Source organism: Orenia metallireducens (assembly GCF_003001995.1).
GTDB classification, from domain to species: Bacteria; Bacillota; Halanaerobiia; order Halobacteroidales; family Halobacteroidaceae; genus Orenia; species Orenia metallireducens_B.
The window spans coordinates 1-44,578 of the sequence record NZ_PVNB01000031.1; the positions used below are offsets into that span (position 1 = coordinate 1).

At 33.1% G+C, this 44,578-nt stretch carries 48 protein-coding genes and 3 tRNA genes; 40 read left to right on the plus strand and 11 right to left on the minus strand.

What is annotated here, in order from left to right; genetic code table 11:
* Positions 1–15 precede the first annotated feature (15 nt).
* From BX659_RS15860 to BX659_RS15900, 9 genes are all read left to right on the plus strand, one after another.
* Positions 16–91, plus strand: a tRNA-Glu gene (locus BX659_RS15860).
* 143 nt (positions 92–234) lie between these two features.
* A tRNA-Tyr gene (locus BX659_RS15865) sits at positions 235–319 on the plus strand.
* A 5-nt stretch (positions 320–324) separates the two neighbouring features.
* A tRNA-Gly gene (locus BX659_RS15870) sits at positions 325–400 on the plus strand.
* 227 nt (positions 401–627) lie between these two features.
* Positions 628–1,005, plus strand: coding sequence for a cell division protein ZapA (locus BX659_RS15875; RefSeq protein ID WP_097019263.1), 378 nt, complete (start codon positions 628–630; stop codon positions 1,003–1,005).
* On the plus strand, positions 1,006–1,491 hold the full coding sequence (locus tag BX659_RS15880; protein ID WP_097019264.1) for a CvpA family protein: 486 nt from the start codon (positions 1,006–1,008) through the stop codon (positions 1,489–1,491). It begins immediately after the preceding gene.
* Between the two features lie 21 nt (positions 1,492–1,512).
* Positions 1,513–3,189, plus strand: coding sequence for a DNA polymerase/3'-5' exonuclease PolX (gene polX, locus BX659_RS15885; RefSeq protein ID WP_097019265.1), 1,677 nt, complete (start codon positions 1,513–1,515; stop codon positions 3,187–3,189).
* Positions 3,190–3,263: 74 nt separating this feature from the next.
* The gene (locus BX659_RS15890; protein WP_097019266.1) at positions 3,264–4,091 is read left to right on the plus strand and encodes a CvfB family protein; all 828 of its coding nucleotides are present in this window, start codon (positions 3,264–3,266) and stop codon (positions 4,089–4,091) included.
* Positions 4,092–4,284: 193 nt separating this feature from the next.
* Positions 4,285–4,779 (plus strand): thioredoxin family protein, encoded by a 495-nt coding sequence (locus BX659_RS15895; RefSeq protein WP_097019267.1) that lies wholly within the window; start codon positions 4,285–4,287, stop codon positions 4,777–4,779.
* 46 nt (positions 4,780–4,825) lie between these two features.
* On the plus strand, positions 4,826–7,198 hold the full coding sequence (locus BX659_RS15900) for an endonuclease MutS2 (protein ID WP_097019268.1): 2,373 nt from the start codon (positions 4,826–4,828) through the stop codon (positions 7,196–7,198).
* A gap of 49 nt (positions 7,199–7,247) precedes the next feature.
* On the opposite strand, the gene BX659_RS15905 is transcribed toward BX659_RS15900, so the two are convergent.
* Entirely contained in the window at positions 7,248–9,623 is a 2,376-nt protein-coding gene (locus BX659_RS15905) for a penicillin-binding protein 1A (RefSeq protein WP_097019269.1), read from the minus strand.
* Between the two features lie 477 nt (positions 9,624–10,100).
* Here BX659_RS15905 and tyrS point away from each other — a divergent pair, with 477 nt between their 5' ends.
* The 14 genes from tyrS to BX659_RS15975 all read left to right on the plus strand — a co-directional run bounded on the left by tyrS (position 10,101) and on the right by BX659_RS15975 (position 24,896).
* Positions 10,101–11,321, plus strand: a complete 1,221-nt coding sequence (tyrS, locus tag BX659_RS15910) for a tyrosine--tRNA ligase (protein ID WP_097019270.1) — start codon at positions 10,101–10,103, stop codon at positions 11,319–11,321.
* 85 nt (positions 11,322–11,406) lie between these two features.
* Positions 11,407–12,048 carry a sporulation protein YunB gene (gene yunB / locus BX659_RS15915; protein WP_258176154.1) on the plus strand — a complete coding sequence of 214 codons (642 nt, stop codon included), beginning with the start codon at positions 11,407–11,409 and terminating at the stop codon, positions 12,046–12,048.
* A 9-nt stretch (positions 12,049–12,057) separates the two neighbouring features.
* Entirely contained in the window at positions 12,058–12,711 is a 654-nt protein-coding gene (locus BX659_RS15920) for a hydrolase (protein ID WP_097019272.1), read from the plus strand.
* Positions 12,712–12,870: 159 nt separating this feature from the next.
* Positions 12,871–13,602, plus strand: a complete 732-nt coding sequence (locus BX659_RS15925; RefSeq protein WP_097019273.1) for an SIMPL domain-containing protein — start codon at positions 12,871–12,873, stop codon at positions 13,600–13,602.
* A gap of 176 nt (positions 13,603–13,778) precedes the next feature.
* Complete coding sequence (locus BX659_RS15930; RefSeq protein ID WP_097019274.1) at positions 13,779–14,255, plus strand: PRC-barrel domain-containing protein; 477 nt, start codon at positions 13,779–13,781, stop codon at positions 14,253–14,255.
* Between the two features lie 14 nt (positions 14,256–14,269).
* On the plus strand, positions 14,270–15,304 hold the full coding sequence (locus tag BX659_RS15935; RefSeq protein ID WP_253250803.1) for an AI-2E family transporter: 1,035 nt from the start codon (positions 14,270–14,272) through the stop codon (positions 15,302–15,304).
* A 206-nt stretch (positions 15,305–15,510) separates the two neighbouring features.
* Entirely contained in the window at positions 15,511–18,132 is a 2,622-nt protein-coding gene (gene alaS / locus BX659_RS15940) for an alanine--tRNA ligase (protein ID WP_097019276.1), read from the plus strand.
* Positions 18,133–18,450: 318 nt separating this feature from the next.
* A complete protein-coding gene (locus tag BX659_RS15945; protein WP_097019277.1) occupies positions 18,451–18,699 on the plus strand; it encodes an IreB family regulatory phosphoprotein in 249 nt (82 codons plus the stop codon).
* Positions 18,700–18,716: 17 nt separating this feature from the next.
* Entirely contained in the window at positions 18,717–20,879 is a 2,163-nt protein-coding gene (locus BX659_RS15950; protein WP_097019278.1) for a hypothetical protein, read from the plus strand.
* A 73-nt stretch (positions 20,880–20,952) separates the two neighbouring features.
* Positions 20,953–22,200: a cell division FtsA domain-containing protein gene (locus tag BX659_RS15955; RefSeq protein WP_253250804.1), complete on the plus strand. Its 1,248-nt coding sequence runs from the start codon at positions 20,953–20,955 to the stop codon at positions 22,198–22,200.
* A gap of 11 nt (positions 22,201–22,211) precedes the next feature.
* A complete protein-coding gene (locus tag BX659_RS15960; protein WP_097019280.1) occupies positions 22,212–23,732 on the plus strand; it encodes a baseplate J/gp47 family protein in 1,521 nt (506 codons plus the stop codon).
* Positions 23,733–23,746: 14 nt separating this feature from the next.
* Positions 23,747–24,157, plus strand: a complete 411-nt coding sequence (ruvX, locus tag BX659_RS15965) for a Holliday junction resolvase RuvX (protein ID WP_097019281.1) — start codon at positions 23,747–23,749, stop codon at positions 24,155–24,157.
* 55 nt (positions 24,158–24,212) lie between these two features.
* A complete protein-coding gene (locus tag BX659_RS15970; RefSeq protein WP_097019282.1) occupies positions 24,213–24,491 on the plus strand; it encodes a DUF1292 domain-containing protein in 279 nt (92 codons plus the stop codon).
* A gap of 105 nt (positions 24,492–24,596) precedes the next feature.
* Entirely contained in the window at positions 24,597–24,896 is a 300-nt protein-coding gene (locus tag BX659_RS15975; RefSeq protein ID WP_097019283.1) for a DUF4258 domain-containing protein, read from the plus strand.
* A 32-nt stretch (positions 24,897–24,928) separates the two neighbouring features.
* On the opposite strand, the gene BX659_RS15980 is transcribed toward BX659_RS15975, so the two are convergent.
* The gene (locus BX659_RS15980; RefSeq protein ID WP_097019284.1) at positions 24,929–25,216 is read right to left on the minus strand and encodes a hypothetical protein; all 288 of its coding nucleotides are present in this window, start codon (positions 25,214–25,216) and stop codon (positions 24,929–24,931) included.
* Positions 25,217–25,781: 565 nt separating this feature from the next.
* On the opposite strand from BX659_RS15980, the gene mltG reads away from it, so the two are divergent.
* The 5 genes from mltG to BX659_RS16005 all read left to right on the plus strand — a co-directional run bounded on the left by mltG (position 25,782) and on the right by BX659_RS16005 (position 29,642).
* The gene (gene mltG, locus BX659_RS15985) at positions 25,782–26,804 is read left to right on the plus strand and encodes an endolytic transglycosylase MltG (protein WP_253250805.1); all 1,023 of its coding nucleotides are present in this window, start codon (positions 25,782–25,784) and stop codon (positions 26,802–26,804) included.
* Between the two features lie 114 nt (positions 26,805–26,918).
* A complete protein-coding gene (locus BX659_RS15990) occupies positions 26,919–27,563 on the plus strand; it encodes an O-methyltransferase (protein WP_097019285.1) in 645 nt (214 codons plus the stop codon).
* A complete protein-coding gene (locus BX659_RS15995; RefSeq protein ID WP_097019286.1) occupies positions 27,564–28,796 on the plus strand; it encodes a peptidase U32 family protein in 1,233 nt (410 codons plus the stop codon).
* Positions 28,789–29,415 carry a uridine kinase gene (gene udk / locus BX659_RS16000; protein WP_097019287.1) on the plus strand — a complete coding sequence of 209 codons (627 nt, stop codon included), beginning with the start codon at positions 28,789–28,791 and terminating at the stop codon, positions 29,413–29,415. Before BX659_RS15995 ends, udk begins: the two co-directional genes overlap by 8 nt.
* Positions 29,415–29,642, plus strand: a complete 228-nt coding sequence (locus tag BX659_RS16005; protein ID WP_097019288.1) for a DUF4911 domain-containing protein — start codon at positions 29,415–29,417, stop codon at positions 29,640–29,642. Before udk ends, BX659_RS16005 begins: the two co-directional genes overlap by 1 nt.
* 119 nt (positions 29,643–29,761) lie before the next feature.
* Here BX659_RS16005 and BX659_RS16010 read toward each other — a convergent pair whose 3' ends face one another.
* Positions 29,762–30,328 (minus strand): nitroreductase family protein, encoded by a 567-nt coding sequence (locus tag BX659_RS16010; RefSeq protein ID WP_097019289.1) that lies wholly within the window; start codon positions 30,326–30,328, stop codon positions 29,762–29,764.
* Between the two features lie 439 nt (positions 30,329–30,767).
* On the opposite strand from BX659_RS16010, the gene BX659_RS19105 reads away from it, so the two are divergent.
* The gene (locus BX659_RS19105) at positions 30,768–31,061 is read left to right on the plus strand and encodes a hypothetical protein (RefSeq protein WP_181186452.1); all 294 of its coding nucleotides are present in this window, start codon (positions 30,768–30,770) and stop codon (positions 31,059–31,061) included.
* Here the strand turns inward: BX659_RS19105 and BX659_RS16020 are convergent.
* From BX659_RS16020 to BX659_RS16055, 8 genes are all read right to left on the minus strand, one after another.
* Positions 31,024–32,472, minus strand: a complete 1,449-nt coding sequence (locus BX659_RS16020; RefSeq protein ID WP_097019290.1) for a recombinase family protein — start codon at positions 32,470–32,472, stop codon at positions 31,024–31,026. The genes BX659_RS19105 and BX659_RS16020 overlap by 38 nt on opposite strands.
* A 122-nt stretch (positions 32,473–32,594) precedes the next feature.
* Positions 32,595–33,038: a hypothetical protein gene (locus BX659_RS16025; RefSeq protein ID WP_181186453.1), complete on the minus strand. Its 444-nt coding sequence runs from the start codon at positions 33,036–33,038 to the stop codon at positions 32,595–32,597.
* Positions 33,039–33,124: 86 nt separating this feature from the next.
* On the minus strand, positions 33,125–33,634 hold the full coding sequence (locus BX659_RS16030; protein WP_097019292.1) for an RDD family protein: 510 nt from the start codon (positions 33,632–33,634) through the stop codon (positions 33,125–33,127).
* A 167-nt stretch (positions 33,635–33,801) separates the two neighbouring features.
* Positions 33,802–34,368 carry a hypothetical protein gene (locus tag BX659_RS16035; RefSeq protein ID WP_097019293.1) on the minus strand — a complete coding sequence of 189 codons (567 nt, stop codon included), beginning with the start codon at positions 34,366–34,368 and terminating at the stop codon, positions 33,802–33,804.
* 99 nt (positions 34,369–34,467) lie between these two features.
* Positions 34,468–35,013 (minus strand): FxLYD domain-containing protein, encoded by a 546-nt coding sequence (locus BX659_RS16040; protein WP_097019294.1) that lies wholly within the window; start codon positions 35,011–35,013, stop codon positions 34,468–34,470.
* A 44-nt stretch (positions 35,014–35,057) separates the two neighbouring features.
* Positions 35,058–35,756 (minus strand): hypothetical protein, encoded by a 699-nt coding sequence (locus BX659_RS16045; RefSeq protein ID WP_097019295.1) that lies wholly within the window; start codon positions 35,754–35,756, stop codon positions 35,058–35,060.
* 146 nt (positions 35,757–35,902) lie between these two features.
* Positions 35,903–36,250, minus strand: a complete 348-nt coding sequence (locus BX659_RS16050; RefSeq protein ID WP_097019296.1) for an ImmA/IrrE family metallo-endopeptidase — start codon at positions 36,248–36,250, stop codon at positions 35,903–35,905.
* Positions 36,247–36,648, minus strand: a complete 402-nt coding sequence (locus BX659_RS16055; protein ID WP_097019297.1) for a helix-turn-helix domain-containing protein — start codon at positions 36,646–36,648, stop codon at positions 36,247–36,249. Before BX659_RS16055 ends, BX659_RS16050 begins: the two co-directional genes overlap by 4 nt.
* A 168-nt stretch (positions 36,649–36,816) precedes the next feature.
* Here BX659_RS16055 and BX659_RS16060 point away from each other — a divergent pair, with 168 nt between their 5' ends.
* The 11 genes from BX659_RS16060 to BX659_RS16100 form a co-directional block, all read left to right on the plus strand.
* Positions 36,817–37,008 carry a helix-turn-helix transcriptional regulator gene (locus tag BX659_RS16060; RefSeq protein ID WP_097019298.1) on the plus strand — a complete coding sequence of 64 codons (192 nt, stop codon included), beginning with the start codon at positions 36,817–36,819 and terminating at the stop codon, positions 37,006–37,008.
* A 113-nt stretch (positions 37,009–37,121) separates the two neighbouring features.
* A complete protein-coding gene (locus BX659_RS16065) occupies positions 37,122–37,373 on the plus strand; it encodes a hypothetical protein (RefSeq protein ID WP_097019299.1) in 252 nt (83 codons plus the stop codon).
* Positions 37,374–37,442: 69 nt separating this feature from the next.
* Entirely contained in the window at positions 37,443–37,610 is a 168-nt protein-coding gene (locus BX659_RS19110) for a hypothetical protein (protein ID WP_172431990.1), read from the plus strand.
* Between the two features lie 215 nt (positions 37,611–37,825).
* A complete protein-coding gene (locus tag BX659_RS16070) occupies positions 37,826–38,311 on the plus strand; it encodes a hypothetical protein (protein ID WP_097019300.1) in 486 nt (161 codons plus the stop codon).
* 46 nt (positions 38,312–38,357) lie between these two features.
* Positions 38,358–39,140: a hypothetical protein gene (locus BX659_RS16075; protein ID WP_097019301.1), complete on the plus strand. Its 783-nt coding sequence runs from the start codon at positions 38,358–38,360 to the stop codon at positions 39,138–39,140.
* A gap of 178 nt (positions 39,141–39,318) precedes the next feature.
* A complete protein-coding gene (locus BX659_RS19115) occupies positions 39,319–40,350 on the plus strand; it encodes a hypothetical protein (protein WP_172431991.1) in 1,032 nt (343 codons plus the stop codon).
* Positions 40,325–41,188: an ATP-binding protein gene (locus tag BX659_RS16080; protein ID WP_172431992.1), complete on the plus strand. Its 864-nt coding sequence runs from the start codon at positions 40,325–40,327 to the stop codon at positions 41,186–41,188. Before BX659_RS19115 ends, BX659_RS16080 begins: the two co-directional genes overlap by 26 nt.
* 40 nt (positions 41,189–41,228) lie before the next feature.
* Positions 41,229–41,651, plus strand: a complete 423-nt coding sequence (locus BX659_RS16085) for a hypothetical protein (protein ID WP_097019303.1) — start codon at positions 41,229–41,231, stop codon at positions 41,649–41,651.
* Positions 41,652–41,843: 192 nt separating this feature from the next.
* Positions 41,844–42,575: a Fic family protein gene (locus BX659_RS16090; RefSeq protein WP_097019304.1), complete on the plus strand. Its 732-nt coding sequence runs from the start codon at positions 41,844–41,846 to the stop codon at positions 42,573–42,575.
* A 197-nt stretch (positions 42,576–42,772) separates the two neighbouring features.
* Positions 42,773–43,348: a phBC6A51 family helix-turn-helix protein gene (locus tag BX659_RS16095; RefSeq protein ID WP_097019305.1), complete on the plus strand. Its 576-nt coding sequence runs from the start codon at positions 42,773–42,775 to the stop codon at positions 43,346–43,348.
* 144 nt (positions 43,349–43,492) lie between these two features.
* Positions 43,493–44,578, plus strand: a 1,086-nt coding sequence (locus BX659_RS16100) for a terminase large subunit domain-containing protein (RefSeq protein WP_253250806.1), incomplete at its 3' end; no start/stop codon positions are given.

The following is a 44,578-nucleotide window of genomic DNA, read 5'->3' on the forward strand; positions in this document are numbered from 1 at the left end:
CCCAGCCATTGCTTTGCCCCCATCGTCTAGTGGCCTAGGATACTGGGTTTTCATCCCAGCGACAGGGGTTCGAATCCCCTTGGGGGTACCACTAAAAATATCAATTCCACGAAAGGTTTTTGAAGTTTAAAACCTGTAGGGGTACCAAAAATACAGTATGAAGTGACGAGTAAGCAGTTAAGTTTTTAAAAGATCTTACTAATTACTGTTCACTAATTACTACTAACTAAATATGGAGGGGTTCCCGAGTGGTCAAAGGGAGCAGACTGTAAATCTGCCGGCGACGCCTTCAGAGGTTCAAATCCTCTCCCCTCCACCATTTATGCGAAAGTAGCTCAGCTGGTAGAGCATCTCGTTGCCAACGAGAAGGTCGCGAGTTCGAATCTCGTCTTTCGCTCCATTTTGTATATTCAACCTTGTTATCTCAGGATAGCAAGGTTTTCTAGTATTTGGAGAAGGATTTTAATGATGCTTTGGTGAATATTTATATAGTTAGGAATATTTTATAATAGTATTAAAAAGCTTTTGTTTAGATTATTGATTGATGTGTTTTACTAATTAGGTATTTATCAATAATAGATTATAAATTAATTTATAATATTAAAAAACTCTTTGGAGGGAATAATATTGAGTATAGAAAATTCTTCTAATAAGTCTGAAGTTAAAGTAGAAATTTTAGGCAAAGAATATAAAATTAAAGGTAATGAGTCGCCTGAATATATTAAGAATATAGCATCTTTTGTTAATGAACATATGAAAGAGATTCAAGAGTATGCACCATCACTTTCTACAAATAGAATCATAATATTAGGGGTTCTGAACTTAGCAGATAAGCTATATAAGGTGCAAGAGATGAATGGAAAATTAAAAGAAGATAATAATAAATTAGAGAGCAGTTTTAAAAAAATTCTTTCTGAGAATAACAAATTAAAAGAACAGAATAGGACCTTAAAAGAAGAGTATGAAGAATTCTTAGATTTAATTGAGAAGGGAGAGTTAGGTTAGTTGGAGTTTAACTTAATAGATATTGTAGTGATTATTCTTGCAGTAGTATTCATGGTTAAGGGATATAGGTTAGGTTTAATTAAACAGTTAACTGCAATATTAGCTATTATAATTGCTATTTATGTTGCTCAAGAGCAGTATACAATTATTGCAGAGTTTTTAGTTAAGGAATTTGATCTTGCTTTAAAATTAGGAAAAATAATCTCTTTCTTTTTAATTGTTGTGATTGTTACTTTGTTAATTAATTATATAGGATATTTTCTTACTCAATTATTAGATATAATCTTTTTATCTTTTATTGATAATTTTGGTGGTTTATTATTTGGACTTATTAAGGGAATTTTAATCTTATATATTGGACTGTTATTATTAAATATTATTCCTATAGAGCTGTTAGAAAAGGAGATTAATCAATCTTATTTTGCTCCTAAGATATTAAGCTTTAGTTCAGTTGTTGATAAAAAAATTGAAGAATTCTCGAAATGATATTAATTGGAGGCAATATTTATGAATAATTTAATAGTCAGTTCAATCTTTGATGATATTATGAATTTATTAAAGATAAAAGGGGCAAATAGCTATAAAATAAGAGCTTATGAAAGGGCTAGCAAACTCATTAGGGATTTAGAAGTTGATGTAGCCCAATTAATCAAAGAAGGTAGGCTGACAGAGATTTCTGGTATTGGAGAGAGCTTGGCGGAGAATATTAAAGAGATAGTTGAAACTGGGAGTTGTGAGGATTATAATCTTTTGATCAATGAATATCCAGCTACATTAATTTCTTTGTTGAAGGTTTCTGGAGTGGGTGCCAGTAAAGTTAGACAATTTTATAATGAGCTTGGAATTAAAGATTTAAATGATCTAAAGAAGAAAGCCGAAGTAGGAGTATTATCTCAATTATCTGGAATTGGTCCTAAAACTGAAAATAAGATTTTAGAGAGTATAGATAAGCTGTTATCTGAAAAAGATAAGTTTAATTTAGGAGAGGCAACTCATCTAGCCAATCAGCTAAAAGATTATATTGAAGCTTTTAAAGAGGTTGATAATGTTAAGGTAACAGGTGCTATTAGAAGAAAAGAAGAGGTCATTGATCAGATTGATTTAGTTATAGCAACTGATAATTTCAACAAAACAGTTGAACGACTTGAGAAAATTTCTATTATCTCAAATATAGATAAACTAGCTCATCAGACTCTTGTAGTTGATACTAAGCTAGGAATTAAAATCAAAATATCTGTAACTGATAATAGATCCTTTTGGGAGGAGGTCTTTTGGTCAACAGCTTCCAAAGAATATAGTCAAAGATTACAGGAAATTATTGATGATAAGGGAAAGGATACATCTATAGATGATTTTAAAGATGAACAGGAGATGTTTAAATCTCTTAATTTACCTTATATTATCCCTGAATTGAGAGATGATTTAGAGAGTATAGATAGAGCTCAAAATTATAAGTTGCCTAATAGTATTGAACTAAAAGATATTAAAGGTGATTTACATATGCATTCTAGATGGAGTGATGGTCGATATACCATTAAGGAGATGGCTCGAGCTTGTCAGCAAAAGGGGTATAAATATATGGCTATTTGTGACCATACTCAGTCCTTAACTGTAGCCAATGGCCTAAGCCCTGATAGATTGAAATCCCAGTGGGAAGAGATAGATAAATTAAATGAGAGCTTAGATATTACTATTTTAAAAGGAGCTGAGGTGGATATCTTAGCTGAGGGATTAGATTATAGTGATGATATTTTAGCTCAGTTAGATATAGTAATAGCATCTATACACAGTGGATTTAATAATTCTAGTGAGAAGATGATGGAGAGAATCATAAGAGCATTAGAACATCCTCATGTCCATATTTTAGCACATCCTACAGGTAGAATAGTTCTTGGCAGAGGAGCATATAATATTGACTTTGAAAGGTTTATACATAAAGCCATAGAGACTAATACTATCTTGGAGATTAATGCATCACCTAAAAGACTAGACTTAAATCATCAGCAGGTTAAATTAGCTCATCAATTAGGTGCTAAATTTATTATCAATACAGATGCTCATAAGACTAAAGATTTAGATAATATGGGAATTGGTGTTTCAGTGGCTAGGAAGGGCTGGCTAGAGAAAGATGATGTAATTAATACTCTAGAGCTAAGTGAATTTAAAAAGCTTTTAGCTAAATAGGTTTATAATATAGCACTGATTAATAGTCTTGAAATAAAAATTCAGTATGAGTGATAATTAAAGGAGATGAAAAAGTGAAGATAGGAAAGTATAATGAAGGAAAAGTAGTAAAAGAGACTGATTTTGGATTATATTTAGAGATAGATGGTGAGGAGATATTACTACCGAACAAATATATTCCTGAGAATACTGAGATTGATGATAAATTAAATGTATTTATCTATAAAGATTCTGAGGATAGACCTATAGCAACTACATTAACTCCCAAAGCAGAGGTTGGTGATTATGCCTATTTAGAGGTGAAGGATGTTAGTAGAATCGGTGCCTTTTTAGATTGGGGGCTAGAAAAGGATTTATTAGTACCTTATAGAGAGCAACGTGGTAAGCTGAAGAAAGGTAAGAGCTATGTGGTAAGGGTTTATCTTGACCAAGAGACAGACAGAATAGTTGCTACAGAGAAGTTTGATAGATTTGTCGACCATAGTGACTTGGATATCTCTGAAAATGATGAGGTAGATATCTTAATCTATAGATATACCGATTTAGGAGTTGAGGTAATCGTTAATAATAAGTATTATGGGCTGGTTTATAGTGATGATATCTATAAAAACCTAAAGATTGGGCAGAGATATAAAGGATATATTAAAAAGGTTAGAGAAGATAATAAGTTAGATGTCAGCCTAAGAAAGCCAGGTTATGGCAGAGTAGAGGATGCTAAAGATAAAATTCTGAAGAAATTAAAAGAAGATGATGGTTTTATCTCTTTAAATGATAAGAGTTCTCCACATACAATTAAAAGATTACTTCAGATGAGTAAAGGTACATTTAAGAAGGCAATTGGAGGTCTTTATAAAGAAGAAATTATAGATATAACAGATGAAGGAATCAGGTTAAGAGATTAATCTTGACTAATTTTAAGTTAGATGTACAAATAGTTAATTACTCATTATTTCTTGCTTAATTTGTATTGTAGTAATATTTAAGACCTTTAATCTAATTAGATTGAAGGTCTTTGCTTATAAGTATTGACTAATAATATACTTTCTTAGTAATCTTCAATAAACATCTATAGGTATTAAAGAAGGGGAGATTTTCATGGTTGAGCTAGAGGAGGGGATTGGCTTTGAGCAATATCTCAATTCATCTAAAGAGGAGTATAAGCAAGAGCAGTTGCAGATATACAAACAAGTCAATTTAGCAGATAATACGAAGGAAATTATAAGTAAGATAAGCAAGAAGATAAATATTATAATATTTGCAGAGATATACTGTCCAGATTGTAGGATACTGTTGCCTTATTTAGAGAAGATGAGAGAGTTAAATGATAATATATCCATATATATCTTTCCACGTAAAGGTTATGAAGCGGTGATGGAAGAATATATAGAAGTAGCTAGGATTCCTACGATTCTAAGATTTGATAGCTCTAAGCAGTTACTAGGGCAGTTTGTTGAATTTCCTCAAGATTTTAAGACAATGCTAAAAGGACTAAACGAAGAAGAGAAAAAAGCTTTAATTGAAAATTATAGATGTGGAGAATATAATAGGTTAATAGAGCAGGAGATTTTAGAAGAGATAATATTGAGATAACTAGATTCTAAATTAAAGAATCTTGATAAGAAAGGTGATATATTGAATGGATAAACATGCATTGAAAGTCCTGGAGTTTAATAAGGTAAAGGAACAGTTACGAAAACATATCAGTAGTAAGCTGACAGAGACCTTTGTCGATAATTTAGAGCCTAAAACTGAAATGGACTATATTAGAGCAAGGCAAGAAGAGGTAAGTCAGGCCAAACAGATCTTAGTAAAGGAAGAAAGACCTCCCTTTGGTGGAATCTATGATATTAGAGATTCACTGTCAAAGGTAGAGAAGGATATTGTTTTATATGGTGAAGAGCTACTAAATATCCTAAATACTCTGGTGACTGGTCATCGCTTGAGCAATTATTTTGCTAACTTAGATGATGAGGATAATGAGTATTATAGGATAATCAATCTAGCAAGTAATATTGGAAGCTTTAAGGAGTTAGAAAGGACTATTAAAGGGGCAATAGATGAGCGAGGAGAGGTTAAGGATGATGCTAGTGTTCGCTTAAGGGAGATTAGAAAGAATATCAGAAGAACCAGTGAAGGTATTAGAGATCAATTGAACTCTATTATCAATTCAAGTCGTTATCGTAAGTATATTCAGGAATCTGTAATTACAATTCGTGACAATAGATATGTAATACCAATAAAAGCAGAAGCACAACATCAAGTACCAGGAATTGTTCATGACCAATCGGCTAGTGGTCAGACCTTATTTATTGAACCTATGCCTGTAGTTAAACTCAATAATAAGCTTCGCCAACTATCCTCCCAAGAGGAAGAAGAGGTCTATCGAATCTTAAAGGAGTTGTCTTTGAAGGTAAAAGAGAGAGTAGATGATATCAAAGATACTGTACAGATATTAGCGATATTGGATTTTATCTTTGCTAAGGCTAAATACAGTACTGAAATAAGTGGTTCAGAACCTTTACTTAATAGTGATGGAGAGATTAAACTAATTAAGGCTCGCCATCCATTGATAACAGGTGATGTAGTGGCTAATGATGTTCAGTTGGGTAGAGACTTTAATACCCTTGTAATTACTGGCCCTAATACTGGAGGAAAGACTGTTACCTTAAAGACTGTGGGATTATTGATTTTAATGTCCCAATCTGGTTTACATATTCCAGCATTATCAGGTTCTAGTCTTGCGATCTATCAACAGGTCTATAGTGATATAGGCGATGAGCAGAGTATTGAGCAGAATTTAAGTACCTTCTCTTCCCATATGAATAATATCATCAAAATTATTGAAGAGGTTGATGATAATTCACTAGTATTATTAGATGAGTTAGGGGCTGGTACTGATCCTGCTGAAGGTGCAGCTTTAGCTATGTCTTTGTTGGATTATTTACATCAAAAGGGTGCTAAGACTATTGCTACAACCCATTATAGTGAACTTAAAACCTACGCCTATTCTAATGAAGGGATTGAAAATGCTTCAGTAGAATTTGATGTTGAGACTTTACAGCCTACTTATAGACTGCAGATGGGGCTACCAGGTAGTAGTAATGCCTTTCAAATAGCCAGTAAGCTAGGTCTAAGAGAGGATATAATTGAAGGGGCTAATAATTTATTAGCAAAGGATAATATCGAGTTAGATAATATCTTAAAGGAGATTGAACAGGATAGAAAAGAGTACAATGATAAGAAGGAAGAAGCAGAGCAAATTAATCAAGAAGTTAAAAGACTTAAAGAGGAGTATGAAGAAAAACTTAAGTCTTTGGAAGAGAGAGAAGAAAAGGAGTTAAAAGAAGCCTATCGAGAAGCCAATAAAATTATCAAAAGGGCTCAAGATAGAGCAAATAAGATAATAGATGAGCTAAAAGAGAAGAAGCGGGCTAGTGATAGAGAAATTGAAGAGGCAAGAAGTGGATTACGGGAAGAGCGCAAAGGTATTAAAAGTCAAGAGGGTAAATTAGTTGAAGAAGCAAGGAAGAATAGGGGAGTTCCTGACTTAGAAGTTGGTGATAAGGTTAAAATTGTTAGTTTAAGCAAGAAGGGTGAGGTTCTTCAGTTATTCCCTGATAAGAAGCAGGCTCTTGTTCAAGCAGGGATTATGAAGGTAAATGTAGATTTAAGAGATTTAGAGGAGGTAAAGGGCAAGCAGCAAGATAAGGATGATAGTAACTTTGCTAAGGTTAATTATAGTAAGGTTAAAGGCAATAAAGCAAGAAATATCTCTCCGAAGTTGGATTTAAGGGGAATGAGAGCTTTAGATGCTAAGATGAAGGTTGAAAAGTACTTAGATGATGTGATGCTAACCAATCTAAGTCAAATTGAGATTGTTCATGGTAAGGGTACAGGGGTCTTAAAGGATGTAGTCCATGAGATTTTGGATAATTATCCAAGTGTACAGGAATATCGCTTTGGCAAGCCTCAAGAGGGTGGATTTGGAGTTACTATAGTAAACTTTTAATATTTCTAATAAAAAATAGACTAGGGATTAATCCCTAGTCTATTTTTTATTAGTCCCTACCCCTTAACAGGTTAAAGAAGTCAAAGATCTTATCCTTGATTTCTTCAGCTGGATTCTGTGGACCATGGATATTACATTTTTCTGTTGGAATAGTTTCATAGATATAATTTCCTTCTTCATCTGTTAACGGTAATTTAGTCTCGGGATCAATCTTCTTGACTGGAACTCCATTTTCATCAACGATAATACCTGTTTCTACTTGATAAGTTCTAGTTACTACCTCATCTTGTGGGCAGTAATCTGTAGCTATTAATCCTGTAGATTTATCTATCTTTATCTGGGCAGTGGCTTTGTGTAAAGTACCAACTTCTGTTGGTTCTGTACCTTCAATAAATAGCTCTTCCCGCCTTGCATTAGGAGGACAGTATTGATTAGGTAATAACCCATCTTCAATACAGATCTCTTTAGCAATAATATTATTTGGTCTTTTAAATTCTTTAACTGGTCGATTTTCAACAACTTTTTTCATATAATCTCCCCAGATTTTAGAGGCTTCTCCACTGGAGATGATGTCCATCTTAATCTTACCAGTACCATCTTTGATCAGATTTCCTTCTTTATCCTTCATCTGATACTCCATTCTAGTAGGAGAATCTTCACCAAGCCAGACTGATGTTACCAAATCAGGGGTGTAGCCTACAAACCAAGCATCAGTGTAATCAGAGGTTGTTCCAGTCTTACCAGCAGCAGGTCTACCTAAATAAGCTCTCCAACCAGTTCCCCAGACTAAAGGTCCTCTAGAGATAGCAGATTTAAGCATATCTGTTACTAGATAAGCTACGCTCTCATCTAGAACAATATTTCGATGAACCTCATTGGACAAGATTATATTACCATTATTATCTTCGACTTTAGTGATAGCAATAGGGTCTGTTTTAATACCACCAGTAGCAAAGACTCCATAGGCTGTAGACATCTCTAACGGTGTCACTCCTTTGGTCAAGCCACCTAAAGCTAGGGAGAGGTTTCTATCTTCAGGAACTAAGTTTTTAATTCCTAAGCTTTTAGCAACATTAATGGCATTACTAATCCCTACTCTTTCTAGTAATTTAACAGCTGACACATTGAGTGATTTTGCTAAGGCTATTCGCAAAGTAGTTGGACCATGATACTCTCCATCATAGTTTTTAGGAATCCATAGTTCATCCTCGTCACCATTGAGTGTTGTTTTATATCCTTTAGGAGTATCATCTACAACTGTTCCAGTCCCAGCACCTTGCTTGATAGCTGTAGTATAGACAAAGGGTTTAAATGCAGAACCTGGTTGTCGATAGGCTTGAGTTGTACGATTGAATTTATCATCACCGCGACCACCAATCATGGCTTTGATATAGCCAGTATGAGGGTCTATAGTAAGCAAAGCTACCTGTGGTTGAGTCTTACTCTGACCCCTTTGGCGAACAATAGTAGGTAAATAGTTGGTTTCAAAGGCGTGATCTACTGTTTCTTGGGCTTTTTTCTGCATATCTAAATCTAAAGTGGTATAAACCTTTAGCCCCCCAGTATAAACCTGCTTTGCACCAAATTTGTTAAGTAATTCTTTTCTAATGTATTCAACGAAATATGGGGCAACTTCAGCATTATTCTCTTCAGCTCTTTCAAGTTTAATCTCCTCATTAATTGCTTGTTTATAATCTCTTTGAGAGATATATCCCTGTTCCAACAGCTTTGTTAAGACAAGGTCTCTACGTTTTCTAGCCTTATCTAGATTTCTATAAGGAGAATAGCTATTTGGTGCTTTTGGTAGTCCTGCTATTAAAGCAGATTCAGCCAGAGTCAAGTTCTCTACATCCTTATTAAAATAAAATTTAGCAGCACTCTGTACACCATAAGCACTGTGCCCTAAAAAGATTTCATTTAGATAAAATTCAAGAATTTCTGCTTTAGTATACATTCTTTCAAATTGCATGGCGATATACATCTCTTGTAATTTCCGTGAGAATAACTTTTCATGGGTTAAGAGGACATTTTTAGCCAACTGCTGAGTGATGGTACTAGCCCCTTCTACTTTGGCCATTGCCTTGATATCTACCCAGATAGCCCGTAAAATACCTCTAATATCTATTCCATAATGTTGATAGAATCGTTCATCCTCAATTGCTACAATAGCATTTTGTAAGTCTTTTGGAATTTTGTTAATAGGTACGTAGATTCTATCTTCTTTATATAGTTTAGTTAAAATTTCACCATTAGAAGCATATACTACACTACTTTCGCTTGTCTGCCATTGACCATAATCAGAGATATCAGGACTTCTTTTAATGATCCAGGTGACACCACCAATTATAGCTCCCATGCCGACAGCCATAGCTAATATAATTAATATTATAATTAATTGTTTAATCTTCTGCCTGTCTTTAGACAATATACTCACCCCTTTAAAAGATAATAGATATATTATAGATTCTTATTATCTTATTTATAATATTTTTAAGAAAGTTCATAACTATTCTATCAAGGTAAAAGATAATCTGCCATTATCTTTTAGTTTTCAATATTTTTTATTAGTTTAGCTTATAATAGATATTGTCTTCTTAGTTCATTAATTATCTGTGCTAAGACCTTTAAATATTATAACATAAAATAGACTTTATATATAGTAAATTCCCCGTTTAGCTACTAATCATACGGGGCTAATGGATTATTTTTACATATTTGATATTGGGCTTTAATTGTGATATAATGTTAAAAAAGTATTTCTAGATAAATAAACACTCTTTCTCTATTAATATACAAGAGGAAAGAGTTTTTTAATGTTTGTTTAATATTAGATTTTTTTATTATTTTATAATGTAAATAATTTTAAATATTATAGATAGTAATGATGATAGGGGGCTATGTAATGGAAATTGCAGAACAGTTGAAGATAATCAAACGAGGTATCGATGAGATGATTGGAGAAGAGGATTTAGTAAAGAAACTAAAGAAGTCCAAAGAAGAAGGTAAGGCATTAAAGGTGAAATTAGGACTAGATCCAACTGCTCCAGATATTCATTTAGGGCATACTGTAGTTTTACAGAAATTAAAGCAGTTTCAAGATTTAGGCCATGAAATTATCTTATTGATTGGTGATTTTACTGGTAGAATTGGAGATCCAACGGGTAAATCTAAGGCTAGAACTCAATTGACTGAAGAAGAGGTTAAAGAGAATGCTAGAACCTATGAAGAGCAGATCTTTAAGATCTTAGATCCCAAAAAGACTAAGGTAGTCTTTAATAGTCAATGGTTTGGAGAGATGAGTTTTAGTGATGCTATTCAGTTGTCATCTAATTATACAGTAGCTAGAATGTTAGAAAGGGAGGACTTCTCTAAGAGATACTCTAATAATCAACCAATTAGTATCCATGAATTCTTCTATCCAATCTTACAGGGTTATGACTCCGTGGCAATTGAAGCTGATGTTGAATTAGGTGGAACCGATCAGAGATTCAATCTCTTAGCAGGGCGCAACTTGCAAAAAGAGTATGGTCAAGAGGCACAAGCGATTATTATGATGCCTTTACTAGAAGGTTTAGATGGTGTAGATAAAATGAGCAAGAGTAAAGGAAACTACATAGGAATCAATGAAGCACCTAGTGAGATGTTTGGTAAGGCTATGTCTATGCCTGATGAGCTGATCACCCGTTACTTTGAATTATTAACAGATATCTCATTAGAAGAGTTGAATAAGATAAAAGAAGGCTTAGCTAATGGTGATTTACATCCAATGAAGATGAAGAAGAAGGTTGCTAGAGAGATAATCAATAAATATTACGATGAAGATACTGCTCATGCTGCTCAAGAGGAGTTTGAACGAGTCTTTAAAGAAGGAGATACTCCTGATGAAATTCCAGAGGTAGAACTAGCTACTAGTGATTTAGAGGATGGTAAGTTATGGATTGTGAAGCTTGTTGCTGCTACTGGATTGGTAGATAGTAATAGTGAAGCTCGTCGCATGATTAAACAAGGTGCTGTTAGTATAGATGATAAACGCTATGATAAAATGAATCTTGATATAGAAGTAAAGGATGGAATGGTTATCAAAGTTGGGAAGAGAAGATTTGCTAAGATAATTTTGAAGTAGAAAATTGATTAATTTAGAAATAATCTTGCACAAAATCACCCTTTAATTAATAAGATATTAAGGGGTGGTTAGAGTGCTTTTTTTCTTGAAAAGGTTTCTAAAAATTGGATTATCAGTAATAATAATCTTATCTCTGTTCTTTATAATATTGGTAGAAACTACTTTACAACCTATTTTAAATAATATCTGTGAAGTTGAAGTGACAGGAATGTTAACCACTGTTATCAATAAAGGCATTAATAAGGCTACTAATGGATTATCCTATAATGATATGGTTAGAATTCAAACAAATCGGCAAGGGCATATCATTTTAATGGAACCCAATTTGAAGTTTGTAAATAGATTATCCTCTGATATCACTTTAGAGATACAGACAAGATTGGATAACCTTAGTGAAAAGGTTATCACTATACCTATCTCTCAAATCTTTGGGGTTGAAGTCTTATCTAAATTCAGTCCAAGGGTCAATGCGCGAATAATACCTCATGGAGCAGTAAAGACTGATGTTGTTGATGAGTTTGATTCTGTAGGGATTAATCAGACACGACACAGGCTTTATTTGAAGGTAAATACTAAGGTAAGGGTAGTTGTACCCCTTACAGGTACAGAGATAGCTGTAAACACACAGGTTCCTATGACAGAGGCTGTAATTGTTGGTCAGGTTCCCCAAGTGTATGTAGGATTAGAAAAGGGGCTATTTAAAGAAGGGGTAATCAAAAAGGAGTGATAGATTACTATGAAGAAGGAATTTAAAGTCAAGACACCTTTATATAGTAAATGTATAGAAGTGCCTAAGATTATTGATAAGGCTACAGGTATACATATTCTAAGCCGTTTTGTCAAAGCGATTATCTTTACTACTGATGTTGTAGTGATTAAGAATAATAATGCTGATGCGATTATGGCTGTTTATCCTTTTACACCACAACCTATACTCTCCCATGCCTTAGCCACAGTAGCTAATATGCCATTGATGGTGGGGATAGGTGGAGGAACTACTCAAGGGGATAGAGTAGTAGAGCTTGCTTTAGATGCAGAATTTCAAGGGGTATTAGGGGTAGTATTGAATGCTCCCATCGATAATAAGACTCTATCAGCTGTACGGCAGGCTGTAGAGATTCCTATTATTGTTTCTGTTGTATCTACTAAAAGGGTAGAAGAGAGGTTGAAGAATGGAGCTGATATTCTCAATGTCTGTGCAGGAAAGGATACAGTTGAAGTAGTTAAATATATTAGAGACAGATATCCTGATGTTCCTATTATGGCTACAGGTGGTTCAAGTGATAAAGCGATAGAAGAGACTATCGATGCAGGTGCGAATGCTATCGTTTATACACCTCCAACTACAACTCAATTGATGAAGGATTTGATGGCAACTTATCGGACTTAATTTCAAAGCAGGCAGCTGCCTGCTTTTTTAAATTATTAATAGAGTAATAGTTTATCAAAAATAATGGTGATTAAAGCTTGATTGATTGAGATTTACCATTGTATTTTAATTATCAAAACTATAGAATTAAAGATATAGAGAGCAAAAGGAGGAATATTAATGACAGAGAATACAAAAATTGTATTTGTGGTTAGCATAGGGTTGATAGTATCTTCACTGATTTTAGGAATATTCTTTTATCAGGCTCAAAAAGAAGTAAATACTATAAAGGTAGTAGGACTAGCATCTAGAGCCTTTGTAGCAGATAGAGTTAAATGGAATATAACTATAGAGGAGGAGATTTCAGAAGATAATCTCAAAAAAGGTTATCTACAATTAAAAGATAGTACTGATAAATTAAAAGCAGAGCTGAAAGCAATTGATATCAAGCAAGAAGATATTAATATAAAACCTGTTAATGTCTATAAAGAGTATGATTATATAAATGAAAAAGGTCGAAGTAGCAAAGTTTTTAGAGGTTATAGACTACAACAGCATTTTTATGTTATTTCAGATAAAGTAGAAGAGATAGAAGAACTTAACTTTGATCCAATTAAACTCTTAGATAAAGGAGTTATTATTGAAAATTCTAATTTACAATATTTCTATTCTAAGATTGACCAATTGAAAAAGGATATTATATCTGAAGCAATGGTAAATGCTAAAGAAAGAGCTAATAAAATATTAGAGAATACTGATCTAAGTCTTGGCAAGACAGTATCTATCAAATCTGGAGTATTTCAGATTACAGAACCTTATTCTACTAATGTATCTAGTGGAGGTGTTTATAATACTTCTACTAAACATAAAGAGATTCGAGTAACTGTTCATGCTGTTTTTGAGATAGATTAATTATGTTAGTATGTATAATAGAAGGGCATATTATCTAGAAGTATAAGATGGAATCTACGAAAGTAGGTTCTATTTTTTATTCTGTAGTCTTAATTAGGTTTATTTCAAAGCAACTTGGTTATAATAATTATTAGTTATTAGCTGTATATTTTGGCTAAGAACTAAGGAGGTTAACGATGAAAAGAGGTCAAGAGTTAATAGGATTATCAGTAATGGACTTGGAGATAGGTGAAGAGATAGGCCAAGTAACAGATGTATTCTTTGACCATCAATTACAGAGTATATTGGGCTTGAAGATAAAGAAAAAAAAGGGAAGAGGTCAAGACTTTATTCCCTATGAGAAGTTATATAGCTTAGGTGAAGATATGGTTGTCATAAAGGATAAAAATTGTATCGGTGAATGTCAAGAGAGATATCAGAGCTTAATAGATGAAGGTGAGGTTATTGGACATAAGGTGATCAGTGACCAAGGAGAAGAGTTGGGTATGGTTGAAGATATACTCCTTAATGATAATGGAAAGTTGGTTGCCTATGAACTAAGTGAGGGCTTAATTCAAGATATTTTGGAAGGAAGAGAGACTTTGACGATAGATAATACTGTTAGCTATGGGAAAGATGCAATTATAGTCGAAAGTTCAAAGAGGTTGCCTTAATAGGAGGGATGAGGTTGGGAAATCAAGAGAAGAGGGGTATTTTGTTATTAATCATCTGTCTGGCTTTCTACTTCTTCTATCATGTTAGAGTTATCCTACTCCCTTTTATATTGGCAATACTGTTGGCTTATCTAATAAATCCCTTGGTCGAGGAGCTGATTGATCGTGGACAGCCCCGGATTGGAGCATTAATCTTTATCTTTGGTCTCTTTATAACTATCTTTTCTTTTATTTTAATAACCTTTCTGCCAGCAATTATTGATGAGCTAGATGTGTTAGCTCATAGATTGCCTGATTATGCTATGAGGCTAGAGAGCTTGATAGATAAGGTCAATATTAAGTATCAGCGAATTGATCTTCCTGATACTGTAACTACTATCCTAGACAAGTCTATTAATAGATTAGAAGAGAATACATTGGAGTTTATCCAGAAAACCAGTGGAGTACTTTTAGGATTATTATCTAGAATGTTCAGTTTAATAATGGCCCCTATTCTTGCTTTTTATCTACTAAAGGACTTAGAAGTGATTAAAGAGTTTTTATGGTCTTTAATTCCTAAAAGAAGAAAGAAGGGAATTAAAGTTCTGCTAGGAAGGGTAGATAGGTCATTATTTGGATTTTTTAAAGGGCAGCTATTAGTTAGTTTGCTAGTTGCTATTCTCTCTACCATTGGTTTATATTTATTGAATATTAAATTCTATCTAATCATTGGAATAATAGTGGGAATCTTTAATATAGTCCCTTATTTTGGTCCGATTTTGGGTGCTCTACCAGCAGTTATAATAGCCAGCTTTAGTTCGAGCAAATTGGTTCTTATGGTTGTACTACTCTTTTTTGCCATTCAACAGATCGAAGGTGGGGTTATTGCTCCCAAAATTATGGGAGAAGAGGTGGGCTTACATCCTATAGTCATTATCTTCTCACTTTTAGCAGGGGGAGAACTTCTTGGAATTATAGGGATGTTAATTGCTGTTCCTATTGCTGCTATCATTAAAGAACTACTGCGATATATAATTTATGAACTACTAATCTCAGTTGACAATAGATAGCATTTTTAGTATGATAATTGTTAAGATTATATTTTCTTAGCTGTGAGTAATTTTGGTATTTTAATATAAAAGTGTTATCATATAAATTAGGCTAAAATCTAGCTTTAAGATAATTTTAGCTAGATTTTTATCTATTTTATAAGAGTCTTTATTTAGTTGAGTTCAAGATTAGATTTAAACTTATTGTTTACGGGAGGTTTATTTAGATGAAGAGTAGTGAGGTAAGAGAGAAATTTTTAAAGTTTTTTGAGAGTAAGGGTCATAAATTACTACCAAGTGCACCTTTAGTTCCTCAAGATGATCCTACATTATTATGGATTAATGCAGGAATGGCTCCTTTTAAGGATTACTTTAATGGTAGTGCTATCCCACCTAAGCGTAGAGTAAGCACATCTCAAAAATGTATTAGAACAAATGATATTGAGAATGTAGGAAAGACTGCTAGACACCATACCTTTTTTGAAATGCTAGGAAACTTCTCCTTTGGAGATTACTTTAAGGAAGATGCTATTAACTGGGCTTATGAATTTTTAACTGAATGGATGAACTTTGACCCAGATAAATTTTGGGTATCTATTTATAAAGATGATGATGAAGCTTTTGAAATTTGGACCAAACAAGTAGGTTTCCCTAAAGAGAGAATAGTTAGAATGGATAAAGATGAGAACTTCTGGGAGATTGGAACTGGTCCTTGTGGTCCTTGTTCTGAAATTCATTATGATCGTGGAGTAGATTATGGCTGTAGTGATGACTGTGAATTAGGCTGTGACTGTGACCGTTATTTAGAGATTTGGAATCTGGTATTTACCCAGTATAATAAGACTGAAGATGGTGAATACTTGGAGTTACCTAATAAGAATATAGATACAGGGATGGGACTGGAAAGAATAGTCTCCTTATTACAAGATGCTCCAACCAACTTTGAAACAGATTTGTTTATGCCAATGATAAATTACATAGCTGATAATGCTGATGTTAAATATGGAGATTCTAAAGAGACAGATATGGCTTTAAAGGTAATTGCAGATCATATTAGAAGTATCAGTTTTGCTATTGCTGATGGTGCTTTACCATCAAATGAGGGCAGAGGATATGTGGTAAGAAGAATTCTAAGAAGGGCTGTTCGCTATGCAAAGGTATTGGGCTTAGAGATTCCTTTCTTACATACAATTGTACCGATAGTTGTAGAGGTAATGGGAGATCATTACTCTCAATTAGTAGATATGGAAGAGCAGATTAAAAAGATTGTTAAGCAAGAGGAGATTAGATTTGAAGAGACTTTAGAGCAGGGAATGGATATCTTAGAAGAAGTAATTGCTGAGTTGAAGAAGAAGGATGCTAAGGTTATTCCAGGTGATAAAGTATTTACCCTTTATGATACCTATGGTTTTCCTAAGGAGTTAACTGAAGAGATAGCAGGGGAGCAGGGCTATGAGATTGACCATGCTGGCTTTGAAAAGTCTATGGAAGAACAGCGTAACAGAGCTAGAGCTGCTCGTCAGGATTATGACCAAGGGCATAGTGAATTAGAGTTATATAAAGCTATTAGAGAAGAGCTAGGACAGGATGATTTTGTAGGCTATGAAGAGTTTGAAGTAGAGACAGAGGTCCTATCTTTAGTTAAAGACCAACAGAAAGTAGAAGAGGTAGCTGTTGGGGACAAGGCTCAGGTTATCTTAGCTAAGACGCCTTTCTATTCTGAAGGTGGTGGACAGGCTGGAGATCAAGGAATTATTATTAACACTAATGCTCAATTAAGAGTAGTAGATACTCGTGAGATTGCAGAGATGACAGTTCATGAGGTTGAAATAGAAGAAGGAGAGCTAAAGGTCAATGACCAAGTTCAAGCAATCGTTAGTGGAGAGTTAAGAACTGCTACTGCTAGACATCATACTGCTACTCACTTATTGCACAAAGCCTTAAAGGAGTTTTTAGGAGAGCATGTAAATCAGGCAGGTTCTTTGGTTACACCGACTAGACTCCGTTTTGACTTCTCCCACTTTGAAGCTATTAAAGAGGAAGAGCTAGAGAAGATAGAGGCTAGAGTAAATGAACAGATCCTAGCAAATTTAGTAGTAGATGCTAGAGAGATGCCAATTAAAGAGGCTAAAGAGCTAGGAGCTATGGCCTTATTTGGTGAAAAATACGGAGAAGAAGTACGTGTGGTAACTGCTGGAGATTATAGTATTGAGCTATGTGGGGGAACCCATGTTAGAGCTACAGGAGAGATTGGACTATTTAAGATTCTCAATGAATCTGGAATAGCAGCAGGTGTTAGAAGAATTGAAGCTGTAACTGGTCATGAAGCTTTAGATTATGTTAAAAAACAGGAAGATACAATTCGTACTATTGCTGATAAATTGAAATCTTCTCCTAAGGAAGTGGTAACTAAAGTTGATAGTCTACAGTCACAGATTAAGGAGTTAGAAAAAGAACTTACAAGTCTAAAGGATAAGCTAGCATCATCACAATCAGGGGATTTAATCTCTGAAGCTGAGGAGCTAAATGGCATTAAGACTATCTTACACAGCATCGATGGAATAGATGCTGATGGATTAAGAAAGATGGGAGATAATCTTAAAGATAAGTTAGATTCTGGTATTGTGGTCTTGGCTTCTAAATTAGATGGAAAGGTAATCTTTATTGCTATAGTAACTAAGGATTTAGTTAAAGCAGGGTACCATGCTGGAAATATCATTCGTGAAGTTGCCAAGGTTGCTGGTGGTGGTGGTGGTGGTCGCCCAGATATGGCACAAGCAGGTGGAAGTAAACCAGACAAGATAGAAGAAGCTTTAGCAAAAGCTAAAGAGCTAATATTAGCAGAATAATCTTTCTAAACCTCAGGGGTATATACTCTTGAGGTTTACAAATACTATCTATTATAATTGAATAATAGATAATGGGATATTTTTTAATTTGGTAGTTAGGTAGTTTGAGGATAGGTAGTTAGGTCAAAGCTAACCATCCAACCACTTTACCCACTCAATAGCCAAATTCTCGCAATATACCCATTCATCATTATTAACTATATCTAAATTTAATTGGGGTAGTTTATAAATCTCAGTTAGTTGATAAAGGAAAAATAATCTGTATAAAGAATAGCTATAATAGGAAAACTATAATATAAGTGTTGAGGTGAAAAACTAATGAGTGATTTTGATAAAACCATGATGTTTAGAATGGACAATGAAAAAGACACTGAAGTAACTAAGGCTTTAAGAGATGTTTATGTTGCTTTAGAAGAGAAAGGATATAATCCAATCGATCAGATTGTTGGATACATATTATCAGGAGATCCTGCTTATATTACAAGTCACAAGCAGGCTCGTAGTAAGATGAGAAAGTTTGAAAGAGATGAGATCATTGAAGAGCTGGTTAAAAGTTATTTGAAGTAATGCTACGGAGTGATTAAATGAAAAGAACTGTTTTCCTATTAATGGTTTTGATTATGATATTCTCTATACAGATAAAATCTGAAGCTATAGAGAAAAACTTTGTAATTTTTGTAATGGATGGCGTCAGTTTGTCAGAAATAAAGTCTGCTCAAACACCTAATTTAGATTCATTAATAGATGCTGGAGCTATTGCTTTGACCAATACTAGAACTGCTGGATCTTTAGAGCCAAAGGATGCTTATTTGACCATTGGAGCTGGTGATCGGGCAAGAACTGGTGTCTCTGCTTATTTAAACTTTAATATTGATGAAGATTATAAAGGTACTAATGTCAAAGAACTTTATTCGATGAGAACAGGAAGATTAGATTTTGAAGCTCAAATGCTTAATATAGAGTTAGCTAGATTGATAGCAACTAATGAAAAAAGTGATTATCAGGCCAAAGTAGGTCAGCTGGCAGATAAATTAGCTGAAAAGTCCTTAACTTTAGCTGTACTAGGTAATGCAGATATTTGGCAACAGCCACGCAGACACATAGCTATGTTAGGAATAAATAAATATGGTCTTATCTCTAAAGGGGATATTGGTCAGAAAATGCTCTTAGCATCTGACCAATATCCTTCTGCTTATATAACTAACCAAGATTATTTATTGGATAAATTCGATAAATTAGTAGATCAGACTGATCTATTAATTATTGAGTCAGGTGATACTTCCCGAGTAGAAGCGGTTAAGAGCTTATTATTAGAAGAACGTTTTTTAGCAGAGAAGAAGCGGTCAATTGAACGGGTAGATAAGCTCTTAGGAAGAGTAAGTAGGAGGTTAGATTTTAACCGAGATTACTTATTTGTACTTATCCCTACTCCATCTAAAAGAGCAGTTGCAGAGGGGGAAAAGCTATCTTTATCACTATTGGTCGGTCCTGATAGTAAAGGTTTACTAAGATCAGCTACAACAAAAAGGGCAGGTTTGATAAGTAATTTGGATATAGCACCGACTATCTATAGCTATTTAGGCGGACAAGAGGAGACCTTTACAGGTTCAGCGGTAGAAGCTGTTTCTTCTAATAAATCTATCGATTATCTAATTGGCTTAAATCAGAGAATAGAGAAGACCTTTGCTTGGCGACCTATCTTGATTAAGGGGTTTATTTTATTACAGATAATTACACTTTTTTTAGTTGCTTTTATCATACTTTATAAAAAGTCATCGGAAAGACTGAAGAAGGTGGTCAAGTATCTGCTACTTAGCTTATTATGGATACCTTTGCTCTTTCTTTTATCGAAATATTTCTTAGCCTGGAATCTAATTTTAGTAATCTTATTTATTATCTCTTTAAGCTTCTTATTAACCTATTGTCTATTAAGGCTTACTAGGAATGAATTAATTCATATTTGGGTTATTTCAACTCTGACTTGGCTCTTATTAGCAATTGATTTATGGACTGGTGCTAATTTGATTAAATTATCAGTCCTAGGTTATTCACCAGTAATTGGAGCTAGATTTTATGGTATTGGAAATGAATTTATGGGGATAATTATTGGAGCAGGAATTATCAGTTTGACTATCTTTAAAGAGTTTAGAAAAGGATTCTCTCTAAAATTATTAATACTATCATTTTTCTTTTTGATAGTAACGGTGGGGCATCCTAACTTAGGGGCCAATTTTGGTGGTTTGATCACAACAATAGTTGTTAGTAGTGCTACTTACTTTTATTTAAAAGGTTATAATTTAAATTTAAAGGTATTATTTAAAATAACTATTATCCTGGTAGCTATTGTCTCTTTAATTGTTTATTTAGATACTCAAGGTGTTGGTGCTAATCAGACCCATCTTGCCAATACTATAGCTGAGATTAGAAGAGAAGGTTTGGGTACTTTAATCAACATTATCTATCGTAAAATCAGTATGAACTTAAAGCTGTTAAGATGGACTATTTGGACAAGGGTACTCTTATCCTTTGTAATTATCTTAATTATTCTCTTTAAAAGGCCTAGAGGGGTGATTAGAGATATCATTGATAATTATGGAGATTTAGCTGCTGCCTTTAAAGCTTTAATAATTGGAAGTATAGTTACGATGGTGGTCAATGATTCAGGAGTTGTTGCTGCTGCCACCTTACTCTTATTCCCTATCTTTACTCTGCTTTATTTAGTATTAAATAGGATAAATAATCGATAAAATTATTATTTAAAAGAAGGAATTCAACTCTTGATGGATAATTTTGTAATATCAGGAGGTGTTTTCTATTATCATGATTTTTAATAATTTTTTCAAAAAGGAGACAAAACTAGATTATCAGCATCGTATAGCTTTAGATATTGGTACAGAATATGTCAAGGCTATGATAGTAAAATTTAATCAGAATAACTCTGAAATTATTGGATATAGTAGGGTGAAGCAGGATTATATTAACATGGAAGGTGGAGCTATCTCCAATATTGAAGAGGTAATTAAAATCTGCCATAAGGCTATTGAAGAAGCTGTAGCAATGGCAGATTATAGTCCTACTGAGATTGTGATTGGAATTGCTGGTGAATTTGTCAAAGGAATTGTTACTCAGATGAATCATACTAGGTCTATACCTAAAAAGAAGATCAAGAGAAAAGAGATAGATGCTTTGGTCAAGAAAGCTCAAAAATCGGCTTTAAAATCTGTTCAACAGGAGTTATTAGAGGACATAGGCTTAGAGAATATCAAAGTAGAATTGGTCAATTCTTCTGTAGTGGAGATGAAGATAGATGGTTATAAAGTTACTAATCCTGAACAGTTTCAAGGAAAGAACTTAGAGGTGACTGTCTTTAATACCTTTGCTCCTTTAGTTCATGTAGGTGCTTTAGAGACGATAGCTTTAAGACTAGGATATAATCTAGTAGGTATAATTGCAGAGCCCTTCTCTATTGCTAAAAGTATTATGAGCAATGAAGCTTATGAATTTGGGGCGATTGTGATAGATATTGGAGGAGGGACTACCGATATTGCTTTGATTAGAAATGGGGGTATAGAAGGGACTAAGATGTTCAGTTTAGCGGGCAGGGACTTTACTAAAAGTTTGGCTAGAAATTTCAACTTAACTTTAGAAGATGCTGAAAAGCTAAAGGTTGCTTATTCTAGTTCAGAAAGTGAGCTACCCAGCAAAGAGATAGAGGCAGTCTTAAAGCCTGATCTTGATCTATTATATGAAGGTATTGAAGTGGCTTTAGCTAGTTTGGCTAAGTCAGAGGCCTTACCTCAAAGAGTCTATCTCTGTGGTGGAGGTAGTGCTTTAAGTGGTTTATTTGATGGGATTAGACAGAGGAAGATGTATGAGAATCTACCTTTTTTCAAAAGACCAGAGATTAGGTTATTGGAGGCTCAAGATATCGAGGGGATTGAAGATAAGGTGGATCTCTTGAAGGGAGCAGAAAATGTAACACCAAAGAGCTTAGCTTTGCAGTCAACTAAGGTCAAAGAGGTTGAAGATCATAGTATATTCCAGAAGATAGTGGCTAATTTTGGTTAGGGGTGAGAAGTTTGGAAAATTATATTAAGCTCTATATAGACCCTGATGAACCATTAAATTCATTTTTAGATAAGATTAAATCGGCAACAGAGAATAAGATAGTAGTTATAGTACATAGAAATTCACCAATATTTGTTGGTCAGGTAAATATAGAGTTGATTAAAAAGTATGGGCAAGAAGCAGATAAAGAGTTAATCTTTATAACAAATAATAAGAAGACTAAAAATATCTTGTCAAGGGTAGGCTTTGAGGTCTATTCTAAATTAAAAGACTTTGAAGAGAGTCTAGATCAACTAGAGGCAGATATAAATAAATCGGAAAGAGAGTCATTATTTACTTTAAATCAGTATTCGACAGCTAAAAAGAAGTCTAAGAAGAGAAAAAAGCTACGAAAGGGATTAGTTGTTGCTACCCTATTATTAACAGCAATAGTCTGGGTCTACTTTGCTTTTCCTGTAATAACTGTTGAGATTCAACCATCTATTAAGGATAAGGTGTTGGTCAGTCAGATTAGAGCTTTAGAAGATCTGCCAACTATAGATTGGGCTACAAGTACAATCCCATTAATTAAAAAGGAAGTAAGCATAGAAGAAGAGGTAATTTTTCCAAGTACTGCTACTAAAGAGATAGGTATTAAGAAAGCAACAGGGGTTTTAACTCTAATCAATAGTAATCGGAAGAATGTAACTATAGCAGCAGGAACTGTAGTCAGTACAAGAAATGGAGTAAAATTTAAGACTAAGGATAAGGTTGTTGTTCCATCAGCAAAAGTAGAGAAGTTTATGGATGTAGTTGTAGGTGTAAATGCAGGAAGAGCTGAGGTCAATATCGAAGCATTATATAAAGGGGTTCATGGTAATGTTAGCAAAGGAAGAATAGTCAATTTTGTTAATAAAGATTATGCTATAAAGATAATCAATCCAGAAGCAACTTATGGTGGGCAGAATCAATTGGTCAAGGTGGTTTCCCAAGCTGATTTAGACAATGCCTTAAAACAAACTAGGGTAAAACTATTAGAGAAAGCTAAAGAAGATTTAAAGAATAAATTTGATGCTAACCTTGTCTTTTTTAAAGATGAAAGTAAGGTTGCTGAACCTAAGTTTCAGACAAATAATAAGGTTGGGGAGATAACAAATCAGCTAGTAGTTAAAGGAGAAGTTAAAATTACAGGTTTTGCAGTAGAAAAAGAAGGATTAAAGAGTTTAGTATTTAAATTATATAAGGATAGCCTTGAAAATAAATTTGTCCTTAATAGACCACAGATCACCATTAAAGAGGTTGAAGTCGATAAGGTAGCTAAGAATGAAATTGATTTTAGAGTTAAGAGTATAGGACAAGTTGCAGGGAAGATTGATAAAGACTATATTGTTAATCAGATATTGGGCAAGAAGGTAGAAGAGGCTAAAGCATTAATGGATAATATGTTAGAGATAGATAGTTATCAGATAAAACCTGTCAATCAAGTCAATTTACCACAATTTAAATATGGAATTAATTTAGTGATTGATGGAGATACTGGGTACAGCAATTGAGGGGAGTAACTAAGATGAAGATTATGGGCTTAGATGTTGGAGATGTGAGAACAGGGGTTGCAGTCAGTGATGCTTTGGGTTGGACAGCTCAGGGAAAAGAGGTAATAAAATCTAAATCTTTAGAGGAAGATATAGAATATATTGCCTCTTTGGTGGAAGAATATAATGTAGAGAAGATTGTAGTGGGTCTGCCTAAAAATATGAACGGCTCTCTAGGACCAAGGGCTGAAAAGGTTCTAAATTTTGTAGAGAACCTAAAGAATAGGTTAGATTTACCGATAATAACTTGGGATGAAAGGTTATCCACAGTAGCAGCTGAAAGAACTTTAATCCAAGCTGATTTAAGTAGAAAGAAGAGAAAAGAAGTTATTGATAAGATGGCAGCAGTAGTAATTTTACAGAATTATTTAGACAGTATAAATTAGCTATCGGCGATTAGCTAACAGCTAATGGCTAAAAAAGAAAACAGAGGTGATGATAATGGCAGAAAATGAAGGTTTAATTAAGTTGATTGATGAAGAAGAAGGTATAGTAGTATTAGAGGAGCCTAATGGTGAAGAGAATCGCTATGAGATAGTACTAGTTCTTGATGTAGATGATGATACTTATTTAATTATAGTACCTGAAGATGATGATGTAGAAGAAGGTTTTGCTCTAAAAGTAGTTGAGAATGAAGAGGGAGATACCTTCTATGAGCCAGTAGTCGATGAAGAGGAGCTAAGTAAGATAGAAGAAGAATTAGCTAAGGAAGACCAATAGAGCTTAAGTTTATAAAACACTTCCCTCCTATCTTTGGGTATAGAGTATAAAATCTAATTTTATTGTCAATACTGTTAGTAGTACTTTTAAAAGAGGGGGGGTTAGATGTTATTAACTGAATGTATTTTAGAAGACAAATATTTTAGAGTAGAGAGTACCACCCATGCCCTAAAGCGTATGGAGGAGAGGGATATTGACCAGAGTTTGGTTACTGCGATCATTCTTAGCTTAGATAAAAAACTACTTGACTATAATGATACTGGTGAAGAGGTTGCAGTAATTGATCAAGAGAACAATTTGGCTGTAATTATTGAAGTTAGAGAATTTAAAGCAGTAGTAATCACAGTTATTGATCGGGCTAACATACATATTAAAGATGGTACACGGCTTGAAGAGATAGCTTAAAAATAATCGTGCTTATATAAGCACGATTATTTTTAATTTAGGTTAGCTAATTTTTTACCTAAATCTTTTTCTTCTAGGCTTCTAGTAATCATTTTTTCTCTATAAAAATCAAAGTGATTTAAAGTTTCTTTAGCTAAAAATTCATTTTCTTTAATAGATTCAGCTAGAAAAATTATTTTATTAGCTATTTTTTCTCTTTCCTGTGGAGTAGTCATCTCATAACCATTTTTCATCATTTCTTTAACATCCTCTAAGTTATCTAGTTCATCCATTGCCAACATCTTATTTATTTTCTCTTCTTTCTCTTTGTTTTCTATCATTATTTTCTTGACCTGTTCTCTTAATCTAATAATTTCTTCTTCTTTTTCTTCATAACTTTTAAAACTTTGCTGTTCAACAGCTTTTTGGATAGCCTCTTCAATCTCACATTTCCTATTAGACTTGATATGATTATAAATTTCTAAAGCTTTTGATTTGAAATCTTTTGGATTTTTTATATTTTCCCCTCCCTATTAATAAGTAATAAAATTACTTTTGATATAATAAAGACTTACGCTATTTAAACTTAGATATAATAGGTAGCTTGGCAATTAGCGAGAAGTTATAGTACAGAAATTTTTTGCTAATAAAGACTTATTACTAATGTATTATTTTTTGATCAGTACAATAGTTAATAATAGCATATGTCACCAACATATTTATACATTCATTGGAAAATACCTTTATTATTTACTATTTAATTTATGATTTGGAGTTTAATAGAGGGTTTGCTTTTGTTGATAAATGAGATGAGATTGTTTATAATAGAGAAGGGAATTATATTTGGGTTCTTTAGCTATTAAATATCAATTTCTAAATATTTATAAGTTGGGAGGGGGAGTTGTAGTGGAAAGTAAAGAGCAGATTAAAAAAATAGTTAAGAAGCGAAGAAAGTATCTTGTTATAGCAAGTCTAATATTTATGATAAATTTAATTTTATTTAGCTATGTACAACAATTATTAGAATCTGTTAGTAGTAGACCTATAACAGAGGAGATTATTGAAATAGAATCAGGCTCCTCCTTAGGTCAGGTTACAGATGACTTATATAAGAATGGATTAATTAAGAATCCTTTAGCTTTTAAAATATATATAAGGATTAGAGGGTTAGCAACTAAGATTCAAGCAGGGTATTATCAATTGAGCTCTAGTATGTCAGCTATTGAGATTGCAGATACTCTAGTGAAAGGAAGAGTTGCAACTTATAAGCTAACTCTTCCTGAAGGGATAACTATTGAAGAGATAGGAGATATTTTAGCTAAAAGAGGTTTGAATAAGGAGAAATTTCTATCTTTAGCTAAGAACAAAGAGGTTGATTTATTCTCTACTCCTGTTACAGTTAAGTATAATTTAGAAGGTTTTTTATTTCCTGAAACCTATCAGATCCCTTATGGAGCTGATGAAAAAGAGATAATAGATATTATGGTAAATGAATTTAAAAGAAGAATTAAACCTTTAGAAGAGGAGATTAAGAAGAGTGAGTATGATCTATATCAGATTATTACGATTGCTTCTTTAATTCAGGCAGAAGCACAGATAAAGGATGAAGCTCCAGTAATAGCAAGTGTTATTTATAATCGCTTGAATAGAGGGATGAAGTTACAGTTAGATGCTACGGTCCAGTATAGTCTGTCAGAACGTAAAAGTAGACTCTTATACAGTGATCTTAAAGTTGATTCAGAGTATAACACTTATCAGAATATAGGCTTACCTCCAGGTCCTATCAATAATCCTGGAATTGAGATGATTAAGGCTGCTTTAAAGCCTGAAGATACCGATTATTTATATTATGTTGTTACTAAGAAGGGTAGACATACCTTCACTAAAAGTTATCGGGAGCATTTAGAGGTGCAGAGGCGATTAAAGTAAAGTTAAGAACGTTATAATAATAGATAATATTAAGCTTAGGTCTAAGTTTGGGTATAAGTTAATAAACTTGCTTAAACTTAGACTTAAGCTTAAACTAATATAAGGAGTGTTATGATGAGTAATCTTGTTCAAGAATGGATTGTTAAATATCTACGGGAGAAACAACCAGATAGAGAAGGTAAATTTAGGGAGATTGAAGAATCGGCATTAGAACGAGGTTTTCCTATTATCGAGCCAGAGGTGGGAAATCTACTAAATCTATTGGTTAAATTACATAAGCCTAAGAGAATTTTGGAGATAGGTGCAGCAATAGGTTACTCGACCTTATGGTTGGCTAGAGATTTAAAGGGAGAGCTAGTTACAATCGAGTTAAATGAGGCTTCAGCTAGGGAAGCCCAAGATAATTTTGACACTTTGGGGTATGATAATATCAAGTTATTGACAGGTAATGCTTTAGAGATTTTACCTACTTTAGAGGGAAAGTTTGATTTTATCTTTATAGATGCTGCTAAGGGTCAATATCCTAATTTTTTAGAAGAGAGCTTAAGATTAATTAATGATGGTGGTTTGATTATAGCTGATGATGTCTTATTTAAGGGAATGATTGCTGATGACCGCTTTTATCATCCAAGATACAGTACATTGACTAGAAGATTAAGAGAGTATGTAGATACGATTATGGATCATCCGTTATTGGATTCATCAATAATTCCACTAGGAGATGGACTAGCAATTAGTATTAAAAAGGAGGAAGAATAGATGCAATTACCAGAGCTATTAGCTCCAGCAGGGACTTTAGAAAAATTGAAGATAGCGATATTATATGGTGCTGACGCTGTGTATTTAGGTGGAGAGGCTTATGGAATGAGAGAGAAGGCGGGAAACTTCACCTTAGAAGAGATGGAAGAGGGGTTAGACTTTGCTCATGAGCGTGGGGTAAAGGTCTATGTGACGGCTAATATTATCCCTCATAATGAAGACCTTGAAGGTTTAGCTGAGTATATTAAAGAAATAGACAAGCTTGGGGTAGATGGGGTGATTGTAGCTGATCCTGGTATCTTTGCTATAGTCAAGGAGGCTGCTTCTGAATTAGAGGTTCATATCAGTACTCAGGCAAATAATACTAATTGGGGTAGTGCTCAATTCTGGAAGAGTCAAGGTGCTAAGCGGATCGTTGCTGCTAGAGAGCTATCTCTAGCAGAGATTAAAAAGATTAAAGAGAAGGTGGATATCGATATAGAAGCCTTTGTTCATGGGGCGATGTGTATCTCTTATTCAGGTCGTTGCTTATTGAGTAACTATATGAATGGCAGAGATGCTAATAAGGGAGCCTGTGCCCATTCTTGCCGTTGGAAGTACACTCTGATGGAAGAGAAGCGTCCAGGGGAGCATTATCCTATCTATGAGAATGATCGAGGAACCTTTATCTATAACTCTAAAGACCTCTGTATGATAGAGTATATACCAGAGTTAATTGTAGCTGGAATAGATAGCTTGAAGCTAGAGGGGAGGATGAAGAGCCTCCATTATGTAGCTACAGTTACTAATGTCTATCGTCGAGCTCTAGATGCTTATGCTAAGGATCCAGAGGATTATCAATTTAAGGAAGAATGGCTAGAAGAGTTGAAGAAGATTAGCCATCGCAATTATACAACTGGATTCTATTTTGAAAAGCCAAAGGGTAGTGAGCAGAATTATGATGATTATGGCTTCCATAGAAGCTATGATTATATGGGAATTGTTCGTGATTATCTTCCAGAGAGTCAAGAGGCGGTGATTGAGGTGAGAAGTAAGTTCTTCCAAGGTGATGTTGTAGAGATCTTTGGACCAAGAACAGATACTTTCTCGCAAAAGCTAGATTATATTAAGAATGAAGAGGGAGAAGAGGTTCCAGATGCACCCCATCCCCATCAATTAATTACAGTTAAGGTCGATAATCCAGTAGAAGAGTATGATTTAGTTAGAAGAGAAAAAGGTGATGGTGATGAGTAAGCCAGTGTTAATAGGGTTAACAGGGGGGACTGGATCAGGCAAGACTACAGTAGCTAAGACGATTATAGAGGAGCTAGGTCATGATAATATAGTCTTGATTCAGCAGGACTCTTATTATAAGGATCAAAGCCATCTCTCCTTTGAAGATAGAATCAAGACCAATTATGATCATCCCTTTGCCTTTGACACTGAGCTGTTGATTGAGCATTTAGAGGATTTAATGGCTGGTAAAAGTATTGACAAGCCTGTCTATGACTTTTCTCACCATACTCGTACTGATGAGGTAGTTACTATTAATCCTTGTGATGTGATCGTTTTAGAAGGAATTTTGGTCTTAGAGAATGAACAGCTAAGGGATATGCTCGATATTAAGATCTATGTAGATACAGATAATGATGTCAGGTTTATCAGGAGATTATTAAGGGATACTAAAGAGCGGGGAAGAACTATGGATTCAGTAGTCAATCAATACCTAGGGGTAGTGCGACCAATGCACCAACAATTTATTGAACCGACTAAAAAGTATGCAGATATCATTATCCCAGAAGGTGGTTATAATAAAGTGGCTATTGATATCTTAGTGACCAAGGTCAAATCTATTTTGAAGGAGTTAGGTTAATGGTAGATACTATTGGATTTCAGGTTAAGGTGGAGAAGGGTGAATTGTATTTTGTAGATAATGTTATTAAGGCTTATGAAGGCTTGGCTTTAACTACAGTAGTGGGTATTGAAGATGAGGTTGGTATTTTGAATCTAGAGGTTAGTGCAGGAACTAAGGATGATGTGCTAGAGATATTGAAGAATCTACAGAAGCAGGTTAAGTTGGAGATAGTTGCAGGAGAATAATTTATCTAAAGAGACAGCATTGACATTTCTAAATGGCTAGGTAGGGGCTTAGGGGAAAGGAGTCATTGCTGTCATTTTTCTATGTAAAATCTAAACTCCCCTTTTGAATCTAAATTTAGTTAATCTAACCATTCTACAACTTCACTTAAATCCTTACGAGGTCGTGGAAAAGGTGATTGATTAGCATATCCAATAGCTACTGCTGCTATAAGCTCATCTCTTCTATTTAACCATGAACAAATTTCTCTTTTAGAATAAAAAACATCACAAATCCAAAGAGTAGCTAAACCGATATCTTGTGCTGCCAAAAGCATCGTTTGTATCGCTGCTCCAATTGATTGGGTATCCATTAATAATCTATTATGATTATTATTCTGTTCATCTTTAGAGAAGGGATTGAAAACTAGAATTACTACAGGTGCTTCTGAAATTGCATTAATGCTTAATTCACTGCTTCCTACACTCAAATTCTGCTTTTTAAGTAATTTTACCTTTTGATTCATAATTTTTACTAACTCTCTTTTGCTTTGACCTCGTAACACAATAAATCTCCAAGGTTGTCTATTCTTACCTGAAGGAGCTTTAATAGCTAGTTCTAATAATTGTGCTATCATATCTTGAGGGATATTTTTATTCTGAAACTTTCTTATACTTCTTCTGTCAATTATTGCTCTTAATGTATTCATCTAAAATCTCCTAATAAATTATAGTTTTAAATATCTTATCAATAATTTGCAATTTATGAATTTAAATAGTATTGCAGATAAGCAAACATTCTCAACCAATTTCCTATAAACCCAATATTTTATATTATTCATGATATACTTCGAAAATACCTTCTCAAATGTAAGTAAACTCAATTAATCATTTCTCCATACTTATTATGGTGCTAGATAGAACTTACTCATTAAATCTGCTCCTACAATTAGGTATCTAAATTTTCTAAATTGAACTTAGCTGTCACAAATAAAATAAAAACTCCTGATAAAAATCTTGCACAGTTTACAAAATAAAGTCGATTTGGAGATAGTTAAAGGAGAATAAATCTCATGGACAGGCACAATTGAGTACATCACCTCATATAGATATAAATAGGAGTGAAATTTGGGAGGTGAATGGTCTTTGGTGCCTTCTTTTTTAGTTGAGTTATGCTCAACATTGATGGATGGCTTAATGTTATTGGTATCATATATCTCTAATGGTACTACCTTTGCACAGCCTTTATCCAAAGAGGAAGAAGAAGAGTGTTTAAAGAGATTGGCTGAAGGGGATTTAGCAGCTAAGGATGAGCTAATTGAACATAATATGAGATTGGTAGCCCATATTGTTAAAAAATTTGAAAATACTAACGTAATAAAGTTACAATACATACCTAAGAAAATTACCACTTATACACAACCTCTATCAGATTCTTTTTAGAACTTACTCTAACTTCTTTGATGATTCTACTAACAGCATTTTTCTTTCTTTGAATAGGGGAATGGCTTTTTAAAGTTTCTATTACATCTCTTAAGGTGGTCATAAAAGATTCTTCATCAATAGTCTTTTCTTTTATCTTATTTTCTAAGGTTTTAAATTCAGTTAATAGCTCTTCTTTTTCTTCTTTAAGTCTATCTTTATAACTCTGTAGCTGCTTTAAATTAATTACTCCTGCTTCATAAGCCTTCATCTGTCTTTCAAATTGTTTGTCAAAGTTATTTAACTTGTCCTTAATACTCTCATATTTCTTTTCTAGGCTATCTGTTTGACTTACTAATATATTTAGTTTATTAATGTCTACTTCACCCCTTGAGACACTTTCTAGGGCTTGTATAAAATACTTTTCTATCTTATCCATATTATTAGAGTTACCATAACAGTTATTATACTTGCCATGATTAGTACAACGAGCATATACATAGGTCTTTACCTTTCCAGAGGCTAATGTTTGTCTAGAGAATTGACGATGCATAGTACCATGACATTCATAACACTTTAAGACTCCTTGTAGTAGGTAAGGGTCATATTTATCATAATTTCTTCTAGTCTTTCTTTTCTGAGTTAAGTCTTGGACTAATTTAAAGTCACTTTTAGAAATAATAGGGGAGTGGTTATTTTCAATTTTAATATCTTGCCATTCAAAGGTTCCAATATAAGCATTGTTCTGTAATATTCTAAGAATAGTAAGGTTGTTCCACTTCATAATCTCACCAGTTGATTTTTCTAAAGAGAAGTCATGTTCATTCTCTTGGAGAGCTAAGGCTATTTTCTGAGTTCCTTTTCCATCAATGTATTCTTGGAAGATGTATTTAACTATTTCAGCTTCTTGTTCTTGAATTTGATACTTGCCATCTTCTCCAATAATATAACCAATAGGGGGTTTACCTACTGCTTGACCAGCTTTAGCTTTTTCACGTTGACCTTTTTCAACTTCACGAGCTAAGTTTTCAGAGTAGAATTCTGCTATGACTTCAAGGATACCTTCAATCATTTTACCAATAGGTCCTTCTCCAAAATCCTCTTTAATAGCTATTACATCTACTTCACAATCTCTACGAAGTAAGGACTTATAGACTATAGAATCTTCACGATTACGAGCAAATCTATCGGTCTTATGAATCAGTACAGCATCATAGTTTCCCTTATCATTTTTAATATCTTTAATCATTTGTTGGAACTGTGGTCTATCGGCTGTTTTGGCACTTTCTCCTTTATCTACATACTCAGCTACTACCTCATAGCCATTCTCTACTGCATAATCACGAAGTTGACTGATTTGAGCATCAATAGATAGTCCTTCTTCAACCTGTATCTTGGAAGATACACGAGCATAGATGACTGCTTTTTTCATAATGTTCACTCCTTTCTCTATTAATTATAGACTAGTAATGAAAAAAAGAAAAATCCTTTATTTTCTTTAGATGATATTCTGTAGCTTTACAATATTGCTGTGTATATATTAATCTTATAAATTCAATTATTTATAAGATTTTCAAACAATGTACTAGCTTTTTTAACTTCAATATTAAATAGGACCATACATAACAGGTAAGCAAAAATAAATATGGCAAAGATTATTAAAGATTCAAATTCTGGATTTAAAAAATTAATAAGCATAAGTCCAATCCATAAAACCCCAAAAACTAATACAAATTTATTAAGTCTCATAGTTATTTTAATTGTGCTTCCAGAATTATCTGGATGAATCACTCCATCAACTATTGGTAAAAAAGAATTTTTATATTTTATTATTCTTGAAATAAAAAAATGATTATCAATTATTGTACCTTTAAATTTTTTATCACTATCATAGAAGAATGAACCTTTAAGCATATTAATTTCAATATTTTCTTCGATTTTTTTCTTAAGCTCACCTGTAGATAAATCTGTCTTTATTTCTAATTTTTTATATGGCAAGTATAACAGTTTAATCACTCCTTTTACTAGATAATTAATAATTTGAATCAATATTATTTATCCAAACAGAGTAGGAAAGTGGTATTTTAATTTAAGAATAAATTAGCAAATAAAATAAAAAATATATAAGCCAATACTATACTCTTAACAAAATCCTTCCAACTAACTTCAACTCCTTCACTAATTCTCATATCAGTATTAGCAATTTTATCATGGATTAACTTTGGGTTGCTTTTTACCTCGTCTTTAATAAATAACCAAAAACATATAGTATTAAAAATATTATAAACAATATAATGGATTAAAGCTATGGGCATCAATAAAATTCTAATTAAAACCTGATGCCATCTAACTTTATTGTTATTCTCTAGAGAGATTAATTCAATTTTTAGAAGCTTGTCACCAATTGTTTTGTTAAATAGTATTAAAGATAAGAAGTAGTATACTGGTAATATAATAAATATTAATTGTGGTTTATTAAAATACTTATCAAATAGCATTGATGAAGAAAGTCCTATTATCATATTATCTAGAAAAAATCTAGCAATAAATCTTCTATGGAAAGAAGGTCTTTTATATTCTATCTCATTTTGCATTATTCAAAATTCCTTCCTTGTTCTTTGGTATAAAATTTTTTATTTTTAATTTAATGTTTCTGTGATTCTCGACCGTGCATTATTTAATAATAACTCTCTATAAATTACACACTACTATAACACACCATCTGATGAATGACATGTCGCTAATCAGGGGTTATGGGAAGTTAAAATGCGATTTTAATAATTCCATTACTTCTATTAATTATCTCCTTTCTCATAAGTTCATTAACTAAGTTGTCAATTTCTGCTATATTACGATTGCATAAATAATTGCTTCTGTATGGGCACTCAATGTCGTTTTGTACACATTCCTTTTCAAAATATAAGTAGTCATCTATTACTCTTTTATCACTTATAAGGGTATCTAATAGGATACATCTCTCTTGTTCTGTTATTTTATAAATAGTTTTAGACGCTATACCTGTCATTGTTAAAGCAGTTGATGCTACTCCTTTAGTTAAGTTACTATCTAAAATAAGCATAATCAATATTAGTAACGACTTTCTAATATTGATGCTGTATTTGGTATCAAACATTATAGTGTTATAAAAGCCTGGTCTCATTCTTGTAGGGTTTTTTAATATATTTACATATTCCTCATCTTCAAGAATTTCTGGATTTTTACTCAGAAAATCTAAAACTTTATCTACATGTCTTCCACTGCTTGTTAATTCAATAAGTTCCTTCATCAAATCAAATTTTGTTACATTATTAAATTCTATATAATTCATGTTTCCTCACCTCAGCATTTTAATTTTCAATAACTCATATCTTAACGACACAATTCGTTTAACCCTCTAAATAAGCATTCTAGTAGTATTAATATTTCTTTATATCCCACTCTTAAATTCAATAGTATAATCATCTACTTGTGATAGGTATCCAGCTGAAGTTATATTAAAAGATTTAGTCTGATTATCAGCAAAATTTTTAAGTTGTATATAGCTAGTTCCAATAGTCGAGCCTGAATTGTTATATAATCTGATAATAAAAGTAGTTAAATTATAATTCTTGCCAGTCTGGTTAGTTAGCTTTCCATTAATATTAATCTTACCACTATTTCCTGTTAGTTTGATATCTTTATAGGTGAAGCCAGGAGTTATAGTCTTTTTATCTGTATCTTCTGATAAATTATTAGATATGGATTCTTTTGGTATCCAGCCTTCAACCTTAACTTTAATCCATTTGTCAGTTGAGCCTATTACTTCAACTTGAGTATTTTGGGGGAGGGTGGTTATAGTTCTTCCATTGGGCTCAATCCTTAATTTTGCTTGATTTGCTTTGATAAAGAAGATCTGTTTAGCCCAAGCTGTTAGTGTTAGTAATAGGATACAGATAATTATAGAGGAGATTATCTTCTTTTTAATATTAATCACTCCTTATGGTTATCTTATCTTTCTTTTAATAAGATAAAATTATATTATTTAATCAGTAATTGCTGTATTTGTTCAAAATATTTGAAGTAGTATTTAGATTCTTTTTTTAATTTTTCTTTGTTATTCTCGTTTAAGTTAATGTTATATTCTTTGTTAAAAATAATATATGCAAAGAATTGATAAATTCTTTTTTCTCCTGTGGGTAAATCTTTAAAATTTATCTTATCTACACTATCTCTATCACCTTCAAAAATATATGTTTGGATTCCAATGTTTAAATCCCAGATATAATAATATAGTCTTTCTTCAAATGTAGTTGGGTCATCTGAAGTATTACCATATACTAACCACGGAAGCATATCATAACCAAAATGTTTAATGGGTTCTGTTTCATAAAAGAAATAGTTAAATGACCCTTGATTATAGCTATTTGTAACTAGGTCACCATTTTTATTATAAACTGCTTCTGAATAGCCATTATTTTCTTTATTTTTTTGAATATAAACTACATTTTCATTTTCTCCTCGCATTTTGTGAATATTATTCTCGTATGTATTACGGAGAATATAATTTATTACAGATAACTCATAATCGGTAGGAATATAATGTTTATCAAATTTATATTTTGAGTATATACCCTTGTCCATAAGATATTTAATGTGACTATCATCCATACTTAAAGCAATAGTACAATTTACAAATAAAAACATTGCTAATAAGATTAAAATTATTTTATAATTCATATTACACCTCTATTAAGATTAATTTGATAAGTTTAATTGTTGACTTCTCAGTTATTTTCCCACAATATGAATAAATGTTAAAAATATCTTAAATAGATATAAATAAAAACTTAGCATAACACTAAGTAGAGCTTGTTATATAAAATTTATCCTCCTAAAGCTGCCATAGCTTGTATAGAAAATAGGTCAGCTTTCTTTTCAAGAGGGGAGTGTTGCATATCTAAACCAATAGTATATGATTTTTCTGGCATATCGTAGAGGATATGTTCTATTTCATGTAATAAGACTTCTCGTTGTAATTCTAAAGATATATTTTTATTTACTATGATTAGATAAGTTCCATAGTTGGAACGGTAAACAAAACCGTTTAGTTCTGATCCTAAATAGCTCTGTCTAATAAAGATACCTTGTTCCTCAGCCCATTTGTGTATTTTATTTAAGAACTTACGTAACTCAGCTTTGTCATTAGAAAGGAGAGCCTTGGGTAAATTCATCCTCCATGTCTCTCCCTTTCTTCTTCTTCAAAAATCTTAATAATCTTAATTACTCGCTGTATAGTTTCTGGGCTAAGGTCACGAGTTTGTTTAAATAATAGTTGTAAATCTTCTCGTTCTTCTAACTCTCCCCAAAACTCTACTAGTTCTGGATCATTAGATATAGCAGATTTAATCTTTGTATTTGGGTCTTGGCGTTGGTCTGTACGGCAAAGAAGATAGTCTACGGACACGTTAAAGAAGTCTGCTAATTCATCTATTAAATCCATATCTGGTTTTCTATAGTCATTTTCATAATTAGAAAAAGTAGTTCTACCTCTATTAAAATGCTCAGCCATTTCTCTTAATGTTAAGCCTTTATCTTGTCGTAGTTCTTTTAATCTCTCTCCAAAAGTCATAAAGCCACCTCCTTATTTAATTATACACGTTTGTGGGAAAAAATCTACATTTGTACAGTAAACGTGTCAAAAAGTTCCCGAAAACAGAAAAAAACACTTGACAGTCCCGTTTTTGTGGATTATAATATAGATAATAAGTCACAAAAACAGGACAAAGGGGAGTTGGAAATGAATTGTAGAAATCAAAAATTAAAATCATTAAGATTTGATTATGGTTTAACTCAAGATGATATGGCAAAAATATTAGGTATTAGTAGATCAACATACAATGAAAAAGAAAATGGTTTTAGTGAATTTAAACAGAGTGAAATTTTTTGGAATCAACGTCACGAAAACAGGACAAAACAAAGAGCCAGTTAATATAATATAACCAAAGTGGTTATTTGGTATAAAGGTAGCATTTTGATTAGCAATTATATCCAACATAGGACAATCAACTAAAGCCATATAGTTTAATAAGGGAGGGGGTAAGATTGGGTTATAAAATTTTGCATTGTTTTGCAATGCCAGATGGAACGGAGACAGAGCCTTTAGAGACGGAAGAGTTTTTGGAGAAGTATAAAGATAAGCTAGCTAATTGGGATAACTTAGATTTATTTAAGATAGACTTGATAAAGATGGCAGCAGAGATGAATGGTTTAGAAGTAGAGATAAAAGTAAAATCAAAAGTAAAATCAAAAGTAAAATCAAAAGTAAAATCAAAAGATACTTCTAAGGTTAACTGACAGCTGTTGACCATAAAGGGAAGGTGTACAAGTTAATTAAACTTTAAACTAAAAGTTAGGAGGGAATGTATGAGAGAACGAGTCAAAAAAGAATTTTTTGCAGAAATTTCAACTAAAGAATTGCTAGAAGAGTTGAAGAAAAGAGTAGGGGAAGTAAGTAAAGAGACTATTAATAAGTTCTTTAATCAGAATTACATAGGACAGCAAATAGAAAAAGACACTACTCGCCACAAGTAAGTGTCTTAAAGATTAATACTTTATCAAATTGAACTACACCTCAAAAGGAGGTGAATTGATGAAACAGATTATAGCTCTAACTATAATCTCTGCTCCACTATTAAATTCTTTTCTTAATTATAGCAGATGGTGGAGCGGATAGCAAGATAGCTAGACTAGTTTGAGATATTTATGGGATTGACTAGACCATCAAGAATAATTAAGGAGCTGAGAAGATGAAATCAGATATTATCGGAATGTTAAAAAATATGGAAAAAGGTTACTATAAAATTATCCAATGTCGTAAGGATGGAGGGTTTAGAACCTTAAAGAATGATAAGAATCACCTACATACCTTTATTAGCAAGATTAGAAAGAATGATTTGAAGGAGTATGAAACATTAGAAGAGTCTAAGATAGTATTTAATTTCTTTGATGATTCGGTAAATGATAGGTGGGAGGTCATACCATCTATCAAATTAATCCGATATCAGATTAGAGGTCAGAAGAGAAGAACTGTTGCTAATGATTTAGTTGATAAGGAGTTGGGAGTATCTTTATTAACTCAAGTTGGACAAGCTCAGAAGATTGAGGGTACAGATATTATTGAGGTTGTTAATAATTTTGATACTGGTTATCTGGAGTATATCTTAAAAGATAAATTAGAGCAGAAGATAAGTAGAATAGATTTAGCTAATAAAGCTGTAGCTAAGGTGGTTTGATGAAGGGAATGGTATATATCAACTATACAGGGGTGGTAGTTATCTAATGTATAAAGTTGAGGAGTTGTTAAAACTTGAAGGTGGTAAATATAGTATCAAGCTATGGAATGTTTTCTTTAAAGATAAGGGACAAGTCTATTGTGATGCTTATTTAACTGAGATAGATAGTAACTGGACAATCATGCTTAATGGTAATGGAAATAAGATATTACTGTCTAAAGCTCAGATAGGGTATTTGATTTCCAAGGTGGAACGGTTAGATTTATTGAGATATGGAAGAGAGAAGGTTGATGAATACTTTGGTTTAGCCAATGGATCAGGAATTAAAAAGGGATATCACTATTATAAATTACTCTTTCAATATCAAACTCATTTCGACAATGGTACTGCTAAGAAATATCCTTTCTCCTTCTTTGTTAAAACCTATGATAATCATTATAGAGTTGACTTGGATGATATGCTGTTAACCCTATATAAATTTAAGGATATCTTAGAAAAGATGATTATTGGTAGAGGTGTAGTTAAGATTGAATCTATTTATGATATAGATAAGAAAGCAATGGTCTATGAACGTGGGTCTTACAGCAGTAGCAATAGTCATACTCAATCAGATAATAATTCTGATGATATTTCTAACAGCATTGAAGTTAATATAGGTGATAAGGATCAAAAGATATTGGAGTTAGGAGAGATTGAAGTTACTGTTGGTAAGAATGTAGGGAAGAAATTAAAGGAATTAGGCAAGAGAGACATAGAGTGGTTAGCAACTAAATCCTATGATGAAGATTTAAAGAAAGTAGCAACTGATTATTTAAGATTGATGTTCTAGAGCTGGCCCTTTGGGGCTGGCTATTTAAGGAGTGGTAAAGATGGGTAGATATAGATTACCTGGAGAGGAATCAGAGGTAGAAGAAAGAAAAGAGAGAGGTCAGCGTGAAAAAAGTCTTGCATGGGCTAGGATTATAAAAGAGAAATTGGCTAAATGACTTACCTAAGGGAGTGGAACCATGCCTAAAATAGATAAGCTTAAAAGAGCGATTATTAAAGAAGAGCTGGTAGTAGCAATAGAATATAGGTTAAATGATAAAGGTATCTCTACAAGGGACTCTTATAAGTTAGCGATATTACTTAATCAGGCATTATATTGGACTGAAAGAGTAGGTCAAGAGAAATATCAAAGATTCTTGATTGAAGAGAGTAGACGGGAAGTAGATGATATTGCTGAATTAAAAGGTGGTTGGATATATAAGAATGCTGAGGAATGGGCAGAAGATTGTCTATTAGGGGTGTCAAGCCAGACGGTAAGAAGATGGTTTGAGAAGTTAATTAAGATTGGCTATATCTTAGAGAGAAATAATCCTAAAGTTAAGTTTGACCATACAGTTCAATATAGGCTTAATTTGGTGAAACTGATTGAAGATTTGAATAAGTTAGGTTATAAATTGGAGGGTTACAAAACAGCATCATTACTGAATCTCCAAAATGGAGAATCGAGAGTGCAAAATGGAAATTCCAAAGTTCATAATGGAGCTAGCAATCTCCAAAGTGGAGGAACTATACCAGAGATTACTACAGAGAGTACTACAGATAATGCTACTCAGCATAAAGAACAGGAAGGAAAAATTGAAAGTCAACCAAATCATGCAGTAGAAGAAGTGCAACATTACATTCTCTCTCAGACAAAGAGGGTCAATTTAGGCAAGGAATATTTGATTATTGAGGATTTAAAGCAATATAGTACAGCAGTTATTAAGAAGGCCTGTGATTTGGCAGTTACAGCCCAAGAGTCTAGAGGAAATTATAGGCAGGGTGATGCCAAAAATGGGGTTGATATATCAAGCTATAAGTTTATTAGGTGCTTTATAACAGAAGCTCAGGAACTTTTAACTCAAAATTTGGGAGGTGCAAATAGTGGAAGCAATATCTCAAATACTCCAAAAGAATTCACAGAAGGTGGTCAGTATAAATCAGAGCAGGGAGAAGAAGGAGCCAATAATTCAGAGATCCAAGAAGTTGAAATCTCTATCGAAGACCTTTAATCTGGATAGACTTAAGCAGACTCAATATAAGGCAGTCTGGGAGTTCCAGAATGGTGAAGTGGACAAGGAGCAATTTGAATGCCGAGCTTGTTGTGATAAAGAGATCATCGTTAGAAGAGATAAAGATGGATTTTTAGCTATTTCCTGTGATTGTAAAGAAGAGAAGAAGATTAAGGCTCAAAAAGCTAAGGAACAGAAGAGATATGAAGAGAATATTCAAGCGGCTAAGATAAGGGAAGGGTTTATCGGTAAAACCTTTGCTGATTTTAAAGAGCTAGCAGGAAAGAAAGAGGCTAAGTTAGCTGCTATGGACTATGTTTATAACTTTGAATTTTATAGAAAGAAAGGGATTGGAATAACCTTTATTGGCAAGTGTGGTCGAGGAAAGAGTTTATTATCTCATATAATCGAGCAAGAACTATTAGACAAAGGTTATACCGTGATAAATGTAGTGGCTAAAGAGTTTTATGATGATATTAAAAATACCTATAGCAACCCTGCTCAGGAAACATCAAAGCTGATAGATTCAGCCAAGAAGGTTGATTTGCTAGTAATAGATAATTTAAACGCTAAACGATTTGGAGCTGATGAATTAGAAAAGCTTTTTATTATCTTGAATTATAGGATAGAGAACAATAAGCCTTTTATTGTTAATTCTACAGGTGATATGAAGTATCTGGAAAGACAATTAACTGAAGATCATGTAAGTAGGTTGATTGGTAAGAATGGTGACCCAATTGTTGTTGGTGGAATTGATATGAGAAGAAAGCATGGTGAAGCGATTACAAAGCTAAGAGAACAGAATATAGATAAGTTGAGAGCAGAAGGCAGAGGATGAGGGATAGCCAGTATTTTCTTTGAGATGGGAGGATGGTTTGATGAAGAGACATAGAAAGTTAATCGATTACTTGCTTAATTATAAGAAGATAAAGAGTAGAATAGAGGCGGTTGATATTCAGTTGGAGTATAATCAGCAGGCAATTGATTATGCTAGACCTAAAGTAAGTGGGGGAGTTTATTGTGACCCAGTTTATGATATTGTAGAGAAGAGATTAGATAGTAAGTTAGCTAGAGAGAAGGAAGAGAAGGAGAGAATTATCAATTTAATAGAGACTGGATTAGAATCATTGGATAAGGAGCTAGAGTTACCATTGATTAAAGCTAAATATCTGCAAGATAGGGTAGAGCGAGATAATATGATTTATAATAGTATTAGATTTCCTTATTCAGCTAGTCAATATTATCGAGTGAAGAAGAGGGCATTAGCGAAGTTGGAGGAGAGTATTGGGGATTTGATTTAAAAGGCATACTAGAGCAAACCTTTTTTATGATCACAAATTTTGATAGAGGTGTAATAATTATTTTGTAGAATGATAAATTATAACATGGTGATTAGTAGTTGTTTTAAAATATAAGATATATTTTTATAACTAAAGGCTATACTAATAGCTATGCTTATAATATTTTAAATTGGTTGCTAGAGGGGGAGTTATATGTTCAAGGAAGTGGATAATAAGAAGGAGAAGATTGATCAAAAGAGACCTTTACCTAAATACACAGCTGTTAGTATTAGAAAACATTTATTATTAACTTGGACATATAACTCTAATGCTATAGAAGGAAATACTTTGACTTTATTAGAAACTAAAGTGATATTAGAAGATGGGGTAGCCATTGGAGGAAAGACCTTAAAGGAGCATTTTGAAGTTATAAATCATAAAGAGGCTATTTTATATGTAGAGGAGATAGTAAAGAAAAATAAAAATCTCTCAGAATGGCAAATTAAAAGTATCCATAGATTAATTCTGAAAGGTATAGATGATGAATATGCAGGTGTATATAGGAAAGAAAGAGTTATTATAAGTGGTGCAGAGCATATGCCTCCTGAACCAATAGCACTTTCTGGAGAGATGGAAAGATTGATAAATTGGTACTCAGGCGAGGGTCAAAGTTTACATCCTATTGAGAGAGCTGCTAGACTACATACAGATTTTGTTAAGATACATCCTTTTATTGATGGAAATGGGAGGACTGCAAGGTTGTTATTGAACCTAGAGTTGATGAAAGCTGGTTATCCTCTAGTAATTATTAGAAATGAAGATAGAGCTAGATATTATAGTTCTTTAGATAAAGCATGTACAATAGGAGATTATAATGAATTTATTTTATTAGTAGCTGAATCTTTAAATAGGAGTTTAGATATGTATTTAGACTTGATAGATTAAAGTTGATATAAAATTGGAAGATATAAGATTTAAATCATTGATATAATTAGAATTAGTAAGTAGTGAATAGTAATGAGTAAGAAGATAAACTAAATACTAAAAACCTTTAAAGTCAAGAGCATATTGCTTTTGACTTTATTTTTTTACTATTCTTTATCAATCACAAATTAAGCTTAAGAAGGAGGTGCTGTCAGTAAATGAATGGAGAAACTAAAACAATCAAATGTAGTGGTAATAAAAGTGATGGTTCTAGATGTACTAGAGAAAAACAGGTAGCTATTGATTTTGCTGGTGAGTGGTACTGCTGGCAGCATCAAAATAAGGCACAAAATGTCACAGATACTACGAATGAAGAATTGAGCGAGAATCAACTCAAAGCTATAGACCTACTTATCTCGGGAGAGTTTACTAAGACTGAAATAGCTGAGAAGTGTGACATTAGTAGAAGGCAATTATATAGGTGGTTAGAAGATGAAATTTTTAAAAAGATTTATTATGAAAGGCTAGATGAGATAAAGGATAAGTTTAATCCTAAGTTATTGAATATGATTAATGATATTATGAGAACTGCTCATCCAGAAGAGATAGATGATGAGTTGGATAAGATTGAGGCATTGGAGAGGTTATTCAAACTATATCAATTATTGAATGGAGAGGCTACGGATATTATTAAAGGAGATTTTAAGCATCAAGGTGACATGAATTATAATATTGATTTGTCTTATATGAGTGATGAAGAACTTAAAAAAGAACTAGAGAAATTTAAGGAATAGAGAAAATCATTAAAACAATAAACTCAAGGGCTTTTTTAGCCACGAATCTACACGGATTCACACGAATAAAAATATAGGAATAAAAAGCGATTTTTAAGTTCTAGTAGTAAATAAATTGATTATTAGAATACTGTGGTGATAGTTATGAATAGAAAAGATAAGGAAAAATTATTAATTCTTAAGCGGGAAAAGAAGATTAGAGATTCTAGGGGTAGCTTATGGGAGTTTTGTCAAACTATTTCTCCAGAATTCTACCAAGAGCATAGGTGGCATTTAAAACTATTATGCGATACTTTGCAGAGGCTATATGAAGGAACTTTAGTTAATGAAGAAGGAAAAGTTTATACTAAACTGATGATGAATATGCCTCCTCGACATGGGAAATCTAGAACACTAATCAATTTCTGTAAATGGGTATTGGGTAGGAAGAAGAGTAATAGGATTATAACCTGCAGCTATAATGATGATGCTGCCACGGATTTCTCTAGATATACCAGGGATGGGATTATGGAGGGGAAAACTTATCCCCACGAGATTGTTTATGAGGATATTTTTCCTGAAAGCAAAATTAAGAAAGGGAATGCTAGTTATCATCAGTGGGCTTTGGAAGGAGAGTTCTTTAATTATAAGGGTGCAGGTATTGGAGGGAGTATTACTGGAAAGGGTTGTAATATTTCCATAGTTGATGACCCAGTGAAGGATGCTGAGACTGCCCTTAATGATAGAGCCTTGGATAAAATTTGGACCTGGTATAGTGGAACCTTTCTTTCTCGTAAGGAAGAGGGAGCTATTGAGATAGTTAATATGACTCGTTGGGCTAAGAAGGATATCTGTGGGAGGATATTGGCTGGTCCTGAAGGTGATGAGTGGTATCTATTAAAGTTAGAGGCTAAGGATGAAGAAGGCAAGATGCTCTGTCCTGATTTGTTATCAGAGAAGAGTTATGAAAGTCTAAGGGTTAATATGGTTCCAGAAATATTCAGAGCGAATTATCATCAGGAACCGATAGACCAGAAGGGTAAATTATATAAGTATTTTCAAAGTTATGATGAGTTACCTGAGAGTTATGATAGGATTATCTGCTATGTTGATACTGCTGATGAGGGTAATGATTATCTTTGTGCTATTGTTGGAGTAGAGTATGAAGGTGAGATTTATGTAATTGATGTTCTTTATACTAAAGAAGGGATGGAGGTTACTGAGTCACAGACTGCTGAGTTATTGGTAAGA

Coding starts and splice junctions, on each gene's coding strand:
- BX659_RS15995 (WP_097019286.1), top strand. CDS start 27,564: ATGCAATTACCAGAGCTATTAGCTCCAGCAGGGACTTTAGAAAAATTG.
- BX659_RS15970 (WP_097019282.1), top strand. CDS start 24,213: ATGGCAGAAAATGAAGGTTTAATTAAGTTGATTGATGAAGAAGAAGGT.
- BX659_RS15925 (WP_097019273.1), top strand. CDS start 12,871: ATGACAGAGAATACAAAAATTGTATTTGTGGTTAGCATAGGGTTGATA.
- BX659_RS16070 (WP_097019300.1), top strand. CDS start 37,826: ATGAAATCAGATATTATCGGAATGTTAAAAAATATGGAAAAAGGTTAC.
- BX659_RS16010 (WP_097019289.1), bottom strand. CDS start 30,328: ATGAATACATTAAGAGCAATAATTGACAGAAGAAGTATAAGAAAGTTT.
- BX659_RS15990 (WP_097019285.1), top strand. CDS start 26,919: ATGAGTAATCTTGTTCAAGAATGGATTGTTAAATATCTACGGGAGAAA.
- BX659_RS16060 (WP_097019298.1), top strand. CDS start 36,817: ATGAATTGTAGAAATCAAAAATTAAAATCATTAAGATTTGATTATGGT.
- alaS (WP_097019276.1), top strand. CDS start 15,511: ATGAAGAGTAGTGAGGTAAGAGAGAAATTTTTAAAGTTTTTTGAGAGT.
- BX659_RS16045 (WP_097019295.1), bottom strand. CDS start 35,756: ATGAATTATAAAATAATTTTAATCTTATTAGCAATGTTTTTATTTGTA.
- BX659_RS15975 (WP_097019283.1), top strand. CDS start 24,597: ATGTTATTAACTGAATGTATTTTAGAAGACAAATATTTTAGAGTAGAG.
- BX659_RS16050 (WP_097019296.1), bottom strand. CDS start 36,250: ATGAATTTACCCAAGGCTCTCCTTTCTAATGACAAAGCTGAGTTACGT.
- BX659_RS16075 (WP_097019301.1), top strand. CDS start 38,358: ATGTATAAAGTTGAGGAGTTGTTAAAACTTGAAGGTGGTAAATATAGT.
- BX659_RS16055 (WP_097019297.1), bottom strand. CDS start 36,648: ATGACTTTTGGAGAGAGATTAAAAGAACTACGACAAGATAAAGGCTTA.
- BX659_RS16085 (WP_097019303.1), top strand. CDS start 41,229: ATGAAGAGACATAGAAAGTTAATCGATTACTTGCTTAATTATAAGAAG.
- BX659_RS16090 (WP_097019304.1), top strand. CDS start 41,844: ATGTTCAAGGAAGTGGATAATAAGAAGGAGAAGATTGATCAAAAGAGA.
- BX659_RS15980 (WP_097019284.1), bottom strand. CDS start 25,216: ATGATAGAAAACAAAGAGAAAGAAGAGAAAATAAATAAGATGTTGGCA.
- BX659_RS19115 (WP_172431991.1), top strand. CDS start 39,319: ATGCCTAAAATAGATAAGCTTAAAAGAGCGATTATTAAAGAAGAGCTG.
- BX659_RS16035 (WP_097019293.1), bottom strand. CDS start 34,368: ATGAATTATATAGAATTTAATAATGTAACAAAATTTGATTTGATGAAG.
- BX659_RS16030 (WP_097019292.1), bottom strand. CDS start 33,634: ATGCAAAATGAGATAGAATATAAAAGACCTTCTTTCCATAGAAGATTT.
- BX659_RS16020 (WP_097019290.1), bottom strand. CDS start 32,472: ATGAAAAAAGCAGTCATCTATGCTCGTGTATCTTCCAAGATACAGGTT.
- udk (WP_097019287.1), top strand. CDS start 28,789: ATGAGTAAGCCAGTGTTAATAGGGTTAACAGGGGGGACTGGATCAGGC.
- tyrS (WP_097019270.1), top strand. CDS start 10,101: ATGGAAATTGCAGAACAGTTGAAGATAATCAAACGAGGTATCGATGAG.
- polX (WP_097019265.1), top strand. CDS start 1,513: ATGAATAATTTAATAGTCAGTTCAATCTTTGATGATATTATGAATTTA.
- BX659_RS15920 (WP_097019272.1), top strand. CDS start 12,058: ATGAAGAAGGAATTTAAAGTCAAGACACCTTTATATAGTAAATGTATA.
- BX659_RS15900 (WP_097019268.1), top strand. CDS start 4,826: ATGGATAAACATGCATTGAAAGTCCTGGAGTTTAATAAGGTAAAGGAA.
- BX659_RS15945 (WP_097019277.1), top strand. CDS start 18,451: ATGAGTGATTTTGATAAAACCATGATGTTTAGAATGGACAATGAAAAA.
- BX659_RS15955 (WP_253250804.1), top strand. CDS start 20,953: ATGATTTTTAATAATTTTTTCAAAAAGGAGACAAAACTAGATTATCAG.
- BX659_RS15930 (WP_097019274.1), top strand. CDS start 13,779: ATGAAAAGAGGTCAAGAGTTAATAGGATTATCAGTAATGGACTTGGAG.
- BX659_RS16005 (WP_097019288.1), top strand. CDS start 29,415: ATGGTAGATACTATTGGATTTCAGGTTAAGGTGGAGAAGGGTGAATTG.
- BX659_RS15950 (WP_097019278.1), top strand. CDS start 18,717: ATGAAAAGAACTGTTTTCCTATTAATGGTTTTGATTATGATATTCTCT.
- BX659_RS16095 (WP_097019305.1), top strand. CDS start 42,773: ATGAATGGAGAAACTAAAACAATCAAATGTAGTGGTAATAAAAGTGAT.
- ruvX (WP_097019281.1), top strand. CDS start 23,747: ATGAAGATTATGGGCTTAGATGTTGGAGATGTGAGAACAGGGGTTGCA.
- BX659_RS19110 (WP_172431990.1), top strand. CDS start 37,443: ATGAGAGAACGAGTCAAAAAAGAATTTTTTGCAGAAATTTCAACTAAA.
- BX659_RS15895 (WP_097019267.1), top strand. CDS start 4,285: ATGGTTGAGCTAGAGGAGGGGATTGGCTTTGAGCAATATCTCAATTCA.